General features: G+C 73.1%; 53 protein-coding genes (2 of these 53 only partly in view). 29 read left to right on the top strand and 24 right to left on the bottom strand.

The window, feature by feature from the left end; all coding sequences use genetic code 11:
* The 3 genes from ACRAKF_RS22575 to ACRAKF_RS22565 form a co-directional block, all read left to right on the top strand.
* A protein-coding gene (locus ACRAKF_RS22575; protein WP_447039125.1) for a BTAD domain-containing putative transcriptional regulator crosses the window boundary here: on the top strand, positions 1–1456 show its 3' end. 1574 nt of this gene lie to the left of the window's left edge; the window shows 1456 of its 3030 coding nt (coding positions 1575–3030); the start codon falls outside the window, past its left edge; it ends in the stop codon at positions 1454–1456.
* Positions 1457–1659: 203 nt separating this feature from the next.
* Entirely contained in the window at positions 1660–1845 is a 186-nt protein-coding gene (locus ACRAKF_RS22570; RefSeq protein ID WP_447039124.1) for a sigma-like protein, read from the top strand.
* A gap of 185 nt (positions 1846–2030) precedes the next feature.
* Entirely contained in the window at positions 2031–2261 is a 231-nt protein-coding gene (locus ACRAKF_RS22565; RefSeq protein WP_447039123.1) for a hypothetical protein, read from the top strand.
* Between the two features lie 12 nt (positions 2262–2273).
* Here ACRAKF_RS22565 and ACRAKF_RS22560 read toward each other — a convergent pair whose 3' ends face one another.
* Positions 2274–2702, bottom strand: coding sequence for an ATP-binding protein (locus ACRAKF_RS22560; protein WP_447039121.1), 429 nt, complete (start codon positions 2700–2702; stop codon positions 2274–2276).
* A gap of 226 nt (positions 2703–2928) precedes the next feature.
* Here ACRAKF_RS22560 and ACRAKF_RS22555 point away from each other — a divergent pair, with 226 nt between their 5' ends.
* The 3 genes from ACRAKF_RS22555 to ACRAKF_RS22545 are packed head-to-tail and all read left to right on the top strand — an operon-like array spanning position 2929 to position 4224.
* Positions 2929–3780, top strand: coding sequence for a Scr1 family TA system antitoxin-like transcriptional regulator (locus ACRAKF_RS22555; RefSeq protein ID WP_447039120.1), 852 nt, complete (start codon positions 2929–2931; stop codon positions 3778–3780).
* Positions 3781–3791: 11 nt separating this feature from the next.
* Positions 3792–4004, top strand: coding sequence for a DUF397 domain-containing protein (locus ACRAKF_RS22550; protein ID WP_447039119.1), 213 nt, complete (start codon positions 3792–3794; stop codon positions 4002–4004).
* A 10-nt stretch (positions 4005–4014) separates the two neighbouring features.
* Entirely contained in the window at positions 4015–4224 is a 210-nt protein-coding gene (locus ACRAKF_RS22545) for a DUF397 domain-containing protein (RefSeq protein WP_447039117.1), read from the top strand.
* Between the two features lie 42 nt (positions 4225–4266).
* On the opposite strand, the gene ACRAKF_RS22540 is transcribed toward ACRAKF_RS22545, so the two are convergent.
* Entirely contained in the window at positions 4267–5277 is a 1011-nt protein-coding gene (locus ACRAKF_RS22540) for a hypothetical protein (protein WP_447039116.1), read from the bottom strand.
* A 367-nt stretch (positions 5278–5644) separates the two neighbouring features.
* Between ACRAKF_RS22540 and ACRAKF_RS22535 the strand changes: the two genes are divergently transcribed.
* Both ACRAKF_RS22535 and ACRAKF_RS22530 read left to right on the top strand, forming a co-directional pair.
* The gene (locus tag ACRAKF_RS22535) at positions 5645–6259 is read left to right on the top strand and encodes a hypothetical protein (protein ID WP_447039115.1); all 615 of its coding nucleotides are present in this window, start codon (positions 5645–5647) and stop codon (positions 6257–6259) included.
* A 216-nt stretch (positions 6260–6475) separates the two neighbouring features.
* Positions 6476–6871, top strand: a complete 396-nt coding sequence (locus tag ACRAKF_RS22530; RefSeq protein WP_447039114.1) for a VOC family protein — start codon at positions 6476–6478, stop codon at positions 6869–6871.
* Positions 6872–6959: 88 nt separating this feature from the next.
* On the opposite strand, the gene ACRAKF_RS22525 is transcribed toward ACRAKF_RS22530, so the two are convergent.
* Complete coding sequence (locus tag ACRAKF_RS22525) at positions 6960–8561, bottom strand: FadD3 family acyl-CoA ligase (RefSeq protein ID WP_447039112.1); 1602 nt, start codon at positions 8559–8561, stop codon at positions 6960–6962.
* A gap of 178 nt (positions 8562–8739) precedes the next feature.
* Here ACRAKF_RS22525 and ACRAKF_RS22520 point away from each other — a divergent pair, with 178 nt between their 5' ends.
* From ACRAKF_RS22520 to ACRAKF_RS22510, 3 genes are all read left to right on the top strand, one after another.
* On the top strand, positions 8740–9891 hold the full coding sequence (locus ACRAKF_RS22520; protein WP_447039110.1) for a lipid-transfer protein: 1152 nt from the start codon (positions 8740–8742) through the stop codon (positions 9889–9891).
* Between the two features lie 68 nt (positions 9892–9959).
* The gene (locus tag ACRAKF_RS22515; RefSeq protein ID WP_447039109.1) at positions 9960–10415 is read left to right on the top strand and encodes a Zn-ribbon domain-containing OB-fold protein; all 456 of its coding nucleotides are present in this window, start codon (positions 9960–9962) and stop codon (positions 10413–10415) included.
* Entirely contained in the window at positions 10412–11215 is an 804-nt protein-coding gene (locus ACRAKF_RS22510) for an enoyl-CoA hydratase/isomerase family protein (protein WP_447039108.1), read from the top strand. The genes ACRAKF_RS22515 and ACRAKF_RS22510 overlap by 4 nt, the downstream gene beginning before the upstream one ends.
* A 27-nt stretch (positions 11216–11242) precedes the next feature.
* Here the strand turns inward: ACRAKF_RS22510 and ACRAKF_RS22505 are convergent, their stop codons facing one another.
* Positions 11243–13627: an outer membrane protein assembly factor BamB family protein gene (locus ACRAKF_RS22505; protein WP_447039107.1), complete on the bottom strand. Its 2385-nt coding sequence runs from the start codon at positions 13625–13627 to the stop codon at positions 11243–11245.
* A gap of 195 nt (positions 13628–13822) precedes the next feature.
* Positions 13823–14692, bottom strand: a complete 870-nt coding sequence (locus ACRAKF_RS22500; RefSeq protein ID WP_447039106.1) for a VOC family protein — start codon at positions 14690–14692, stop codon at positions 13823–13825.
* Between the two features lie 156 nt (positions 14693–14848).
* Here ACRAKF_RS22500 and ACRAKF_RS22495 point away from each other — a divergent pair, with 156 nt between their 5' ends.
* Positions 14849–15496 (top strand): TetR family transcriptional regulator, encoded by a 648-nt coding sequence (locus ACRAKF_RS22495; RefSeq protein ID WP_447039105.1) that lies wholly within the window; start codon positions 14849–14851, stop codon positions 15494–15496.
* Between the two features lie 166 nt (positions 15497–15662).
* Here ACRAKF_RS22495 and ACRAKF_RS22490 read toward each other — a convergent pair whose 3' ends face one another.
* Positions 15663–16142, bottom strand: a complete 480-nt coding sequence (locus tag ACRAKF_RS22490) for a nitroreductase family deazaflavin-dependent oxidoreductase (protein ID WP_447039103.1) — start codon at positions 16140–16142, stop codon at positions 15663–15665.
* Positions 16142–17401, bottom strand: coding sequence for an acyl-CoA dehydrogenase family protein (locus tag ACRAKF_RS22485; RefSeq protein ID WP_447039102.1), 1260 nt, complete (start codon positions 17399–17401; stop codon positions 16142–16144). Before ACRAKF_RS22485 ends, ACRAKF_RS22490 begins: the two co-directional genes overlap by 1 nt.
* A gap of 275 nt (positions 17402–17676) precedes the next feature.
* Between ACRAKF_RS22485 and ACRAKF_RS22480 the strand changes: the two genes are divergently transcribed.
* Together ACRAKF_RS22480 and ACRAKF_RS22475 are read left to right on the top strand one after the other, a co-directional pair.
* Positions 17677–18858, top strand: coding sequence for a thiolase C-terminal domain-containing protein (locus tag ACRAKF_RS22480; protein ID WP_447042111.1), 1182 nt, complete (start codon positions 17677–17679; stop codon positions 18856–18858).
* Positions 18859–19015: 157 nt separating this feature from the next.
* A complete protein-coding gene (locus ACRAKF_RS22475; protein WP_447039101.1) occupies positions 19016–19705 on the top strand; it encodes a pyridoxine/pyridoxamine 5'-phosphate oxidase in 690 nt (229 codons plus the stop codon).
* Between the two features lie 83 nt (positions 19706–19788).
* On the opposite strand, the gene ACRAKF_RS22470 is transcribed toward ACRAKF_RS22475, so the two are convergent.
* The 3 genes from ACRAKF_RS22470 to ACRAKF_RS22460 all read right to left on the bottom strand — a co-directional run bounded on the left by ACRAKF_RS22470 (position 19789) and on the right by ACRAKF_RS22460 (position 21739).
* A complete protein-coding gene (locus tag ACRAKF_RS22470; protein WP_447039100.1) occupies positions 19789–20667 on the bottom strand; it encodes a GNAT family N-acetyltransferase in 879 nt (292 codons plus the stop codon).
* Between the two features lie 191 nt (positions 20668–20858).
* Positions 20859–21290 (bottom strand): Zn-ribbon domain-containing OB-fold protein, encoded by a 432-nt coding sequence (locus tag ACRAKF_RS22465; RefSeq protein WP_447039099.1) that lies wholly within the window; start codon positions 21288–21290, stop codon positions 20859–20861.
* Positions 21290–21739, bottom strand: a complete 450-nt coding sequence (locus tag ACRAKF_RS22460; RefSeq protein WP_447039098.1) for a DoxX family protein — start codon at positions 21737–21739, stop codon at positions 21290–21292. Before ACRAKF_RS22460 ends, ACRAKF_RS22465 begins: the two co-directional genes overlap by 1 nt.
* A 216-nt stretch (positions 21740–21955) precedes the next feature.
* Between ACRAKF_RS22460 and ACRAKF_RS22455 the strand changes: the two genes are divergently transcribed.
* The 4 genes from ACRAKF_RS22455 (at position 21956) to ACRAKF_RS22440 (ending at position 27722) form a co-directional block, all read left to right on the top strand.
* On the top strand, positions 21956–23314 hold the full coding sequence (locus ACRAKF_RS22455) for a flavin-containing monooxygenase (protein ID WP_447039097.1): 1359 nt from the start codon (positions 21956–21958) through the stop codon (positions 23312–23314).
* Between the two features lie 212 nt (positions 23315–23526).
* Positions 23527–25761: an acetate--CoA ligase family protein gene (locus ACRAKF_RS22450; protein WP_447039095.1), complete on the top strand. Its 2235-nt coding sequence runs from the start codon at positions 23527–23529 to the stop codon at positions 25759–25761.
* 439 nt (positions 25762–26200) lie between these two features.
* Positions 26201–26920, top strand: coding sequence for an enoyl-CoA hydratase/isomerase family protein (locus ACRAKF_RS22445; RefSeq protein WP_447042110.1), 720 nt, complete (start codon positions 26201–26203; stop codon positions 26918–26920).
* Positions 26921–27023: 103 nt separating this feature from the next.
* Entirely contained in the window at positions 27024–27722 is a 699-nt protein-coding gene (locus ACRAKF_RS22440) for a flavin reductase family protein (RefSeq protein WP_447039094.1), read from the top strand.
* Here the strand turns inward: ACRAKF_RS22440 and ACRAKF_RS22435 are convergent.
* Positions 27712–29028, bottom strand: coding sequence for an MFS transporter (locus tag ACRAKF_RS22435; protein WP_447039093.1), 1317 nt, complete (start codon positions 29026–29028; stop codon positions 27712–27714). The genes ACRAKF_RS22440 and ACRAKF_RS22435 overlap by 11 nt on opposite strands.
* 72 nt (positions 29029–29100) lie before the next feature.
* Between ACRAKF_RS22435 and ACRAKF_RS22430 the strand changes: the two genes are divergently transcribed.
* Positions 29101–30159, top strand: coding sequence for a GlxA family transcriptional regulator (locus ACRAKF_RS22430; protein ID WP_447039091.1), 1059 nt, complete (start codon positions 29101–29103; stop codon positions 30157–30159).
* Here the strand turns inward: ACRAKF_RS22430 and ACRAKF_RS22425 are convergent.
* The 4 genes from ACRAKF_RS22425 to ACRAKF_RS22410 are packed head-to-tail and all read right to left on the bottom strand — an operon-like array spanning position 30088 to position 34661.
* Positions 30088–31371: an MFS transporter gene (locus ACRAKF_RS22425; protein ID WP_447039089.1), complete on the bottom strand. Its 1284-nt coding sequence runs from the start codon at positions 31369–31371 to the stop codon at positions 30088–30090. The two genes, ACRAKF_RS22430 and ACRAKF_RS22425, sit on opposite strands and share 72 nt — an antisense overlap.
* Positions 31372–31420: 49 nt before the next feature.
* Positions 31421–32470, bottom strand: coding sequence for a Zn-dependent alcohol dehydrogenase (locus tag ACRAKF_RS22420; protein WP_447039088.1), 1050 nt, complete (start codon positions 32468–32470; stop codon positions 31421–31423).
* Between the two features lie 52 nt (positions 32471–32522).
* The gene (locus ACRAKF_RS22415; protein WP_447039087.1) at positions 32523–33740 is read right to left on the bottom strand and encodes an acyl-CoA dehydrogenase family protein; all 1218 of its coding nucleotides are present in this window, start codon (positions 33738–33740) and stop codon (positions 32523–32525) included.
* 9 nt (positions 33741–33749) lie between these two features.
* Positions 33750–34661 (bottom strand): SDR family NAD(P)-dependent oxidoreductase, encoded by a 912-nt coding sequence (locus tag ACRAKF_RS22410; protein WP_447039085.1) that lies wholly within the window; start codon positions 34659–34661, stop codon positions 33750–33752.
* Positions 34662–34745: 84 nt separating this feature from the next.
* Here ACRAKF_RS22410 and ACRAKF_RS22405 point away from each other — a divergent pair, with 84 nt between their 5' ends.
* A complete protein-coding gene (locus ACRAKF_RS22405; RefSeq protein ID WP_447039084.1) occupies positions 34746–35711 on the top strand; it encodes a cyclase family protein in 966 nt (321 codons plus the stop codon).
* Between the two features lie 323 nt (positions 35712–36034).
* On the opposite strand, the gene ACRAKF_RS22400 is transcribed toward ACRAKF_RS22405, so the two are convergent.
* The 3 genes from ACRAKF_RS22400 to ACRAKF_RS22390 all read right to left on the bottom strand — a co-directional run bounded on the left by ACRAKF_RS22400 (position 36035) and on the right by ACRAKF_RS22390 (position 39001).
* Positions 36035–36565, bottom strand: coding sequence for an ATP-binding protein (locus ACRAKF_RS22400; RefSeq protein WP_447039083.1), 531 nt, complete (start codon positions 36563–36565; stop codon positions 36035–36037).
* A 388-nt stretch (positions 36566–36953) separates the two neighbouring features.
* A complete protein-coding gene (locus ACRAKF_RS22395; protein WP_447039082.1) occupies positions 36954–37829 on the bottom strand; it encodes an acyl-CoA dehydrogenase family protein in 876 nt (291 codons plus the stop codon).
* A gap of 8 nt (positions 37830–37837) precedes the next feature.
* Positions 37838–39001, bottom strand: a complete 1164-nt coding sequence (locus ACRAKF_RS22390) for an acyl-CoA dehydrogenase (RefSeq protein WP_447039081.1) — start codon at positions 38999–39001, stop codon at positions 37838–37840.
* Positions 39002–39293: 292 nt separating this feature from the next.
* Here ACRAKF_RS22390 and ACRAKF_RS22385 point away from each other — a divergent pair, with 292 nt between their 5' ends.
* Positions 39294–40994, top strand: coding sequence for a class I adenylate-forming enzyme family protein (locus ACRAKF_RS22385; protein WP_447039080.1), 1701 nt, complete (start codon positions 39294–39296; stop codon positions 40992–40994).
* Between the two features lie 7 nt (positions 40995–41001).
* On the opposite strand, the gene ACRAKF_RS22380 is transcribed toward ACRAKF_RS22385, so the two are convergent.
* Positions 41002–41514: an EF-hand domain-containing protein gene (locus ACRAKF_RS22380; RefSeq protein WP_447039078.1), complete on the bottom strand. Its 513-nt coding sequence runs from the start codon at positions 41512–41514 to the stop codon at positions 41002–41004.
* Between the two features lie 208 nt (positions 41515–41722).
* Between ACRAKF_RS22380 and ACRAKF_RS22375 the strand changes: the two genes are divergently transcribed.
* A complete protein-coding gene (locus tag ACRAKF_RS22375; RefSeq protein WP_447039077.1) occupies positions 41723–42151 on the top strand; it encodes a hypothetical protein in 429 nt (142 codons plus the stop codon).
* A 29-nt stretch (positions 42152–42180) separates the two neighbouring features.
* Here the strand turns inward: ACRAKF_RS22375 and ACRAKF_RS22370 are convergent, their stop codons facing one another.
* Positions 42181–42555, bottom strand: coding sequence for an STAS domain-containing protein (locus ACRAKF_RS22370; protein WP_447039076.1), 375 nt, complete (start codon positions 42553–42555; stop codon positions 42181–42183).
* Between the two features lie 238 nt (positions 42556–42793).
* Here ACRAKF_RS22370 and ACRAKF_RS22365 point away from each other — a divergent pair, with 238 nt between their 5' ends.
* Together ACRAKF_RS22365 and ACRAKF_RS22360 are read left to right on the top strand one after the other, a co-directional pair.
* Positions 42794–43387 (top strand): sigma-70 family RNA polymerase sigma factor, encoded by a 594-nt coding sequence (locus ACRAKF_RS22365; RefSeq protein WP_447039075.1) that lies wholly within the window; start codon positions 42794–42796, stop codon positions 43385–43387.
* Positions 43384–44676, top strand: coding sequence for a zf-HC2 domain-containing protein (locus ACRAKF_RS22360; RefSeq protein ID WP_447039074.1), 1293 nt, complete (start codon positions 43384–43386; stop codon positions 44674–44676). The genes ACRAKF_RS22365 and ACRAKF_RS22360 overlap by 4 nt, the downstream gene beginning before the upstream one ends.
* 22 nt (positions 44677–44698) lie before the next feature.
* Here the strand turns inward: ACRAKF_RS22360 and purU are convergent, their stop codons facing one another.
* Both purU and ACRAKF_RS22350 read right to left on the bottom strand, forming a co-directional pair.
* Positions 44699–45580: a formyltetrahydrofolate deformylase gene (purU, locus tag ACRAKF_RS22355; protein WP_447039073.1), complete on the bottom strand. Its 882-nt coding sequence runs from the start codon at positions 45578–45580 to the stop codon at positions 44699–44701.
* An 85-nt stretch (positions 45581–45665) separates the two neighbouring features.
* Positions 45666–46166, bottom strand: coding sequence for an SCO4402 family protein (locus tag ACRAKF_RS22350; protein WP_447039072.1), 501 nt, complete (start codon positions 46164–46166; stop codon positions 45666–45668).
* Positions 46167–46284: 118 nt separating this feature from the next.
* On the opposite strand from ACRAKF_RS22350, the gene ACRAKF_RS22345 reads away from it, so the two are divergent.
* Positions 46285–47556 (top strand): ABC transporter substrate-binding protein, encoded by a 1272-nt coding sequence (locus tag ACRAKF_RS22345; protein ID WP_447039071.1) that lies wholly within the window; start codon positions 46285–46287, stop codon positions 47554–47556.
* Between the two features lie 34 nt (positions 47557–47590).
* On the opposite strand, the gene ACRAKF_RS22340 is transcribed toward ACRAKF_RS22345, so the two are convergent.
* Positions 47591–49411 (bottom strand): hypothetical protein, encoded by a 1821-nt coding sequence (locus ACRAKF_RS22340; RefSeq protein ID WP_447039070.1) that lies wholly within the window; start codon positions 49409–49411, stop codon positions 47591–47593.
* Between the two features lie 191 nt (positions 49412–49602).
* Entirely contained in the window at positions 49603–50991 is a 1389-nt protein-coding gene (locus tag ACRAKF_RS22335; RefSeq protein ID WP_447039069.1) for a transcriptional regulator, read from the bottom strand.
* A 326-nt stretch (positions 50992–51317) separates the two neighbouring features.
* On the opposite strand from ACRAKF_RS22335, the gene ACRAKF_RS22330 reads away from it, so the two are divergent.
* From ACRAKF_RS22330 to ACRAKF_RS22315, 4 genes are all read left to right on the top strand, one after another.
* On the top strand, positions 51318–51977 hold the full coding sequence (locus ACRAKF_RS22330) for a bifunctional DNA primase/polymerase (RefSeq protein WP_447039068.1): 660 nt from the start codon (positions 51318–51320) through the stop codon (positions 51975–51977).
* 48 nt (positions 51978–52025) lie between these two features.
* Positions 52026–52826, top strand: coding sequence for an ABC transporter ATP-binding protein (locus ACRAKF_RS22325; RefSeq protein ID WP_447039067.1), 801 nt, complete (start codon positions 52026–52028; stop codon positions 52824–52826).
* A complete protein-coding gene (locus ACRAKF_RS22320) occupies positions 52823–54469 on the top strand; it encodes a transporter (RefSeq protein ID WP_447039066.1) in 1647 nt (548 codons plus the stop codon). The genes ACRAKF_RS22325 and ACRAKF_RS22320 overlap by 4 nt, the downstream gene beginning before the upstream one ends.
* A 457-nt stretch (positions 54470–54926) precedes the next feature.
* Positions 54927–56093: the 5' portion of a PAS domain-containing protein gene (locus ACRAKF_RS22315; protein ID WP_447039065.1), read on the top strand. 201 nt of this gene lie beyond the right edge of the window; only the first 1167 of its 1368 coding nucleotides appear in the window; its start codon is at positions 54927–54929; its stop codon lies beyond the right edge, outside the window.

The following is a 56093-nucleotide window of genomic DNA, read 5'->3' as shown; positions in this document are numbered from 1 at the left end:
CTGGACGGTCTCGACGCTCGCGGTGAAGCTGGCGGACGAACGCCGCCGCCTCGACGAGCTCCAGGCCGGCGACCTCGCCGTCAAGGCCACCTTCGAACTCGGCTACGGCCAACTGGAGCCCGCCCAGGCCCGCGCCTTCCGCCTGCTGGGCCTCGCGGACGGCCCCGACCTGTCCCTGGCGGCGGCCGCGGCCATCCTCGACCTCCCGCCCGAGGACGCGGAGGACCTCCTGGAGGCCCTGGTCGACACCTCCCTCATCGAATCCGCCGCCCCCGGCCGCTACCGCTACCACGACCTCGTCCGCCTCTACGCGCGTGCGTGCGCCGAACGCGACGAACAGCCCCCGAGCGAACGCACCGCGGCCATGTCCCGCCTCCTCGACTTCTACCTGGCCTCGGCGGCCCGGGTCTACGCCATAGAACGCCCCGGCGACCGTACGGTCGACCACCTGGAGCGCACGGCCCATCCCGGCCAGGACTTCAGCGACGACACGAAGGCCCTGGACTGGCTCCACTCGGAGGCAGCCTGCATCCTGGCCTGCGTCCAGCAGTCCCTGGCCCCGGCAACCCTGCGCCGCGCGGTCGACCTCCTCCTCGCCTCCAAGGACCTGGCGGAGTCGGGAGCGAGCTCGCTCCGCTACGAACTGGCCACATCCGCCGCACGGGACGCGGCAGCGGCCCTGGGCGACGCGCACGCGGAGGGCCGGGCGCGGGTCACGCTGGCGCAGGTGCTGAACAACGCCGGACGCTTCGAGAAGGCGGCCGCGGAAGCACAGCGGGCCACGGAGCTCGGCCGCGAGTCCGGCGACCCCTGGACCGGCGGCAACGCACCCAACGAGCAAGGCATCACCGCCAACTGCCTGAACCGGCACGCGGACGGTGAGGCCTTCCTGCTCACGGCGATCGAAGCCTTTCGCGCGGACAGCAACCGTCCCGGCGAGGCGAGTGCTCTGTGCAACCGTTCGCGAAGCCTCGACTCCATGGGACAGACGGACGCGGCGATCGAACTCGCCCGGCAGGGAATGGCCATCTACGACGACCTCGGCCTCACCTTCCGGCTGGCCAATGCCCGGTACGCCCTCGGAATCGCCCTGACGCACGCGGGCCGTTACGCCGAGGCCTTGGAGCATCTCACCGAGGCCCTGAACGTCTTCATCGAGAACCGCCAACGCCTGTGGGAAGGCACCACGCATTTCCGCATCGCTCAGGTCCACCTCTCGGCCCGTCGATCCGCGCAGGCGGCGCTCCACGCGGAGCAGTCCCTGAGCATCGGGTGCATCGGCGGTGACTGGATGAAAGCCAACGCCCTCACTCTGTTGGGAAGAACGCTCGACGACCTCGGGCAGGCCGATCGCGCCAGGGCGTGCTGGCGGGAGGCTCTGGCCCTGCACGAGAGTTTCGCGTCCACGGAAGCAGCCGAGGTCCGCGCACTTCTGCGCCCGGTCGCGGCGGTCTGACCAGCCGCTGCGGGGCGTTCATCGAACGTTTATGACGTGCTGCCACTCTTCTACCCATCGATCCGTCGCGTCGGGGGGCAGGCGGGTCGCACCGGGCCCCACAGGTAGGGTGAGCGGCCCTGAAATTGCCCGTTCGGCGGCCCTCGGGGGAGTTGCCGAACGGGCACCGGCTCAGAGCACCTGCTAACCAACGGGAGACCACAATGAGCGACGCAGCGGAGACCGAGATCACGACCATGGGTGACAGCCACCAGCCCGCACCTCCGGCCAAGGACAGCGGCGCCACCGTGCTCGGTGACAGCCACCAGCCCGCACCTCCGGCCAAGGACAGCGGCGCCACCGTGCTTGGCGACAGCCACCAGCCCGCGCCTCCGGCCAAGGACGCCTAGAACTTCAATCCCGACGGGGGATCGATCGGCCGCGACGGCGCGGAGGGGGAGCCGTCGCGGCCGACGCATGTCCGGGCACGGCCCAACTTCCGCAACACGCCCGGCAGTTACCTGAATCGAACGTTCAGCCGAGCCGCCATTAGGATCACGTGGCGTCACGTACCCACCCCTCCAGAGGAGCCGTCATGAAGCGCAGCCAGAAGATACTCGCCACCCTCGCCATGGCAGCCATCGCCGTGGGCGCCACCGCGCTCACAGCCACCGCCGACAGCCACTCCCCGGCTCCCCCGCAGGGCAGCCACACCGCTGCCACACCACTCGGGGACAGCCACTCACCCACCACTCCCCTCGGCGACAGCCACTCGCCCACCAGCCCTCTCGGCGACAGCCACTCCCCGACTCCTCCTGTGCGCTGACCGGACGGCTCGCTAAACCGCCGCCAACTCGCACCACACATACTTACCGGCACCCTTCGCCCGACCCTGGGCGAGGGCGTACCACCCCCACCCGTCGGAGCACATCCGCACCAGGTCCAACCCGCGCCCCTCCTCCGCGTACGAGGCAGCGGCGTCCGGCGGTGGCTCCGGCGGGGTGGGATCGGCGTCCCACACCCCGATCCGAAGCACCCGCCCCGCCCAGCGCAGCCGAAGCGCGGCGGGGCCTTTCGTGTGCCGCAACGCGTTGGTCACCAACTCCGTGGCCAGCAGCTCGGCCGCCTCGCCCAGGTGCGGCAGCCCGTGCGCGGCGAGGATCAGCCGCAGAGTACGGCGCCCGATCGTGACGGCACGGAGGTCGTGCGGGACGTAGAGGGTGTACTCCCAGGGTTCATCCGTCCGGACATGACTGCTTTCAGGCATGGCGGTACTCCCGTTCATGGTTCATGGAGGGGGTCAAGAACAGTCCGAAGCCGTCGACCGGTGGCAATGCCGCCTCCGCCAGGGCGTGACGGAGCGGTGCGCTTCCGACTACCGGTGGTTTCGTACCGTGTGCGGTGCGTCACCGACCGTAAGGGTTATCAATAACCCGGGTCAAGCCGATCGCGTAACCTGGTGCCGTCCTCAACTGACGGGAGCGCAGCGGAACATGCCGGCGCGGAAGGTGATCACGGCCAGGCACATGCGCCTGGCGACGGAGCTGCGCAAGCTTCGCGAGCGGGCGGGACTGTCGGTACGCGAGGCCGCCCATCTCCTCGGCATCGCACCGCCGAAGCTGTCCAACACCGAGGCGGCCCAGGTCGGCGTCAGCCCCGAGCGCGTACGCCACTTCGCCAGCCAGTACGCGTGCGAGGACACCGCCCTGGTCGACGCCCTGGCAGCCATGGCGGGCGAACGCGTGCGGGGGTGGTGGGAGGACTACCGGGAGGCCGTCCCGACCGGTTACCTCGACCTCGCCGAGCTCGAAGCGAACGCCACCCGTCTGTGGACCTTCCAGACCGTCCATGTCCCCGCCCTGCTGCAGACCGAGAACCAGGTGCGCGCGGTCTTCACCTCCACCGTCCCACGGTTGTCCCGGGAGCAGCTCGATATACGCCTGCGCTTCCGCCTGCGCCGCCAGGGACTCCTCGACCGGCCAGGAGGCTTCGACTACGTGGCGGTGATCCACGAGGCTGCCCTGAGGATCAGGGCGGCCGACAGCCTGGTCGCCCGCAGCCAGTTGCAGCACATCCTGGAGCAGGCGGAACGCCCGCACGTGACGGTTCGCGTCGTCCCGTTCGACGTGGACGGTTTCGCCGCCCTCGGCCATCCGCTCCTCTACACCGGCGGGCCGGTCCCACAGTTGGACACGGTCCTGATGGACACCCCGCATGGTGGCGCCTTCCTTGACGGGGAGGCGCAACTCAGCCGCTACCGCGAGGTCATGCACAAGGTGGAGGGGGCGGCGTTGGGGGTCCTAGAGTCGAGGAACCTCATCGACCGCATTCGCCAGAGCATGTGAAGGGCCCCGACATGACACAGGAAACCGCATGGCAGAAGTCGTCGTACTCCGGCGGCGGCGACTCTTCCGACTGTGTCGAACTGGCCGCCGAGGCAGCCACGATCCACCTCCGCGAGAGCGAAACCCCCACGGCCCACCTGACCACCACCCCCACCCGCCTCAACGCCCTCATACGCACCCTCAAGTCCGGCGCCCTGGAACCCCGAGCACAGCGCTCCGAGTGAAGGCCCCGACATGACACACGAAACCGCATGGCAGAAGTCCTCGTTCTCCAGCGACGAAGACGCACCGAACTGCCTGGAGATAGCCGCCGACACGGCCACGATCCACCTCCGCGAAAGCGAAACCCCCACGGCCCGCCTGACCACCACCCGCCCCCGCCTCGCCTCCCTGATCCGCACGCTGAAGTCACCTGCCCTGGGGCCCCGTGGCCCCCAGGTCTAACGGTTGCAGCAACGTCCCAGCCCTCCCCCACATAACCCCAGGTCAGCGCCCCGCTCTCACGCGGCCTGCGGGACTTTTCTGCAATTGGCCCCGCCAGCCGCCGCGCCCCGCCGTCGCCAGTGCCTCCCGGACTCGGCGTACGAAGCGGGCCGGGTCGTGGAAGACCTCCTCGGCCGTGACGCGGACGATCAGGCGGATCTCGGGGCACGAGCCCAGGTCGTTGAAGCGGTGCAGGTCGCGGCGGTGGGCCTCGCGGGTGCCGTGGTACGCGTAGCCCTCCACCTCGACCGCCACTCCCTCCTCCCGGAAGAGGAAATCGGGGCGTAGTCGGCGGCCGGCCGGGGTCAGCAACTCCGCCTGGGAAGACGGGTGCAAACCGGCGTCGTGCATCCGGAGGCGGGCCACCGTCTCCGCCGGGGAGCCCGACGCGGGGTCCGCCAGCGCCAGCCAGCGGCGTGCGCGCGACTCACCGGGGAGCGAGGGCGGCGACAGGGCTTCGGTGAGCGCTTCGCGGCCGGGGATCAGAGGGCCGCGCCGCAGGCCGCCGTAGGCCCGGCGGGACAGGGCCGAGTCGACGGCCACCACGGCCTCTTCGCGTGGGCCGCCGCGGAGGAGGTCGGCCAGCGTACGGCTGACCGTCGTGACCCGGAGGCCGTCCCGGAGCGCGGTGTCGGCGGGCGCGAGCGGAAGCCAGTGGACGCGCGCCGACGCCTTGCGGCGGCAGCGGCTCGGGTCCGTGAATTCCAGCGCTTCGGTCAGGACTTCGATGCCCCAGAGCCGCGCCGCCGAGCGGTGGCTGGCCACCAGGCCCGGTATGGACAACTGACCGGCCCACAGCCGGAGCCGCCAGTCCACCGCGCGCCCCGGCTCCGCCCAGCCGCCGCCCGGGATGCGCGTCCAGCCCTCGGCGGCCAGCCGCCGGGACAGTGACGTCCGCCGGTGCCCCGCCGCCACCGCCCAGCGGGTCAGCAGCACCCCGCCGACGGCCAGGTCCCGGGGCGACGGCGGCTCCCCCGGTCCGTACGCCTTCCGTGATTCCCCCGTGTCTCCCATGCTCCAAGGCTGCCGCAGAACCAGCGGCCGTGGGGCACCCTGTGGATAACTCCCGATCACCCCGGCAGCAGCGCCCGCAGTGACCGGGGGGCGCGTCGTAGCGGTGCAGGTCCCAGCGGCAGTCGGTCAGGGAACCGCAGGGGACCGGTCAGGGAACCACAAGGGGCCGGACAGGGGTCCTGGCGCGGTGGTTCGGGTGACATCGCGCAATCGTTTCGGAGTCGGGCAACCGGTCTCCGCCGTGTGCGCCGCCCTCCGTGGCAGAGTCGTGCGCATGGTCACCTCTACGTGCAACCGGCATCCCCGGCGGAGCGGTTCTCGAAGACGCCGTGCCGCCGCGTGCGGCCTTCTCCTCGGCGCTGTCCTCATGTCCCTCACCGGCTGCGGCGAGGAGGGTCGTCCCGGCTCGGCCGTCGGCACCAGCGACGACGTACCGCCGCCCAGCAAACCGTCCACCGCCACGACCTCCCCCGGCGCCTCCCCCGGGTCCGCTTCCGGGGCCGCTTCCGGTTCCGCTTCCGGGTCCGCTGCCGGCGCCTCCCCCTACGTGGAGCCCGGAGTCGTCGACGGGGCCCCGCACAACGGCGAGAACAACGCCTACCGCCGGCCCGGCAAGATGTCCGCCGCCGACGCCGAGGCCGCCGAACGCGAGGCCGCCCGTATCCGGCCCGTCCTGAAGGGGCTCTGGGAGCGGAAGGAGTGGGACCCCGACAGCGTGCGCGCCGCGCTCACCGGCAGGCTCGGGTACGAGACCCGGGAGACGAGCGGCGCGGGCAAGCCGCACGGCGGCACGCTCGAGGTGCGGGAGATGTACGGGCGGTACGAGGAGAAGCGGTACGTGACGCCGGAGGGCGCCCTCATCGGCCTCTCCGTGGGGGACGGCGCGTGCGTCACCGGCTTCGTGCAGAAGTCCGACTTCGAGGTGAAGACGAACGGGCGGTTCATGGAGTCCGGCTGCCTGGAGCCACTCACCGGCCACTGAACCGCTCACCGGCCACTGGCCCCGCCTCACCGGCCACTGAACCGCTCACCGGCCACTGACCCGCCTGACCAGCCACTGCCCCCGCCCGACAGCCACCGAACCCGCCCGACAGCCACCGAAGCCATCCCCCCCCCACCCCCACACACCCGTACGGACGGCCCCCCGCCCCGGATATCCCGTGGACAGCCGCTCCGCCCGCGGCGGATAGTGCCGCCCATGACTTCCCTCGTGCGCCACCTCACGTTCGATTCCCACGACGCGTACCGCCAGGGCACCTTCTGGGCCGAGGTGCTCGGCGGTTCGATCGCCGACGACGACTTTCCCGGTGACCCGGAGGCGCTGGTCCAGGCGGACGGGATCACGCTGCTCTTCGTGACGGTGCCGGACACCAAGACCGTCAAGAACCGCGTGCACGTCGACCTCCAGCCGCAGGACCGCACCCGCGACGAGGAGGTGGAGCGGCTCCTCACGCTCGGGGCCAAGGTGCACGACGACCAGCGGCGGCCCGACGGCCGTGGCTGGGTCACCCTCACCGACCCGGAGGGCAACGAGTTCTGCGTGGAGTGCAGCGCCGCCGAGCGCAAGGCCATCACCGAGGCCGCCGGCGCCTGACACCGCGGCCCCGCCACCCCGGCAAAGCGCCGCCCCGGCAGACCGCCCGCCCCGACAAAGCGCCCCGCGCCCTCAGCCTCCCGCGCCCTCAGCGCCCCGCCCGCAGCTCCCCCTTCACCACCTTGCCGCTCGCGTTCCTCGGGAGCTCGGGGACGAACTCGACGGCCCTCGGCACCTTGTAGTTCGCCATCTCGCGTCGTGACCAGGCGATCAGGTCGTCCGCCGTCACCACCGCGCCGGGGCGCCGCACGACGTACGCCCTGCCGACCTCACCCAGCCTCGCGTCGGGCACGCCGATCACGGCGACGTCCGCCACGTCGGGGTGGAGGCCGAGGAGCTGCTCTATCTCGGCGGGGTAGGCGTTGAAGCCGCCGACGATGAACATGTCCTTGATGCGGTCGGTGATGCGGAGGTTGCCCTCCTCGTCGAGGACGCCGACGTCACCGGTGCGCAGCCAGCCGTCGGGGGAGACCACACGGGCGGTGCCTTCCGGGTCCTCGAAGTAGCCGCGCATGACGTGGTGGCCGCGGACCAGGATCTCGCCGGGCCGGCCCGGTGACAGCGGCTCGCCCAGCGGGGAGACCACCCGTACCTCCGTGCCGGGGATGGCCCGGCCCGAGGTCCGCGCGATGACCTCGGTGGGGTCGCCGCGGCGGCACATCGTCACGATGCCGCTCGCCTCGGAGAGCCCGTACGCGGTGAGGACGGTGCCCACCCGCAGTTCGCCGCGGAGCCGCTCGACGAGCCTCAGCGGCACCACCGCCGCGCCCGTGACCACGAGCCGCAGCGCGGAGAGGTCGTGCCGGTCGCGCGAGGGGTGGTCGAGGATCGCCTGGTGCAGGGTGGGCGGGCCCGGCAGGACGGAGATGCGTTCGGCGGCGATGTTCGCGAGGACGGTGTCGACGTCGAAGACGGGCTGCGGGACCATCGTCGCGCCGCGCGTGAGGCAGGCGATGATGCCGGCCTTGTAGCCGAAGGTGTGGAAGAACGGGTTCACGATCAGATAGCGGTCGCCCTCGCGCAACCCGGCCAGTTCGCTCCACACGTCGTAGCAGCGCAGGGTCTGGGCGTGGGTGATGACGGCGCCCTTGGGGCGGCCCGTCGTGCCGGAGGTGAAGATGATGTCCGAGGGCGCCGATCCCTCGACCGAGGCCGCGCGGGCGTGGACCGTGGCCGCGTCCACCGCGTCGCCGCCCGCCAGGAACTCCTTCCAGGTGCGGAAGTTCTCCGGGGCGTCGTCCGAGAGCACCACCACCTGCTCCAGGTGGGGCAGGCCCGGCAGCGGCCCCTCCCCCGGGCCGTCGGCGGCCGCGCGGCGCAGGGACGCCACGTACGACGTGCCGAGGAAGGTGCCGGTGACGAAGAGGAGCTTCGCGCGGCTGCGGGCCAGGACGTAGGCGGCCTCCGCGCCCTTGAAGCGGGTGTTCAGCGGTACGAGGACGCCGCCCGCCGAGACCGCGCCGAGCGCGGAGACGATCCAGTCGAGGGTGTTCGGGGCCCAGACGGCGACGCGGTCGCCGGGCTCGACGCCGCCGGCCAGGCAGGCCGCGGCGGCCCGCTCCACGCGCGCGCCCAGCTCCTCGTACGAGACGCGGGTGCGGCCCTCGACGACCGCCTCCCGGCCGCCGTACCGCTCGGCGGCCGCCCGCACCAGTCCCGGGACGCTGCCCCACTCCAGGTCGCCGCGCATCGCAAGCCTCCCGCTCCCCCCGAGCTCCCGGGTACTTCGGGGGCAAGGGTCGCACCGTTGCTGACTACCCGTCAGATTAACGCTAGCCTGACGCACTGTCAGCAGCAGGGACACCGTCCGCGTACGCCGACGGGGTCCCACGTCTCGTCGCGCGATCTCGCGGAGGTGCCGTTCGCCCATGGCCTCACTCAAGGACGCAACAGCGATAGCCGGGATCGGCCGGACCCCCTTCGCGAAACGGCTGCCCGAATCCGAGAAGACGCTGGCCTGCCGCGCGATCCTCGCCGCGCTCGACGACGCCGGCATCGCCCCGTCCGAGGTCGACGCCTTCGCCTCGTACACGATGGAGGAGACCGACGAGGTCGAGGTCGCCAAGGCCATCGGCGCCGGTGACGTCACCTTCTTCAGCAAGGTCGGCTACGGCGGCGGCGGTTCCTGCGCGACCGTCGCCCACCTCGCCTCCGCCATCGCCACCGGGCAGGCGAGCGTCGGCATCGCCTGGCGTTCCCGCAAGCGCGGCAGCGGCCCCCGCCCGTGGAAGAACACCACCGTCCAGCTCCCCACCCCCGCCCAGTGGACGCGGCCCTTCGGGCTGCTTCGTCCCGCCGACGAGATCGCGATGCTGACGCGCCGCTACATGCACGAGTACGGCGTGACCCGCGACCACCTCTTCAACGTCGCCCTCGCCTGCCGCAACCGGGCCAACCAGAACCCAGCCGCGATGATGTACGAGCGCCCGCTGACCCGCGACATGTACATGAACTCGCGCTGGATCAGCGAACCGCTCTGCCTCTTCGACAACTGCCTGGAGACCGACGGGGCGCTGGCCTGCGTCGTCGTCTCCGCCGAACGGGCGCGCGACTGCCGCACCAGGCCCGTGTACGTCCACTCCGTCGCGCAGGGCCTGCCCGCGCAGCACCACGGAATGGTCAACTACTGGAACGACGACCCGCTCTCCGGGCCCGCCTGGACCGCGGCCCGCCAGCTCTGGAAGCAGGCCGACTTCGGGCCGCAGGACGTGGACGTGGCGCAGATCTACGACGCGTTCACCCCGCTCATCCCGCTCTCCCTGGAGGGCTACGGCTTCTGCGGCCGCGGCGAGGGCGGCGCCTTCACCGAGGGCGGAGCCCTGGAGAGCGGCGGCGGCCTCCCCCTCAACACGAGCGGCGGCGGCCTCAGCGAGGCCTACGTCCACGGCTTCAACCTCATCACCGAGGGCGTACGGCAACTGCGCGGCACGAGCACGGCACAGGTTCCGGGGGCGTCGACGTGCCTGGTGACGGCGGGCGAGGGCGTCCCCACGTCGGCACTGCTGCTACGGGCCCCATAAGAGCCTGTGGGGCGCGAGGAACCGCGCGACAAGCCACGAAGAACCCGCACCCGGGAGAGGACGGCACCATGGCAGACGCGACCCCGCCGGCAGAGCCCCTGCTACGCCCCACGATCGACGAGGACGGCGCCCCCTTCTGGCAGTACGCCGCCCAAGGCGAACTCCGCATCCAGGCCTGCGCGGCCTGCGCCGAGCTCCGCTGGCCGCCAAGGCCCTGCTGTCCGCACTGCCAGTCCTTCGACAGCGAGTGGCGGAGGATGAGCGGCCGCGGCCGCATCTGGTCGTACGTCTTCCCGCATCCGCCCCTGCTGCCCGCCTACGCCGCGCAGGCCCCGTACAACGCCGTCGTCGTCGAGCTCGCCGAGGCCCCCCGCATCCGCCTCGTCGGCAACCTCGTCGCCGCGCCCGACGCCCCGCTGGACTCCGTCGCCCCGGAGCGGCTGCGCATCGGCGTGAAGGTGCAGGTGGTCTTCGCGGACGTGGACGGGATGGCCGTGCCCCGCTGGATGCTGGAGCGGCCGTGACGGGGGGCGGCGCGCTGCGGACGAGCGTGGACGCCGGCTCGGGGGTGGCCGTGCTCACCCTCGACCGTCCGGAACGCCACAACGCGATAGACCTGGAGACGGCGGCCGGACTCGTCGCCGCCTGGCGGGGCTTCCGCTTCGACGACTCCGTACGGGCGGTGGTGGTGACCGGTGCGGGGGACCGGGCCTTCTGCACGGGGATCGACCGCTCGGTGGAGGTGCCCCAGCCCCGCTCCCCGTACACGATCGACGATCCGCTCGCCACGATCGGCCCGAAGGCGAACGACCTCTGGAAGCCGGTCATCGCCGCGGTCAACGGCATGGCGTGCGGCGGCGCGTTCTACCTCTTGGGCGAGGCGGAGTTCCTTGTCGCCTCCGAGGACGCGACGTTCTTCGACCCGCACACCACGTACGGCATGGTCAGCGCGTACGAGGCGATGTACATGGCGCAGCGCATGCCGTACGGGGAGGCCGCGCGGATGTCGCTGATGGGCACCGCCGAGCGGATCTCGGCGCGCCGGGCGTACGAGGTGGGCCTGGTCTCGGAACTCACCCCGCCCGGCGGAGCGCGCGCGGCGGCGGTACGCGCCGCCGAGACCATCGCTTCCTACCCCACGGAGGCGGTACAGGGCACGGTCCGGTCGCTCTGGTCCGCGAGGGAGTCCGCCCTGGCCGCCTCCCTGGCCCAGGCGCCGCACCTGGTCACGCTGGGAAGCCTGCCGCCGGACCGGCAGGCGGAGCTGTTCGGGGAGCGGCGGGAACGACGGGAACGACGGGGCGGGGAGTACCGGGTGCGGTGAGGCGGCGGGGCGCCCCCGCCGGGCAGGTCAGGCCCGTCCGGCGCCCCCGCCTGCCGCCGTTCCGGTGCCTCGCTCGGCGTCCAGCGCGTACACGCAGCGGTCCTTGCTGCACGCGTACACCACCCCGTCCCGCACCACGGGCGCGCCCGTGATCTCGCCGCCGGTGGCCAGCTTCCAGCGGAGGCGGCCGTCGTCGGCCTTCAGGGTGTAGAGGAGGTGGTCCGTGGAGCCGAAGTGGATGCGGCGGTCGGCGACCACGGGGGCGCCGACGACTTCGCCGCCCGCCTGGAAGCGCCACTTGGGCGTGCCCGTCACCGCGTCGAGGGTGTAGAGGCCCTTGCCGCTGCCCACGTGCACGTGGCCGTCCGCGACGAGGACCGGCTCGATCGAGGAGCGGGCCTCCGTGGCGATGCGCCACCGGTCACGCCCGTCCGTGGCGTCGAGCGCGTAGACCGTACCGAGGTAGTCGGCGAGGTAGACGCCGCCGCCCGTGACGGCGGGTCCGGGGGCGAAGGCGGGCGGGCAGAGGAAGGCCGCGGGCGCCTCGAAGTGCCAGCGCACGTGCCCGGCGGCCACGTCGATGGCGAGCACCCGGGTGCCGGCGGCGACGTACACGTACCCGTCCTGCGCCTGGGCGATCCGCACCGGCACACCGCCGCAGGAGGCCGCGTCGCCCACGGGGTAGGACCAGCGCTCCTCGCCGGTCCGCGCCTCCAGGGCCCGCAGCCGCGCGTCCTTCCAGACGTACACCGTGCCGTCGACGACGACGGGCCCGGCCTCCGGGGTCTCGAAGTCGGTCTGGGCCCCGGTGATCTCCCAGAGCTTCTCGCCGTTGGCGGCCTCCCAGGCCTGGACGCCGCCGCCCCGGGTGCCGGTGACGACCGTGCCGCGGGCGGCCTGGAGGGAGTACACCCAGGCGTCGGTCGGCAGCCGCCACAGGTCAGTGCCCTCGGCGCCGTCGAGGGCGTAGAGCGTGGGCCCGTCGGAGGCGTGGATGCGGCCGTCGGCGACCGCCATGGACCAGGCGACGTCCCGCGTCTTGAAGCTGCGGCGGCCCGTGCCGACGTCGAGGGCGTGCACCTCGAAGGAGGTGACGTAGACGAGGTTCCCCGCGACGGCGGGCGTGCCCCAGACGTCGTTCGACATGCGGAAGCGCCACGGCCGCCACGACGTGCCCGCCGGGTCGGGGGCGGGCGCGGGTGCGGGCACGGCGGCGGGCGCGACGCCGTTCGCCCCGGCCTTGGGCGCCGACGACCGCGTCCAGGAGGCGGCGAGCCCGGAGTCCCCGGGCCCGATGGACGGGCGCGCGGCGACCCGCGGCCCCGGCCCGATCGGCACCTTCGCCCCGGCCAGCCGCACGGGGCCCCCGTCGGGCGTGGCCGAGAACGGCGGCCGGGACGGCGCGGGCGGCGGCTGCCGCGGGGGCGGCGGCGCGATGACGGAGGCGGCGGGCGCGGCGCCACGGCCACCGCTGCGGCCCGCGGTGGCCGGGACCCTGGCCGGCGGCCGGCCGCCCCTGCGGGCCTCGATGAGGGCGACGGCCCGCTCGGGCAGCCAGGCGGAGGCGGTGCCGCTGTCGTCGTTGTCGGCGCTCTCGGAGGCGAAGAGGTGCGGGGCGAGCCGCGTCTGGAGGTCGGCGGGCGACGGCCGTCTCGTGGCGTCCATCTGCATGCAGGACTCGATCAGCGGACGGAGGTCGTCCGGGAGTCCTTCGAGGTCAGGGCCTTCGCGGAGGAGCATGAAGACCGTCTCGACGGGGTTGGCGCCATGGAAGGGCGCATGTCCGGTCGCGGCGAAGACCAGCGTCGAGCCGAGCGAGAAGACGTCGCTGGCCCCGGTGACGCTGCGCGAGTCCTTCGCCTGCTCGGGCGACATGTACGCGGGCGTGCCGACGGCGACGTTGGTCATGGTCAGCCGCGTGTTGGAGACGCCGGACGCGATGCCGAAGTCGATGACGCGCGGCCCGTCCTCGACGACGAGGACGTTGGACGGCTTGAGGTCACGGTGGACGAGCCCGGCCCCGTGGATGGACTCCAGGGCCTCGGCCACGCCCGCCGCCAGCCACCGCACCGCCTGGGTGGGCAGCGGCCCGTGTTCATTCACTATTTCTTCGAGCGAGGGCGCGGGCACGTACGCCGTGGCGAGCCAGGGCACGGCGGCGCGCGGATCGGCGTCCACGACGGCGGCCGTGTAGAAACCGGACACCGCGCGCGCGGCCTCGACCTCGCGCGTGAAGCGGACGCGGAACAGCTGGTCCTCGGCGAGCTCGGTCCGTACCGTCTTGATCGCCACGCGTCGGCCCGACGCGGAGCGCGCCAGATAGACCAGGCCCATGCCTCCGGCGCCCAGCCTGCCGAGGACCTCGAACGGGCCGATCCGCCTCGGATCGTGCTGCGTCAGCTGATCCACCACTTGCCCTGCCACCTCCCCGTACGCGGCCGCCGAAGCGGGCAGCCCCGTGCAGCGTCTCACCACCGAGCCGCTCCGGCGGCACGCACCCTGATTCTTCCTGTCCGGGGCGGCCGTGGCGAACCCGGGGCGTGATCGGGGTGTCTCGGGGTGTCTCGGGACAAAACCGTGCCGCGCGCGGCCCCTGCGGGGGCCGGTTCAGTCCTGGAGGACCGCGAAGACCGCCCCTTGGTTGTCCCTGATCACCGCCATGCGACCGTACGGGATGTCGGTGGGCGGCATGAGCGCGCGACCGCCGAGCCGGGTGGCGGTCGCGGTCGTGGCGTCGGCATCGGTGACGTTGAAGTAGACGAGGAAGTGCGGAGGCATCTCGGGGGTGCTGTATCCGTCGGCGGACCGCGCGCCGGCGGCGTCGGCGTCGGCGTCAGGGTCGGGGAAGAGCTGGCGCCCGCCGACGGCCGTGTCGGGGCCGGGCTCGGAACCGGCCGGTGACCAGGTGCGGAAGGCGACCCCCGGCAGGTCGAGGTCGTGGCCCTCGTAGCCGAGGACGCCCTCGTAGAAGGGGTCGGTCCTGTCCTTGTCGCGGGAGTACACCTCGGTCCAGCAGAACGACCCGGGCGCCTGTGTCAGGCCGAAGCCGCGGTGCGTGCCGGCCTGCCAGATCCCGAAGACGGCGCCCTCGGGGCCGGCGGCGAGCCCCATCGTCCCGAAGGGCCCCACGGTCATGACCTCGCTGACCATGGAGCCGCCCGCCGCCTTGATCCGCCCGGCGAGCGCGGCGGCGTCGGGGGTGGCGAGGTAGACCGTCCATACGGTGGGCATGCGGCCGTCGGCCTTGGGCGCGAGGGCGGCGACGGCCCGCCCGTCCCGGTACGCCAGGGTGTAGTGGCCGTACTCCGCCCCCGCCCCCTCATCGAAGGTCCACCCGAAGAGCTCTCCGTAGAACCGCTTGCCGCCCTCGACGTCGGGGAGCATCGCATCGGCCCAGCAGGGCACGCCCTCCGTGTACCCGTCCCCTGTGTCCCGCTCCGCGTGTCCGTCCCCCGTGTTCCGCTCCGCGTAGTCCATGCCAGTCAAGCTAGCGGCGGTTCGGCCGGCTCGCAGCGCAGCGATTCGAACACCTGGTCAATTCTTACGGGCACACCTCGCGCGCCGCTCACGCGCCCCAACCCCATTTGCACTCGGCCGAATCGCGCTCCGATCACCCCTCGGTAAGCTGACGGCATGACAGGACAGGTACGGACCGTCGACGGCCGCGTGGCCGGTCGACGCGGTCAGGCGACGCGTCAGAAGCTGCTCGACTGCCTCAGCGAAATGCTCAGCTCCTCGCCCTACCGGGACGTCAAAGTCATCGACGTCGCCCGGAAGGCGGGGACTTCACCAGCGACTTTCTACCAGTACTTCCCGGACGTCGAGGGTGCCGTCCTGGAGGTCGCGGAGCAAATGGCCGCGGAGGGCGCCGAGTTGACCCAGCTCCTCGAAGGGCGGTCGTGGGTCGGCAAGGCGGGCTGGCAGACCTCTCAGGAGCTGGTCGACGGCTTCATGGAGTTCTGGCGCAAGAATGACGCGATCCTCCGCGTCGTCGACCTGGGCGCCGCCGAGGGCGACAAGCGCTTCTACAAGATCCGGATGAAGATCCTCAATTCGGTCAACAACTCCCTCACGGACACGGTCAAGGAGCTCCAGGCCAAGGGCAAGGTGGACAAGGACGTCAGCCCGGCCGCCATGGCGGGCTCCATCGTCGCGATGCTCGCCGCGGTCGCCTCGCACCAGCGCGGTTTCCAGACCTGGGGCGTCAAGCCGGCGGAGCTCAAGCCGAACCTCGCGATGCTGGTGCATCTGGGTGTGACGGGGAAGAAGCCCACGAAGTAACGCCGCGGCGGCGACTCCGCGGCAGTACCGCGCCGCCCCTTTCCTGTCTCACGGCGGCTTCCTGCCACTACGGTGGCTCCCTGTCATTCCGGCGGCGGATCACCCAGGTGATCCGCCGCCGTGGCGTGTCACCGGTCACCGTGTCACCCACGCGGCCGGCCGTGGCTCACCGGTCGCGCCGCTCCAGGCGGAACAGCCGTATCTCCCGGTCCACCCGCGCCTGGTACGCGGCGTACGGCGGCCAGAACGCGAGCGCCGCCTCCCAGACCGCCGCCCGCTCCTCCCCCGCCAGCAGCCGCGCCCGCACCGCGATGTCCGTACCGCGCCAGTTGATCTCCGCCTCCGGACGGGCGAGGAGATTCGCGGTCCACGCGGGGTGCCCGGGGCGCCCGAAGTTGGACCCGACGAGAACCCAGCCGCCTGACGCCTCGTCGGGCATGCAGGCCAGCGGCGTACGCCTCGGAAGCCCGCTTCTCGCGCCGCGCGCGGTCAGGATGGCACCGGGCAGCATCTGGGCGCTGAGCAGCACTTTTCCGCGGGTGAGGCGGTGCACGGCGCGGTCCAGCGCGGGGATGACGTGCGGCGCGACCTTCGCGAAGGCCCGGGTGGACGAGACCTTCTGGACCAGGCGGACTCCTGGCGACATCAGCAGACCTCCTCCACCGCGACGGCATCCGTGACGGCTCCCGTGAAGAGCCCGGCCCGCTCGGCCGCCCGGGCCCGCAGGCGGTGGACGGGACCGAAGAGGAGCTCGTCCCCGGCGGCCCGCTTGAAGTAGAGGTGCGCGTCGTGCTCCCAGGTGAAACCGATCCCCCCGTGCAGTTGCACCGCCTCGGCAGCGGCGGCCCGCAGCGCTTCGAGCCCCTGCGCGAGCGCGAGCCCCCCGGACCGCTCGGCCCCTTCCCCACCGGACCCCGCGGCTCGTTTACCGTCGGGCCCCGTGGCCTCGGCGCCGGCGGCCCACGCCGCGTAGTAGGCGGCCGAGCGCGCCGCCTGCACCTGTACGTACACGTCGGCGAGGCGGTGCTTGACCGCCTGGAAGGAGCCGATCGGCCGCCCGAACTGCTCGCGCCGACGCACATGCTCCAGGGTCCGCTCCAGGGCCCGGTCCGCGGCCCCCACGGCCTCGGCGGCGAGCACGGTGGCGGCCACCTCCCCGACGGCCGCGAGCGCCGCCGGCACATCGGAGGCGTCATCACCGCCGAGCAATTCCGCCTCTACGTCGCGGAGTTCGATTCTCGCCTGGGTGCGGGTCTCGTCGAGCGCCGTCTGCCGCGCCCGCGCCATGCCGCGCGCCCCCTCCCGTACGAGGAAGAGGAGGGTACGGGAACGGGCGAAGCCGCCGGTGTGCGCGGCCACGACCAGCAGCCCCGCGCTGTGCCCGTCGAGCACCTGCCCGGCCTGCCCGTACAGCCGCCAGGTCCCGGCGTCGAGCCTCGCCTGCACGCCGCCCGCGCGTCCGCCGCCCGCCCAGTCGCCGTCGTTGTCGCCGACGAGGCCGAGCGCGGTGGCGAGCCCGGCCCCCGGGACGGCCAGGGCCGCGGTCAGCCCGCCTTCCGCGATACGCGGCAGGATCCCGGCGCGCTGGTCCTCGGTGCCGAGCGCGAGGATCAGCGGGGCGGCGAGTACGGCGGTGGCGAGGAGCGGGGAGGGGGCGAGGGCGCGGCCCAGTTCCTCACAGCCGAGCGCGAGCTCCGCGGCCGTGCAGCCGACGCCCCCGTACGCCTCGGGGAGGGCGAGCCCCGGCAGGCCGAGCTGTTCGGCGAGGGCGGACCACAGGGCGGAGTCGTGGCCCGCCGGGGTGCGCGCCGCGGCCTTGACGTCGTCGGGCCCGCAGCGCTTGGTGACCAGTTCGCGAAGGGTGCGGCGGATCTCGTCCTGTTCCGCACTGAAGGCGGCGTCCATCGGCAGACTCCTCCCCCGGTCCCGTGGGCCGGGCCCGGATCTGACGGGGCGTCATGCTAGGCCGGGGGCGCCGATATGCACAGAGCGGTGACGTGAGGGCGGGGCGGGGGGCGGCTGGGCCTGCCCTGGCCGCAGGGGCCTGATGTACCGTCAGTTTTATGACGCCCATGTCATCGATGCCGTCCACGTCGTCCGCGTTGTCCACGTCATCCGTGTCGTCCGTGTCGCCCACGTCATCCGTGTCGTGCGTGTCGCCCACGTCGTCCACGTCGTCGCTGTCTCCTGTCACCCGCTCCGCGCCCCGCAGGGTCGCCGCGGTCGGGGTCGCGCTCTCGGACTGCGGCCGGGTCGACGAGGCCACGCCCTACGCCCTCCACGCCCAGGCCGCCCGCCGCGCGCTCGCCGACTCCGGCCTCGACCGCGGCGTGATCGACGGCATCGCCTCGGCGGGTCTCGGCACGCTGGCCCCCGTCGAGGTCGCCGAGTACCTGGGGCTCAGGCCCCGCTGGGTGGACTCCACCTCCGTCGGCGGTGCCACGTGGGAGGTCATGGCGGCGCACGCGACGGAGGCGATAGCGGCGGGGCGGGCCGACGCCGTGCTGCTCGTGTACGGGTCGACCGCGCGCGCGGACATCAAGGCGGGGCGGCGCACGTCGAACCTCTCCTACGGGGCGCGGGGTCCGCTCCAGTTCGAGGTCCCCTACGGGCACTCCCTGATCGCCAAGTACGCGATGGCGGCGCGCCGCCACATGCACGAGTACGGGACGACCCTCGAACAGCTCGCCTCGGTCGCCGTCCAGGCACGGGCCAACGCGGCGACCAACCCCGACGCGATGTACCGCGAGCCGGTCACGGTGGACGAGGTGCTCGCGGGCCCGATGATCGCGGACCCCTTCACCAAGCTGCACTGCTGCATACGTTCCGACGGCGGCTGCGCGGTCCTCCTCGCCGCCGAGGAGTACGTGGCCGACTGCGCCTCGCGGCCGGTGTGGGTCCTCGGCACGGGCGAGCACGTCTCGCACACGACGATGTCGGAGTGGGAGGATTTCACGGTCTCCCCGGCGGCGGTCAGCGGGCGTCTCGCCTTCGAGCGGGCGGGGGTGCGGCCCGCGGACATCGACCTCGCGGAGATCTACGACGCGTTCACCTATATGACCCTGGTGACGCTCGAAGACCTCGGTTTCTGCGGCAAGGGCGAGGGCGGCGCCTTCGTGGAGAAGGGGCGCCTACTGCGGGACGGCGAGCTCCCGACCAACACGGACGGCGGCGGCCTCTCGGCCCAGCATCCCGGTATGCGGGGCTTGTTTCTGCTGGTGGAGGCGGTACGGCAGCTCCGCGGCCAAGCGGGCGCCGGCCAGGTCCACCGCCCGGACGGCAGCCTCCCGGAACTGGCGGTGGCCTCCGGCACGGGCGGCTGGTTCTGCTCTTCGGGGACGGTGGTGTTGGGGCGGGGGTGAGCTTTGCCTTCGGCGGTCGGCGGGTCGGCGGTCGGCGGGTCGGCGGTCGGCGGGTCGGCGGTCGGTCCGGCGGTTGCAGCGGGGTGGGGTGGCGGTCGGCGGTCGGACCGGGCAGTCGCGGCCGTTGGCCGGCCGGCCGACGGGACACAATCGGGGTATGACGACTTCCGAGCAGGGCCGTGGCGGCCCCACCGCGTTTCAGGAGCTGTTGAGGGCCCAGCGGGTCTGGGACGTCGAGCTGCCCGGGTTCGATCCGGCCGGGGCTCCCGCCGCGCCGCTGCCCCTCTTCCACCAGTGGTTCGCGGAGGCGGTGGCCGCCGGACAGGCCGAGCCGCACACCATGGGCCTGGCGACGGTGGCCGAGGACGGCGGCCCCGATGTGCGGACCGTGATGCTGCACGACGCCGACGACCGCGGCTGGCACTTCGCCTCGCACGCGAGCAGCGCGAAGGGCCGCCAACTGGCCGCCCGCCCGGAGGCCGCCCTGCACTTCTACTGGCCCGCGCAGGGCCGGCAGATCCGGTTCAGGGGCCGCGTCACCACCGCCCCGCACACCGAGGGCCTCGCCGATCTGCACGCCCGGTCGACGGGCGCGCTCGCCGCGGCGCTCGTCGGCCACCAGAGCGAGGTGCTCGGCTCGTACGAGGAGTTGGAGCGCTCCTCGGACGCGGCCTGGGCCCGCGCCCAGGCGGAGCCCAACGCGGACTCGCCGACGTGGACGCTGTACGTCCTCGATCCCCTGGAGGCCGAGTTCTTCCAGGGCGACGCCCGGCGCAGGCACGTCCGGCTCCGGTACCGCAGGCCCGCGGAGGGCGGGGCCTGGAGACGGGACCTGCTCTGGCCCTGACGGACGGGGGCCACCCACCGCGTCGACCCCACTTCCGCGTCGGCCCCGCCACCGCGTCGACCCCGCTACCGCATCGGCCCCGCTCAGCGGCGCGCGAAGTCGGTCTGGGCGAAGTCGATCTGGGCGAAGTCCCGCACGGGCCGGTAGCCGAGCCGCTGGTAGAGGCCGTTGCTCGTGGGGTTGGCGAGGTCCGTGAAGAGCAGGACCTCCCCCGCGCCGGCGTCGAGTGCCGCACGGGTGACCGTGGCAGTGACGGCACCTCCGTAACCGCGGCGGCGCAGGTCGGCCGGGGCGTAGACGGGGGTGACACGAACCTGGCCCGCGATACGGCGGGTGACACCGGCCATGGCGACCGGGGTGCCGTCGGGGGCCTCCCAGAGGGTGACGCCGCCATAGGCGATACGGTCCTCCGCCCACTCCTCGGCGGCCATGGCGGTGCGCTCGCCGACGGCCTCGCCGAACGCTTCGTGCCAGCGCGCGAGCAGCGCACGGTCGGCGGCGGTGGCGACGCGCGGAGCCCCGGGCGGGGCGGGCTCGGGCGGGGTGAGCGTGCCGAGCCGGTACAGGCGCTGCCGCAGGCCGACGCTCACGCCGGTTCCGGTGTGCCGCTCCCAGGCCTGGGCGAACATCTCCGCCGTGGCGCGCTCGGCGGTGACTCCGGGCAGGTCGGGGCTGACCTCGGCGAGCCGCTCCGCGAGGGCGAGGGCGGCCTCGGGCGCCTCGGGGCCGAGATCGCTGAGCGGGCTGAGGAGTGGCCGGCGGGGCGGGGTGCGTACGAGGGCTCCCCGGACGGTTCCGTCGGCTCCGGCGTACGTACCGAAGAGGGGCGCCCCGTCCCCGTACACCGGGAGTCCGCGCACGCGGAGGGTGTCGGTGACGCTGAGCAGTGTGGTGTGGAGGGCGGGTGCGGAGCGCAGGAACTCATGGGCACGGGTGAGGAAGACGCCGAGATCGGATGTCAACTGCCAGCCGCCACCGCGGGTGCTCCCCGAGGCTGACGGGACCGATGGGTTCGACGGGTTCGGTGGGTTCGATGGGGCGGGTTCGGGGTTCGGGTCCATGTGCCAGGGTCCCCCGGTACGCGCACCGGCGCCTCGGAATTTCCCGCGCCCGGAGGACGAGCGCACCTTGAAACGGTCAAGCCGCCGCCAGGTCAAGCCGTCGCCGGTCGGAACACCGCGACCGTCACCGCCGTCCCCTCCGCCCGGCGGAACGCCACCTCCAGTGCCATCCCTATCCGCAGCGCGTCCTCCCCGCAGTCGATGACCTCCGTCATCATGCGCGGGCCCTCCGCCAGGTCGACGACCGCGGCGGTGTACGGGACGCGGGCGTCGAAGGGGGGCAGGTCGTTGCGGTGCACCACCGACCAGGTGTAGAGCGTGGCCCGGCCGCTCGCCCGCTCCCAGGTGACGTCCTCGCTCCAGCAGCGGGGGCAGAACTCGCGAGGGTAGTGGTGCGCCACGCCGCACGCCCCGCAGCGGCGGACCAGCAGCGTGCCCTCGGCGGCCGCGTCCCAGTAGGGACGGGTGAAGGCGTCCGGTTCCGGGAGGTCGAAGCGCGGGGTCGCCCGCGGGCCCCCGGCCATCAGAAGAGCCCGAGCGCGTGGTCGAGCGACCAGGTCTGCCAGAACATGGCGAAGAGGGCGACGAGCGAGATCAGCGCCATCATGCCGTTCTGTCCCTGCTCGGCCCAGTCGTCGATCATGAGGGCGAGATAGATGACGTTGAGGAGCAGGCCGCCGACCAGGGCTATCGGGGTCAGGAAGCCGACGATCAGGCCGAGCCCGAGGGCGAGTTCGGCGTAGACGACGACGTACGCCATCACCTTGGGGCGCGGCGCGACGACCGTGTCGAAGCCGCTGCGGACCGCCGCCCACCGGTGCTTCCCGGCCACGTCGGCCGCCCACGCGATCCCCGTACCCCGCTCGAACCAGGCCTTCTTGTCCTTGTGGCGCCAGCCCTCCAGCCACCACAGGCCGAGGCCCACGCGGAGCACGGCGAGCCATTCGGCGCCGGTGAGCCAGATCGAGTCCATGCGGGGCATCTCCTGCTTCGGCTGCGAACACCACTTTCTGACGGTACGTCAGTTCAGCGCAACCGTCCTCCGGAGCGCAAGAGTCGTGCGCCCCACGCCGCAAGGGGCGTGCGCCCCACGCGCAGGAAGCGAGGCACTGCGGGACCGTGATCGATTCACAGTCGGTTCCGGACTTGACCGATACCCATCAAGTAGACGCGCGGTTACTCTCCAGTCATGGCCGACCCGACATCCCCACCAGCCGCCCAACAGGACCGCCCGGTGTACGTCATCGGCGCCGGCCCAGGAGGCCTCGCCACAGCGGCGGCCCTTGGCGCCCGGGGCGTCCGCGTAGTCGTCCTGGAGAAGTCCGAGCGCGTCGGCGCGTCCTGGCGCGGCCACTACGACCGGCTGCGCCTGCACACCACGCGACGGCTCTCCTCGCTGCCCGGACTACCGATCCCGCGTTCGTTCGGACGGTGGGTCTCCCGCGACAACCTCGTCCGCTACCTGGAGAAGTACGCGGAACACCACCGCATCGACGTCGTCACCGGAGTCGAGGTCACCGGCCTCGACCGCACCGCCGACGGAACCGGCTGGCTGCTGCGCGCGACGGGCGGCCGGGAGCTGACCGGCAGCGCGGTGGTGGTGGCCACCGGCTACAACCACACGCCCCGCATCCCCGACTGGCCCGGCCGCGACACGTACTCCGGTGAACTCCTGCACGCCCGCGACTACCGCAACCCCGCCCCCTACACCGGCAAGGACGTCCTCGTCGTCGGCGTCGGCAACACCGGCGCCGAGATAGCCGTCGACCTCGCCGAGGGCGGCGCCGCCCGGGTCCGCCTCGCCGTACGCACCGCCCCGCACATCGTGCGCCGCTCCACCGCCGGGTGGCCCGCGCAGCTCACCGGCATCCTGTGCCGCAGGCTGCCGGTCATCCTCGTCGACCTGCTCGCCGTACCGATCGCCTGGATCAGCGTCCCCGGCCTGTCCCGGCACGGGCTCCCGCGGCCGCGCACCGGCCTGTACTCGCGGGTCGGGCAGGGCGCGATACCGGTGCAGGACGTCGGCCTGATCGACGCCGTGCGCAAGGGCCGGGTCGAGCCGGTCGCGGCCGTACGGTCCTTCGAGGACGGCAAGGTCGCCCTCGCGGACGGCAGCCTGATCTCCCCGGACGTCGTCATCGCAGCCACCGGCTACCGTCGCGCCCTCGAAGGCCTGGTCGGCGACCACGTCACCCTCGACGAGCGCGGCCGCCCTGCCACCCACGGCCGCCGCACCTCCCGGCAGGCACCGGGCCTCTACTTCACCGGCTTCACCAACCCCATCAGCGGCATGCTCCGCGAGCTCGCCATCGACGCGGAGAAGATCGCGAAGTCGATCACCAGGACACTCGCCATGCCGACCCCCACAGCAAGCACCACGGCAAGCACCACGGCGAACGCCACGGCGAACACCAAGGCGACCGCCAAGGCACAGGCCGACGCGAAGCCCGAGACCGCAGCCGCAGCCGCAGCCGCCGCGGACACGGCCGCCACCGCGGACACAGCCCCAGCCAGGGCCGAGCCCGCAACCGCGACCAAGGCCGAGTAGGCGAGCAGGCGAGCAGAAGGGCAGGCGAGCAGGCGGGGCCGATTCGCGACCTTGGCACCGCGCGGATTCTGCGGTTCCGTGGAGGAGGGGCATGCGCGGCCCGCCCCGCCCGCCCACAGGCTTTGCGTGCAGCACCATTCCTGACACAACGTCAGTTCAGTAATCTGACTGGGCGTCAGTTAAATGCTGTCACACAGGAGCGGGGCGGACCGATGCTTGGATCGACTCACGGCACCTTCACCACCGACCCCCGCCGCGCCCATGTCGTGGCCTGCGGCGAACTCCCCCGTCACGCCGTCCACGGCACGGCCGGCGCGGCCGCCACGGCCGACGACCTGGACGTCAGCGGTCGGCCACTGCACGCCGACGTGCCCGACCTGGACCGCTTCTTCCGCCCCGAGTCCGTCGCCGTCGTCGGCGCGTCGGACACCGAGGGGCGGCCCAACACCGGCATCACCCGGCAGCTCATCGCCTGGGCCGAACGCGTCGGCGCGCGCCTGCACCCCGTGCACCCCACCCGTGCCTCCGTCTTCGGCATCACCTGCTTCCCCTCCGTCGCCGACCTGCCCGAGCAGGTCGATCTGGCCGTCCTTCTGGTCGCCGATCCGCTGCCCGTCGTCGAGCAGCTCGCCGAGGAGAAGGTGCGGTTCGCCGTGGCCTTCGCCTCCGGGTTCGCCGAGACCGGTGAGGAGGGCGCCCTCGCCCAGGCCCGGCTCGCCGCCGCCGTCCAGCGCTCCGGCCTGCGGCTGCTCGGCCCGAACACCAACCTCAACGCCTTCGAGCACTTCCGCGAGGACCTCGAAGGCCCCGCCATCGCGCTCATCACCCAGTCCGGCCACCAGGGCCGCCCCGTCTTCGCCTTGCAGCAGCTCGGCATCCGCCTCTCGCACTGGGCGCCCACCGGCAACGAGGCCGACCTGGAGACCGCCGACTTCCTCTCCTACTTCGCCGAACAGCCCGAGGTCGGTGCCATCGCGGCGTACGTCGAGGGCCTCAAGGACGGCCGCGCCTTCCTGCTCGCCGCCGACCGGGCGGCCCGGCGCGGCGTGCCCGTGGTCGCCGTCAAGGTCGGCCGCACCGAGGCCGGCGCCCGCACGGCCGCCTCACACACCGGCAAACTGACCGGCGCCGATGCGGTGGTGGACGCGGCGATGCGGCAGTTCGGCGTGATCCGCGTCGACGGGCTCGACGAGCTCCAGGACACCGCGGCGCTGCTCGCCCGGGCCCGCCCGCCGCGGGCCGAGGGTGTCGTCGTCTATTCGATCTCGGGCGGCACGGGCGCGCACTTCTCCGATCTGGCGACGGAGGCGGGCCTGCCCCTGCCCGCGCTCGGCGAGGCCAAGCAGGCGGAGCTGCACCAGTGGATACCGGAGTACCTCGACGTCGCCAACCCCGTGGACAACGGCGGTCACCCCGTCGGCGACTGGCGCGGGCGGAAGATCATCGACGCGATCCTCGACGACCCGCAGGTGGGGGTGCTCATCTGCCCCATCACCGGGCCGTTCCCGCCGATGAGCGACCAGCTCGCGCAGGATCTCGTGGACGCGGCGGAGCGGACGGACAAGCTGGTCTGCGTGGTGTGGGGGTCGCCCGTGGGCACCGAGGACGCCTACCGCAAGACGCTGCTCGGCTCCTCGCGGGTCGCGACCTTCCGCACCTTCGCCAACTGCATCACGGCGGTGCGCGCCCATCTGGACCACCACCGCTTCACCGCCCACTACCGCTCCCCCTTCGACGAGGCGCCGCGCACGCCCTCCCCGTCCTTCCGCAAGGCGCGGGCGCTGATGCGGCCCGGCCAGCAGCTCAGCGAGCACGCGGCGAAGCAGTTGCTGCGCGCGTACGGGATTCGCGTACCTCGGGAGCAGTTGGTGACCAGCGCGGCGGCGGCCGTGCGCGCGGCCGGCCTTGTCGGCTATCCGGTGGTCATGAAGGCCTCCGGGGCGCAGCTCGCCCACAAGACCGAGCTGGGTCTGGTGAAGGTGGGGCTGACCTCCGCCAGCCAGATCCGCGACGCCTACCGGGAGCTGACGGACATCGCCCGCTACGAGGACGTCGACCTGGACGGCGTCCTCGTCTGCCAGATGGTGGAGCGGGGGGTCGAGATGGTCGTCGGCGTCACGCACGACGCGCTCTTCGGGCCGACGGTGACGGTCGGTCTCGGCGGGGTGCTCGTCGAGGTCCTGCGGGACACGGCCGTGCGGGTGCCGCCCTTCGGGGAGGACCAGGCGAAGGCGATGCTGTCGGAGCTGCGGGGGCGCGCCTTGCTCGACGGTGTCAGGGGCGGGCCGCCCGCCGACGTCGACGCGTTGGTCGAGGTCGTGCAGCGGATCCAGCGGATGGCGCTCGAACTGGGCGACGAGCTGTCCGAGCTGGACATCAACCCGCTGATGGTGCTGCCCCGGGGGATGGGAGCCGTGGCGCTCGACGCGCTCGCCGTCTGCCGGTGACCCACGCCACGCGAGTACCGAGCACACCCCGCCGAGCACGGCCACCGATACCGAGCACACCCCGCCGAGCACGGCCACCGAACGCACCCCGCCGAGCACGGCCGCTCGCCCAAGTGCGGAACGCACCCCGCCGAGCACGGCAGCACGCGCGAACGCCGAGCACGACCCGCCCAGCCCTGCCGCACGCCCAAATACCGAGCGCACCCCGCCGAGCACGGCCGCTCCCCGCCGCACCCCCTCCCGTACGAAACGGAGCCACCCCCGCATGACACCCTCCCCCGACACCCATGCCGACGCCCACGCCAACGCCAACGCCCACGCCCACGCCCATGCCCGACCCGGCACCGGACCCGTGTCCGGCGATCCGCCCGTTGACTCATTGATACGTCACGCCACTGACAACGGCGTCTCGTGGATCACGCTCAACCGGCCCGAGGCCATGAACGCCCTCACCTGGGACCAGCGCGAACGCGTCATCGCGCTGCTGGACGAGGCGTCCGGCGACCCCGGCGTACGGGCCGTGGTGATCACCGCGACCGGCAGGGGCTTCTGCGCGGGCGCCGACCTGCGGGGCGCGCCCGCGGCGGCCGAGCGGGTGCCGGGTGACGTGGCCCGCACCATCCGGCGGGGCGCCCAGCGGCTGATCTCGGCGATCCTCGACTGCGAGAAGCCGGTGGTCGCCGCGGTGAACGGCACCGCGGCCGGCCTCGGCGCCCACCTGGCGTTCGCGTGCGACCTGGTGCTGGCCGCCGAGGATGCGAGGTTCATCGAGGTGTTCGTCCGCCGTGGCCTCGTGCCGGACGGCGGCGGCGCGTATCTGCTGCCGCGTCTGGTGGGGCCGCAGCGGGCCAAGGAGCTGATGTTCTTCGGCGACTCCGTGTCCGCCGCGGAGGCCCACCGGATCGGCCTGGTCAACCGCGTCGTACCGGCCGACGAGCTGACGAAGACGGCCCGGGAGTGGGCGGAACGCCTGGCCGCGGGCCCGACGCGGGCCCTGGCCCTGACCAAGCAACTGGTCAACGCCTCCCTGGAGTCGGACCGGGCGACGGCCTTCGCGGCGGAGGCGGCCGCGCAGGAGATCAACATGACCACGGCGGACGCGAACGAGGGCGTGGCCGCGTTCGTGGAGCGCCGCGACCCCACGTACCGAGGCCGGTAGGGGCGAGGAGGGCACAAGGGCACTGAGGAGGGCACAAGGGCACTTACGTGCGAGACCGGCCGGCAACGCCACACCCTTCCTATCTGACGCCCCGTCAGCTTCAATGAGAGGCGTGATGGGACACGCAGGGATGGCGGCCACCGCTGTGCGGTACCTCAGGTCGGTCGGGGCTCTGCCGGCCTCGGCGCCCGCCGGGATTCCGCCCGTGACGGCGACAACGACGACGACCGCCGCGGGGTATCCGCGGCTGCGGGCGGTCGGGGACGATGAGCGGGTGCCGGTCGATCCCGGGGAGTTCCGGCGAGTGCTGGGGAACTTCGCCACGGGCGTCACGGTGATCACCGCGCCGTCCCCGGAGGGCGGCCCCGCAGGCCCGGAGGGCGGCCCCCCGGGCCCGGAGGGCGGACCCGCGGGCTTCGCCTGTCAGTCCTTCACCTCGCTCTCCCTCGACCCGCCTCTCGTCTCCTTCATGGTGGCGCGTACGTCCACGTCGTGGCCGCGCATCGCGCGCGCGGGCGTCTTCTGCGTGAACGTCCTCGGCGCCGACCAGCGCGGGCTCTGCCGCGGCTTCGCGGTCAGCGGCGCCGACAAGTTCGCCGGGGTGGAGTACGACGCGGCGCCCGTGTCCGGGTCGCCGCGTCTGGCCGGGGCACCGGCATGGGTCGACTGCACGATCCAGGCCGTGCACACCGGCGGCGATCACCTCATCGTGGTCGGCCGGGTGGACGCGCTCGGCGCCGCGGAGGGCGACGCGGACCCGCTCCTGTTCCACCGCGGGGTGTTCGGCCGCTTCACACGCTGACGGAGCCGGCGATGGCCGGTTCGCGGCGCCGGATCACCAGCGCCATCAGGGCGGCCGCCGCGCACAGCGCCCCGGAGGCGTACCACATCACGTCGTACGAGCCGAAGGCGTCGCGTGCGACGCCGCCGAGGAAGGCGACGAGGGCGGCGCCGATCTGGTGCGAGGCGAGGACCCAGCCGAAGACGATCGCGCTGTCGTCGCCGTACTGCTCGCGGCAGAGGGCGAGGGTGGGCGGGACGGTGGCGACCCAGTCGAGGCCGTAGAAGACGATGAAGAGCAGCATCGGCGGGTGGACGGTCGGCGCGAGCAGGACCGGCAGGAAGAGCAGCGAGACACCGCGCAGCGCGTAGTAGACGGCGAGCAGGCGCCGCGCGTCGAAGCGGTCGGTGAACCAGCCCGAGGCGATCGTGCCCACGACGTCGAAGACGCCGATGACGGCGAGGAGCGACGCGGCGGCCTGGACGGGCATGTGCTCGTCGTGCGCGGCGGGCACGAAGTGGGTCTGGACCAGGCCGTTCGTCGAGGCGCCGCAGATCGCGAAGCTCCCCGCGAGCAGCCAGAAGGGGCCGGTGCGGGCGGCGTCGCGGAGCACGTTCAGTGTCCGCCGAGCGGCTCCCGTGACGGGCGGCGGCTTCGGCACGAACGCGTCCGCCCCGTACGGCTTCACTCCGACGTCCGCCGGGTGGTCGCGCAACAGCAGCCATACGAAGGGGACGACGGCCAGAGCGGCGAGCGCGACTGTCACGGCGGCCGGCCGCCAGTCGTGCTCGGTCACGACCCAGGAGAGGAGCGGAAGGAAGATCAGTTGCCCGGAGGCCGAGGCGGCCGTGAGGACGCCGGTGACCAGGCCGCGCCGTCGGGTGAACCACCGGTTGGTGACGGTGGCGGCGAAGGCGAGCGCCATGGAACCGGAACCGAGCCCGACGAGCAGGCCCCAGCACAGGAGGAGTTGCCACGCCGAGTCCATCCACACCGTGAGGCCGGAGCCGAGGGAGATGACGACCAGGGCGACGGCGACGACCTTGCGGATGCCGAAGCGGTCCATCAGCGCGGCGGCGAAGGGGGCGGTCAGTCCGTACAGCGCGAGGTTGACGGAGACGGCGAGGCCGATGGTGCCGCGCGACCAGTGGAACTCCTCGTGCAGCGGGTCGATGAGCAGGCCCGGCAGGGAGCGGAACGCGGCGGCGCCGATGATCGTCACGAACGTGACGGCGGCGACGTACCAGGCGCGGTGGATACGGCGGGGCCGACGTTCGGCGCCGCCCGGCGAGGAGGTCCGCTCGGGCGGCTCGGTTGTCTGTGTCACGTCACACAGCATCCGGCCATGGGCAGGCCGGGAACGAGTGGCCCGAGGGACAGTGTTCGCTAGGATCGGGCCATGGCCGACCGGGAAGTACCTCACACCGAAGCGCCTCGCACCGAAGTACCCCGCGCCGAAGTACCTCGCACCGCGGCACCCCGCCTCCACCGTGTCGTCGTCCTCGCCCTGGACGGCGTGATCCCCTTCGAACTCGGCATCCCGCAGCGGATCCTCGGCCGCGCGCGCACTCCCGGGGGCAGGCGCCTGTACGAGATCGTGACGTGCGGGGTGCGCGGCCCGGGAGCGGTCCGCACGGACGCCGACTTCGACATCGCGGTCACCCACGGCCCGGAGGCGCTCGCCACGGCGGACACGATCGTGGTCCCCGCCTCGTACGAACTGGGCCCGGTGTACGAGGAGGGGCGGCTGACCGACGAACTGGCCGCCGCCCTCGCCCACCGCAACCCTGCCGCGCGCCTGGTCGCGATCTGCACGGGCGGCTACCTCCTGGCCGCCGCCGGGCTCCTCGACGGCCGTCCCGCGACGACGCACTGGGCGTCGGCCGAGCACTTCCAGGCGCTGTTTCCGCGGGTCGAGGTGGATGCCGACGTGCTGTTCATCGACGACGGCGACGTCCTGACCTCGGCGGGCGTGGCGGCGGGGGTGGACCTCTGCCTCCATCTGCTCCGCCGCGACCACGGCAGCGCGGTGGCCAACGACGTGGCCCGCCGCACGGTGGTGCCGCCGCACCGGGACGGCGGCCAGGCCCAGTACATCCAGCGTCCGGTGCCCGAGCCGCAGCTCGCGACCACGCGGACGGCCCGCGCCTGGGCGCTGGGCCGCCTCGAACAGCCCCTCCCGCTGCGGGACATGGCGGAGCAGGAGGCGATGTCGGTGCGTACCTTCACGCGCCGGTTCCGCGAGGAGGTCGGGATGAGCCCGGGGCGGTGGCTGACGCAACAGCGGGTGGAGCGGGCGCGGCAGCTCCTGGAGTCCAGCGACCTCTCCGTCGAACAGGTGGCGCGGGACGCCGGGTTCGGCACCGCGCAGTCGATGCGGCAGCACCTACAGGTCGCGCTGGGGGTCACTCCCACCGCGTACCGCCGTACGTTCCGTGAGGTCGCCGCGGGGTCGTGACGCGGGCTCCGCGGGCGGGCCCACGGGCTTCGCGGTGTCCGGCGGTCCGGCCGGCTCGGGAGCCTTGACCTCTCCCAGGACGCCGACCACGGTGAGCGCCACCCCGAGCCCCACGCCCGCCAGGATGGCCGTGGACGGCGAGACGACGCTCAGGAGGCCTCCGGCGAGGGAACCGCTGGCCGCGTATCCGGCGCCGACGGCCGCGTACATCACCGAGTAGCCGGCGGCGAGGGCGCTGGGCGGCAGCACCTCGCGCAGCGACAGGTTGCGGGTGAGCATCGCCCCGGCCTGGAGCACACCCGCCACGGCCAGGGCCCCGAACATCCACCCGAGCCCGGGCAGTACGGCGACGGCCGCCAGGCAGGCCGAGACGGCGAACATCAGCACCATGCTCTGTGTCCGCAGCCGCCCCGGCCAGCTCCGCAGCCCGTAGACGAACGAGCCGATGGCGGAGCCCGCCGCCAGTGCGGCCAGCAGCGGTCCCGCCCAGCCGACGGCCGTGCCGCGCTGTTCGAGCAGGGCGGGCAGGACGAGTTCGGCGAGGGCGAGCATCGAGAGGCTGGCGGCGCCGGTCACGTAGATCGGCCAGGCGCGCGCGAGGATCCGCGTCATCGACTCGCCGCCGCGGTCGTCGGCGTCCGAGCGCCACCCCGCGGGCAGCATCCAGAGCCCCGCCACGGCGGCCGCCATCAGCGCCCCGTCGAGCAGCAGGGGCGCCGCCGGTGAGACGCCGAGCGCGAGTCCGGTGACGGCGGCCGGGGCCACGCCCCAGATCACGAAGGTGAGGAGGGACTCGACGGACAGGGCCTGGGTGACGGCCTTGTCCGGTACGAGACTTGTCAGCAGGGCGCGGAGGCCGCCGGGGCAGGCGGCGGGAGCCGCGCCCGCCACGAAGGCGAGGGCGGCCAGGGCCGCGGGGTGGGCCTGCGGGAAGGCGCCGAGGCCGGCGAAGGCCAGGGCGCCGACGGCCAGGCCCGCGGCCATCTGCGGCCTCGCGCGCTCGGGCCGCATGCGCATGCCCAGGATCGGGGCGCCGATGACCTCACCGACCACGTACGCCGCGGCGAGGGCCGCGCCCAGGGCGTAGCCGCCGGGCCGCTCCCGCACCAGGAAGACGAGGGCGAGCGGCGCGCCCGCCACGGGCATCCTCGCGGCCACGGCCACGACGGCCCACCGGGCGACGCCCCCCGACCACACCTCCCGATAACTCATCCCCCGAAGCTACCGTCCCCTCGGTTCAGAACGTGTGTCAGTTCTTGCATCAGAACGTGAGGACCGCCCGAGCCACCCGTCCCGCCGCCGCGTCCTGCGCCGCCTTCGCGAAGTCCTCCACCGGGTACGTCGACGTCACCAGTTCGTCGAGCAGCAGCCGCCCCTCCCGGTAGAGGGACGCGTACAGCGCGAAGTCGCGTTGGGGGCGTGAACTCCCGTAGCGGCAGCCCAGGATCGACTTGTCCAGGAAGAGTGACGAGACCACGAACGACGCCTCGGCCGTGGCCCCCGGCATGCCGAGCAGGATCGCCTGGCCGTGCCGGTCCAGGAGATCGATCGCCTCCCGCACCAGTGAGACCCGCCCCACGCACTCGAAGACATGGTCCGCGCCGCCCGGCAGCACGTCCCGGACCGGTGCCGTGGCGGTGAAGAAGTGCGTGGCTCCGAACCTCCGTGCCATCGCCTCCTTGTCGGGGTTGGCGTCGACGGCCACCACGGTCGAGGCTCCCGCGATCCGCGCGCCCTGGAGCACGTTCAGCCCGATGCCCCCCGCCCCGATGACGATCACCGAGTCCCCCCGGTCGACCCGCGCCCGGTTCAGCGCGGCCCCCACCCCGGTGACCACCGCGCAGCCGATCAGCGCCGCGGACGTCAGCGGGATGTCGTCCGGTATCTTCACCGCCTGCACGGCCTTGACGACCGTGCGCTCGGCGAAGGCGGAGTTGGCGGCGAACTGGTGGACCGGCCTGCCGGCCCGCGTGAACGGCCGGCCGGGCCGCCCGATGGCCGACCGGCACATGGTCGGCCGCCCCCGGTCGCACTCGGCGCAGGTGCCGCAGCTCGCGATGGTGGAGAGCGCCACGTGGTCGCCGGGGGCGACGTGCGTGACCCCGGCGCCGACCGCCGAGACCACCCCGGCCCCCTCGTGCCCGAGCACCACCGGCGGCGGAAACGGAATGGTCCCGTCGATCACGGAGAGGTCGCTGTGGCAGAGCCCCGCGGCCGCCACGGCCACCAGCACCTCGCCCGGTCCGGGATCACGTACCTCCAGGTCGTCGACGACCTCGACGCGCTTCCCGTCAAAGAGGACACCCCTCACGACACACCCCTCACGACAGACCCCTCATGACAGACCCCTCATGACGCACCCCTCACCGAGGCCCTCTGGCCTCTCTCGGCAGACCGAGCACGCGCTCGGCGATGATGTTGCGCTGCACCTCGTCGGAGCCGCCGTAGACGGTGTCGGCGCGGGAGAACAGGAAGAGCCGCTGCCCGGCGTCGAGTTCGTACGGCGATCCCTCGGACCAGTCGCGGGGGCCGGCCGCCCCCGCCGCGCCCCGGACCTCCACGGCCAGCTCGCCCAGCCGCCGATGCCACCGGCCCCACAGCAGCTTGGCCACACTCGGGGCCCCGCCCACGGAACCCGCGCCGCCCGAGGCGCCCAACGTGCGGAGCGCGTTCCACCGCATCACCCGCAGCTCGGCCCACTGCCGCACCAGCCGCTCCCGCACCACGGCATCGCCCACCGCCCCCGAGGCGACGGCGTCCCGCACGACCCCGGCCAGCTCGTGGGCGAAACCGATCTGCTGCGCGAGCGTGGAGACGCCGCGCTCGAACGCGAGGAGCCCCATGGCGACGGGCCACCCCTGCCCTTCGCCGCCCACCACATGCGAGGCACGCGCCCGCGCACCGTCGAAGAAGACCTCGTTGAACTCACTGGTCCCGGTGAGCTGCCGGATGGGCCGCACCTCGATCCGTCCCGGCTGATCCATCGGCACCAGGAGGAGCGAAAGCCCGCGATGCCCCGAGGAGCCCGCCTCCGTGCGTGCGAGCACGAAGCACCAGTCGGCCTCACGCGCCAGCGAGGTCCAGATCTTCTGCCCGGTGACGGCATAGGCACCGCCGCCCGGATCGAGGACGGCCCGGGTCCGCACCGCCGCCAGGTCGGACCCGGCCTCCGGCTCGCTGTACCCCTGGCACCAGAGCACCTCGCCCCGGGCGATCCCGGGCAGGAACTCGGCGCACAGCTCCGGGCCGCCATGGGCCAGCAGCGTCGGCGCCAGCAGGTTCTCGCCGATGTGCCCGCACCGCCCGGGGGCACGCGCGCGTGCGTACTCCTCGGCCCAGACGACCTGCTGGGTCAAGGTGGCCCGCCGGTTCCCGTACGCGTCCGAGTCCCACCCCAGGCCGATCCACCCGCCACGGCCCAACGCGCGCTCCCAGGCCCGCCGTTCGGCCACGCCTTCATGCTCGCTGCCGGGCCCGCCGCTCCCCGACGCGCGGGAGTACTCACCGGTGAGGTGCTCGGCGAGCCATGCCCGCGCCTCGGCACGGAACCGCTCGTCCGCGGGGCCGAACCCGAAGTCCACGGCCGTCCCCTAGGCGTTCGGTCGCCGTTCGCCGGCCGCCGCCTCGGCCATGGCATCGAGCTGCGCCAGCAACGGCATCGGATCGGTGCCGACCGTCCCGGGCAGGAAGTCCGCGATCTTCTCCGGGGTCCAGGCGCCCTCCGCGTATCCGGCGCGCAGCTCACGCGGCTGCGCCCATACGGCGATCTTGGGCCCGGCGATCGTGTAGACCTGCCCGGTGATCTTCTCCGCACGGGCCCGGTCGCTGAGCAGGTAGGTGACGAGCGCGGCGACGTCCTCCGGCTCGCCGATCTCCTTGAGCTCCATGGGCACCTTGGCGGACATGCGCGTACGTGCCACAGGGGCCACGGCGTTGGCGGTCACCCCGTACTTGTGGAGCCCCAGCGCCGCGCTGCGCACCAGCGAGATGATCCCCCCTTTGGCGGCGCTGTAGTTGGCCTGCGAGACGGAGCCCTGGTGGTTGCCGCTGGTGAAGCCGATCAGCGTGCCCGAGCCCTGCTTCCGCATGACCGCCGAGGCCGCCCGGAAGACGGTGAACGTGCCCTTCAGGTGGGTGGCGACCACCGGGTCCCACTCCTCCTCGGACATGTTGAACAGCATCCGCTCGCGCAGGATGCCGGCGACGCACACGACGCCGTCGACGCGCCCGTACTCGGCGAGCGCCACGTCGACGACGCGTTGGCCGCCCGCCATGGCCGAGATGTCGTCGGCGACGGCGACCGCCTCACCGCCCGCTGCCCGGATCTCCTTGACCACGGCGTCGGCCACCTCGCTGGCCGGCTCGCCGCCCGCCATGGAGACGCCGTAGTCGTTGACGACGACCTTGGCGCCCTCGGCCGCCGCGGCGAGCGCGACGGCCCTGCCGATGCCGCGCCCGGCGCCGGTCACGGCCACCACCTTGCCTGCCAAGAAGTTCCCCACGCCCGGCCCCTTCCCGCGGTTTCTGACGGCCCGTTAGATTCTAGGGCCCGTCGGACACGGAAAGACAAGCCCCGGGGAGCACCCATGTCAGACTCAGGTAGCACCGTTCCCGCCCCCACCGCCTCGGCACTGCCCGCCGAATTCCACGACCTGGCCAAACGCGTGAACAACTGGGGGCGCTGGGGGGCCGAGGACGAGATCGGCACGCTCAACCTCATCACCGACGAGGCCGTGCGCGCGGCCGCGGCCGAGGTCCGCACGGGCCGCCGCGTCCCGCTGGCACTGCCCCTCCAGGAGGACGGCGTCCAGACGGGCCTGATACCGGGCCGCGCGAACCCCCTCCACACCATGGTGCAGATCAACCAGGAGCTCTTCGGCCCCGGCACGGTCGCCACCAGCGACGACGCGGTGACGATGGGACTCCAGGCGGCCACGCACTGGGACGCGCTCACGCACGCCTCGCACTCCGGGAAGATCTACAACGGCCGCCGCGCGGACACCATCACGGCGCACACCCGCGCCCGGTTCAGCGGCATCGACAAAGTCCCTCACGTCGTCTCGCGCGGCGTCCTGCTCGACGTGGCGCGCGCCAAGGGCCTCGACCGGCTGCCCGGCGACCACGCGGTGACGCCCCAAGACCTGGACGAGGCGGCGGAGTTCGGGCGTGTCGCGGTCCGCGCGGGGGACATCGTCCTCGTACGCACGGGCCAGATCCAGGTCTATCTCGCGGGCGACAAACACGCGTACGGCTATCCGTCGCCGGGCCTCTCGGTGCGTACGCCCGAGTGGTTCCACGCGCGTGACGTGGCGGCGGTCGCCAACGACACCCTCACGTTTGAGATCTTCCCGCCGGAGATCGAGAACCTGTGGCTTCCCGTCCATGCGCTCGATCTGGTGGAAATGGGGATGATTCAGGGCCAGAACTGGAATCTCGAAAAGTTGTCCACAGCCTGTGCAGAACTTTCGCGGTGCACCTTCCTGCTGTCCGCGATGCCGGAGCCGTTCGTCGGCGGTACGGGCACGCCCGTGGCCCCGGTGGCCGTGCTGTAGGGGCCGCGGGAACGGCGGCGCGCGGACTCCGCCCCCCGAGTGCGGTGCCGCACGCCGCCGTCCGGCTCGGCACCCGGCACTCACCCTCGCGCGCGAGGGGACCGACGCCGACGCGACTCGCGTCTCGGCAAGGGCCACCGCGGCCGGCGCCCTCGTCGTCCCCTCGCGGCGAATCGCTGTCCACAAGCGTGATCAATTGGACACTGCGCGTCAATACCCGCTTGGCGACAAGGGAATTATGCCTGCTTTGCCCCACCCGCGCACGGGCGCGCGCACCGCGTCACGCGACGGCGCACACGGCGCAGGAGAGCGAGCCCCAGGGCTCAGACGGCCTCGTACGCCGCGTCGACGTCGGTGTCCCCGTAGGACACCCCGTCGGTGTCTCCGTACGACACCCCGTCGGTCTCTCCGTACGACACCCCGTCGAAGGCGACGGCGGGGGCGTCCGGATCGCACCGGTCCACCTCGCACCAGATGCTCTTGCCCGCGCCCTCGGGCTGCCAGCCCCAGCGGTCGGCGAGCCCGCTCACGAGCTCCAGGCCGCGGCCGTTGGTGTCGTCACCCTCGGCGTGGCGCTGCTTGGGCGGCCTGGCGCTGGTGTCGACCACCTCGACGCGGACCGTGCGCGGCGCGTCCTCGGGAACGCCGGGGAGCAGCATGCGCAGGACCGCTGGGCAGCCCGTGTGCACCACCGCGTTGGTGACCAGTTCCGAGATCAGCAGGATCAGCGTCTCGGCCACCGGTTCGTCGGCTTCTATACCTGAACCCGCGAGTCGCGAGCGGGCCCAGCGTCTGGCCCGTCCCACCTCCGCGGGGTCAGCCCCGACCTCCAGCTGAACATGAAGCACCTGCACCGCTCACACCATCCGAACCGGCGGACACATCGCCTCGCGACTCCACAGGGTCACGGAACGTGAACCCCATCGGAGACAGCATGATTGACGTTCAGTCACCCCAACAAGCGCTTCAGGCATATTCCAGCGCGAAGGAGTACGCGTGCTGCATACTGTGCGACGCGTACGGCGGGGGGTCGAACAGGCGGGCACGGGACCGTGCCCTGCGTGGCGAGCGGCGCGCATCGCCGGATCCGGCGCCGCCACTGAGGCAACACCGGGATGGCTCAGACCCAGAACCACTCGCATCTGAGACAAGGTACCCGAGGCGGACACCGACTCCATGCCGTGACGAGTCACGCGTAGGACACAACCCGGTATCAACGCTCCGTAGCGTCACTGTCCGCTGTCAGAGAGCTGCCGCAAGCGCTTCCTCGGCCTCCGCCGCCGTGCGCCCCAGCTCGGCACGCACCCAGGCCCGCTTGAGGTGCAGATGCACCTCAGCCTCCCAGGTGAAGCCCATGCCGCCGTGCACTTGCAGGCAGTCCCGGGCGTTGCGCGTGGCCGCGTCGTCGGCCAGGAGTTTGGCGCCGGCGGTCTCCGAATCGTCCCTGGTCACGGCGGCCGCGTAGACGGCGCTGCGGGCGATCTCGGTCCGTACGAGCATCTGTGCGCAGAGGTGCTTCACGGCCTGGAAGGACCCGATGGGCTGCCCGAATTGCGTACGTTCACTCGCATACCGCACCGCCATGTCGCACGTCCGTCCAGCACTGCCCAGTTGTTCGGCGGCCGTCAGGAGCACCGCGTCGGCGGGCGCCCGCGTCGCCGGGCCCGGCACGCGGTGCAGGGGCGTGAGCGGGTCGACGGACCGCAGGGGCACGGCTCCGGTGACGTCGCCCCGTACGGCGTCGGCGTCCTCCAGCCACGGGACGAGCACCCCGTCGACCGCGGTCACCACGGCTGCCCCCTCGGCCGCGCCCGGCACTTCCCCGGCCGCCAGGAACGACGCCACCGCGGGCCCGGGGAGCAGCGCCCGCCCCGCTTCCTCGAAGGCGAGCACGGCCTCCGGGAGCCCGAGGCCGACCCCGCCCCGGGCCTCGTCGAGCACCAGGGAGAAGAACCCGGCGTCGCCGAGCGCGCGCCACAGGCCCCTGTCGACGCGGCCGCCGGGGGCATCCATGACTTCGGGGGCATCCACGGCTTCGCGCAGGGAGAACCGTCCCGCGAGGATCTCCCGCATCCCCTTCCGCAACGCCTCTTGATCATCCGTGAGTTGGAAGTCCACGTCCGACCTCACCGCCCCTTCGGGAGGCCGAGGATCCGCTCGGCGACGATGTTCCGCTGGATCTGCGAGGTCCCCGCGGCGATCGTGTAGGACAGCGAGGAGAGCCGGTCCAGGGTCCACTCGCGCCCCAGGTCGAGCGCGCCCGCGCCGAGGACCTCCGCGGCGGCGTCGTACAGCTCCTGGCGCGCGTGCGAGTACCGCAGCTTGAAGACCGAGCCGCCCGCCCCCGGCACCCCGCCCGAGCGCTGCGCCTCGCTCACGTTCCACTGCGTGAGCCGCCACAGGGCCGTGAACTCGGCGCTCAGGCGGCCGAGCCTCCGCCGCAGCACCGCGTCGTCCCAGCGGCCGTTCCCGCGCGCCTCGCGGGCCAGCTCGCCGAGGACGCGGCGGCAGGCCACCACCTCGCCCACGAAGGCCGTGCCGCGCTCGTAGGAGAGGGTCACCATGGTCACGCGCCAGCCGTCGTTCTCCGCGCCCACGCGGTTGGCCACCGGCACCCGGACCTCGTCGAGGAACACCTCGGCGAACTCCGTGGAGCCGGCGAGGGTGCGCAGCGGGCGCACGGTGATCCCGGGGGCGTCCATCGGCATCGCGAGCCAGGAGATGCCCCGGTGCTTGGGCACGGCCTCGCTCACCGGCTCCGTGCGCACCAGGAGCTCGCACCAGTCGGCGACCTCGGCGTGGGAGGTCCAGACCTTGGAACCGCTCACCACGTAGTGGTCGCCGTCCCGCCACGCGCGCGTGCGCAGCGACGCGAGGTCGCTTCCCGCGTCGGGCTCGCTGAAGCCCTGGCACCACACCTCGTCGCCCCGCAGCACGGGCGGCAGCCAGCGCGCCCGCTGCTCGGGCGTGCCTTCGGAGGCGATGGTGGGGCCCGCGTGCAGCAGGCCGACGAAATTGGCCCCCACGTAGGGGGCGCCCGCCTTCTCGGTCTCCTCCAGGAAGATCAGGTGCTGGGTGGGCGTGGCACCCCGCCCGCCCGCGTCGACGGGCCAGTGCAGGCCCGCGTACCCGGCGTCGTGGAGCCTGCGCTGCCAGCCGGTGTCGTACGCCCGCCGGCCCGGCCAGTCGAGCGGGTCGGGGCGCGGCGGCAGGCCGGGGAGGGTGCGCGCGAGCCACTCGGTCAGATGCGCGCGGAATTCCTCCTCCGCTTCGGTGTACGTGAGGTCCACGGCCGCGCCTACTCTCCCGGGCACGGACCTGTCGGCCCGGTCACGTGGTCGTCGGCGCCGAGGGCCGGCGGCAGCTCGGTCATGGTGTCCCTCCGGTTCGTCCGCCCGGACCCCGCGGACGGTCATCCGTACGGCAACGATCCGTACGGCAACGCCGGGCCCAGCGGCTTACCTGACGGCCCGTCAGGACGCAGGTTAGCCCCGCACCCCTGGACCGACAAGGCGCACCGGCCTACGCTTCCGGCAGCTTCTGACGCTGCGTCAGTTATGGGCCGGGCAGGAGGGCGACCGCATGAGCACCGCGCAGAACGGAACAGCGCACGACGACGGGACCGGGCACGACGGGACCGAGAGCCACGGGGCCGAGAGCGACGGGGCCGAGAGCGACGGGACCGCGCAGAACGGCATCGTGCACGAGCGGAACGAGGCCGCGTACGAGCTGGCCTCCTCCCGCACGCTCTGGGAGCTCGTGGAGCGCCGTGCCGCGCTCACCCCCGACGCGCCGGTCCTGATCCAGGCCGCCGACGACCCCGCCGACGACCGCACGCTCACCTTCGGCGCGCTGCGGGACCGCGCGGAACGCGTCGCCGCCGGCCTTTACGCCAAGGGCGTGCGCCCCGGCACGGTCGTCGCCTGGCAGCTCCCGACCCGTATCGAGACGGCCCTGCTCTCCTTCGCGCTGGCCCGCGTAGGCGCCGTCCAGTCCCCGGTCATCCCCTTCTACCGCGACCGCGAGGTCGGCTTCGCGCTGCGGGAGTCCGGGGCGGAGCACTTCGCGGTGCCCGGGGTGTGGCGCGGCTTCGACCACGGGGAGATGGCGCGGCGGCTCGGCGCCAGGGGCGTCTTCGAGGCGTACGAGGAGCTGCCCGACGCCGATCCGTCCGTGCTGCCCGCACCGCCCGCGGACGGCACCGCGGTGCGCTGGATCTACTGGACCTCGGGCACGACGTCCGACCCCAAGGGTGTCCTGCACACCGACCGTTCGCTCATCGCCGGGGGCTCCTGCCTCGCCCACGCGCTGCGCCTGCGGACCTGTGACGTGGGCTCGATGGCGTTCCCCTTCGCGCACATCGCGGGCCCCGACTACACGGTGATGCTGCTGCTCTACGGCTTCCCCGCGGTGATGTTCGAGCACTTCGCGATGCCGGGCGCGCTCGACGGCTACCGGCGGCACGGCGTGACCGTGGCGGGCGGGTCGACGGCCTTCTACTCGATGTTCCTGGCCGAGCAGCGCAAGATGCCGCCGGGCGAGAAGGTCCTTCCCACGCTGCGGCTCCTCGCGGGCGGCGGGGCACCGAAGCCGCCGGAGATCTACCACGCCGTCGTACGCGAGATGGGCTGCGGACTGACGCACGGCTACGGCATGACCGAGGTCCCGATGATCACCATGGGTGCCCCGGACGACACCGCGGAGAACCTGGCGACCACGGAGGGGCGGCCGCCGCCGGGCATGGAGATTCGGATCACCGACGCCGACGGCAAGCAGCTCGGCCCCGGCATCGACGGCGAGGTGCGGCTGCGCGGAGAGGCCGTCTGCCGGGGCTACTTGGGCCGCGCGCCCGACGCGGGCGCCTTCGACGCCGACGGGTTCCTGATCACCGGGGACCTCGGCCACCTCACGGGGAGCGGCCACCTGGTGCTCACCGGGCGCGCGAAGGACGTCATCATCCGCAAGGGGGAGAACGTCTCCGCCAAGGAGATCGAGGATCTCCTGCACGGCCACCCCGCCGTCGGTGACGCGGCGGTCATCGGTCTGCCCGACGTCGAACGCGGGGAACGGGTCTGCGCGGTGGTGGAACGGCGGGCGGGGGCCGGCGAGCTGACGCTGGCCGCCGTGACCGCGTATCTGCGCGGGGAAGGCCTCGCCCCCTACAAGCTGCCGGAACAGCTTGAGGTCGTCGAGGCGCTCCCCCGCAACGAGACGCTGCGCAAGGTGCTCAAGTACAAGCTGCGCGAGCGCTACGCGCGCGTGCCGCTCACTCCGGAACCGTGAAGTCCGCTCACTCCGGAACCGTGAAGTACTGGGCGAAGGCCGTCACGATCTCCTGCTCCGCCACCCGGCCGTCGCCGTCCGCGTCGAGCCCGGCCGCGACCGCGCCGGCGACGTCCTCGGGCACGCCGAGCGCCGTGAGCGCGCGCCCGATCTCGGCGGGGGCCACCGTCCCTTCGCCGTCACCGTCGGCGATGCGGATCACGGCGTTCAGGAAGGGCCTCGCGATCTCGGCGAACCGATCGGGGTTGTCCCGCAGCCGCTTCACCGCGCCGCCGACGAACTCGTCCCGCGTGATCCGCTGGTCCCCGTCACGGTCCGCGATCCCGGCCATGCCCTGCCAGAACGCCTCGGCGCCCAGGTACAGGGCCTGTCCCTTGTCGGACCGCGCCGTCACCCCGAACTCCTTGCACAGGGCGGCGGCCGCCGTGCTGAAGTCCTCACGGGAGATGTATTTGTTGCCGTCCTGGTCGAAGGTGGCGAACCGGGCCGCGATCTTACGCTCGTACTCGGCACTGTCCATGGTCTTCGGGCCGCCTCATTTCCGCGGTTGGGTGCAGTTCAGGAGGGTGGATACCCCCGGCAGCAGCGAGCGTACGTCGTCCCGGGCGCCCGGAGGCGGGAAAGCGAGGCTTGTGTCAGGACCGCCTGAGTTCCGGTACAGATATGTGCCACACGCGTGATGTGCTGCACTGTTCCGCGTGGAAGCTGTCGCGGCGAGTGTCATAGCAGTGCTCGGAACTCTCCTGGGCGCGGGAGTCACGCACTCCTTCCAGCGCAGGACGGCCGAGCGGACGGAAGCGTTCACCCGGGCCGAGAAACTGCGCCAGGAGCGGATCGACGCGTACTGCGCGTACGCGGGCGCGCTGGTCAACTACCGGCGGGTGCTGATGGACCGCTGGTTCAGCAGGGTCGAGAACCGCGAGGACGGCGAGGAGGCCCGCTTCCGTTCGTACGAGATGCGCTCAGAGGCGCACGAGACGCTGTTCCGCGTGCAGTTGCTCACCGCCGACGAGGAATTGATCAGTCAGGCCTGGCAGACGCTCGACACGGTCAGTGACGTGCACAAGGCGGCCGACAGGGAGGAGCTCGCCGAACGCAGCCGTGGCTCCCGGCAGGCCATCAACGCCTTCGTCGCGACGGCGAAACGGCACGTATAAGGGCACGGGGTAGGCCACGTGGAAGGGGCTCAGGCGGAGAGCGGTGTCGCCTCCTCGTCGAGCGCCTCGGCCACGTCAGGGAAGACCTCGAAGAGCCTGCGGACGCCGAGGGCCGCGAGGACCCGGTTGACGTGGGAGCCGTCGACGGCTCCCTGGGCCGGGAGTATCAGCCGCAGCCGGCCCTGGCAGGAACGGATCAGACGCCGGGTGGCGATCAGCACGCCGACGCCGCTGGAGTCGCAGAACAGCACGTCGGAGAGGTCGAGGACGACACTGCGACGGCCGTCGGCCACCGCCTCGTGCACGCGCTGGCGCAGAACGGGCGAGGTCAGCAGGTCCATCTCGCCGGAGACGCACAACACGGCCCAGCCGCCCTGCTCGCCCACCGTCACCTTGAGCGTCACGCGTCACGCCTCTCGCTCGCCTGCTCTTCCCTCCGGCCCGAAGTGATCCGGAAGCGGTCCCTACGCTTCGTTCAGCCTCGGCTGCCCAACTACTCCACCCATGAAACACCAGCATCGCCGCCTCAATATCATCCGGGCCTTCGCGGGGAACACCCTTTGCCGTAAACAGAGGTGCTCTGTCAGTGGCGCCGACTACATTCGAGGGAGAGTCGGACACGGCGAGCGCAGAGGGGGCCGCATGCCGAAGGACGCACCGCGGCGCTGGGACCGCAGGATGCAGCAGCGGCTGGCGCACGGGGAGGCGGCCGCGCTCGGCGAGCTGTACGACCGCTTCGCCTCGCTGGTGCACGGCCTCGCCCACCGCGTCCTCGGTGACGAGAGCGGCGCCGACCGCATCACCCGCGAGGTCTTCGCCCACGTATGGGAGAACCCCGACGCGTATGACGCGAAGCAGGGGCCCCTGCGCTCCTGGCTCGCCACGCTCGCCCATGAGCGGGCCGTCCGCAGGCTCCGCCAGACCGAGTCGGCCGCCCTCGCCGGTGGCGAAGGCACCGCGGAGGAGCTGGAGCGCAAGGTCCGCCACGCCTCGGCCGCGGCCCGCGCGGACTACATCGTGACGGCCATGCCCACCCCCCTGCGCGCCGCGCTCGAACTGGCGTACTTCCAGCGGCGTGACTACCGCCAGGCCGCCGCCGATCTCGGCGTCACCGAGGACGAGGCCCGGCGCAGGCTCCGCCTCGGCCTCCAGCTCCTCTCGACGGCCAACGACACGGACGCCCCCTCCGCCGGCCGCACCCCCGGCGCCTCGCCCGGTCCCGGGACGTCACGGTGACCGGCTCCGACCGCCCCGGGCCGCACGAGGCGGCGGACGGCCAGGAAGGGCGGGGCGGCCAGGGCACCCCCGCCGCCCCGCGCATACCCGTCCCGCGCGCCTCCGCGGAGGACTCCGGAGTCCCGTTGCCCGCCCCGCCGCCCGCCCCGCTCGTCCTGGAGCACCCCGTCCTGAAGTCCCTGCTCGGCGCCTGGGCGCTCGCCGCCTGCTCCACGGAGGAGGCCACCGCCGTCGAGGAGCACCTGGGCGAGTGCGGGCCCTGCGCGGAGGAGGCGCTGCGGCTGCGGGACGCCGTCGGCCTGCTGCACCACGAGGAGAGCCTCGACCTCGACCCCCGTCTGCGCACCCGCGTCCTGGAAAGCTGCCTGGGCCGCCGCCCGCCGCGCATCCCGGTCCCCCGGTGGGCCGTGCCCTACGACGCGGAGAGCGCCCGCCTGGACGCCCTGCTCCGCGACATCGGCAACTCCGAGTGGCACGCCCCGGTGCGGCTGCGCTGGTTCGAGCAGGGCGGCCCGGCGAGCCGCAAGACCACCGTGGCCGGAGTCATCGGGCACCTCCTCGCCGTGGACGGCCTGGTCGCGCTCGCCCTCGGCCTCGGCGACCCGCTCGGCCCGAAGGCCAAGGACCCCCAGCTCCCCGGAGAGCGCACCGAGGCGTACTGGAAGGCGTCGTACTTCCCGCCCACCCGTGCCGTGCGCGGGCCCTGGCGGGACCAGACGCACGAGCTGATCCGCACGGTGTCCTTCGCGGGCGACGGCTCGGGACGGATGCCCGTTCCGTACGGGACGGTGCCCGACGGCAGCGGCGGGGCCGGGCGGAAGATCGAGCTGCCGCTGCGGGACGCCATGGTGGACCGCGCCTTCGAGTGCTGGATCCACGCGGGCGACATCGCCCACGCCGTCGCCTATCCCTACGACCCGCCGGCGCCCCGCCACCTCCACCGCATGATCGACCTCGCCGCGCGGATGCTCCCCGACACCCTGGCGGGCCGCCGCCGCTCCGGGCTCGCGGCGCCCTCGCGTGACCTGGTCGCGGCGGGCGCCCCCGGCCGCAGCCTGCGCCTGGAGATCGAGGGGCTCGGCGGCGGCGAATGGTTCATCCCGCTGGACTCGCCCGGCGCCACCGCGTCGGCCGAGCGCGAGGTGGCGCACGTGGTGCTCGACGGCGTGGAGTTCTGCCGCCTGGCCGCGGGCCACGTCTCGCCCGAGGAGGCGGCCGCCGGTCAGGACGGCGACCGCGAGGCGATCCGCGACGTCCTGTTCTCGACGGCGTCGCTGAGCCGGATGTGACCCACCCGGCTCCAAGGGCCGGTCAGGCGAAGACGACCGTGCGGCGGCCGTTCAGCAGGATCCTGCGCTCCGCGTGCCACTTCACGGCACGGGCCAGCGCCTGGCACTCCACGTCACGCCCGATCGCCACGAGCTGGTCGGGGGTCACGCCGTGGCCGACCCGCTCGACCTCCTGCTCGATGATCGGCCCCTCGTCGAGGTCGGCCGTCACGTAGTGCGCGGTCGCGCCGATCAGCTTCACGCCGCGCGCGTGGGCCTGGTGGTAGGGCTTCGCGCCCTTGAAGCTCGGCAGGAACGAGTGGTGGATGTTGATGATCCGCCCGCTGAGCTCCTTGCAGAGGTCGTCCGAGAGCACCTGCATGTAGCGGGCGAGGACGACGAGCTCCACGTCGAGCGAGCGCACCACTTCGAGGAGCCGCGCCTCGGCCTGCGGCTTGTTCTCCTTGGTCACCGGGATGTGGTGGAAGGGGATGTCGTACGAGGCGACGAGCTCGGCGAAGTCCGTGTGGTTGGAGACGACCGCGGCGATCTCCACGGGCAGCGCGCCGATCCGCGAGCGGAACAGCAGGTCGTTCAGGCAGTGCCCGAACTTCGACACCAGCAGGACGATCCGCATCTTGTCCTCGGCCCGGTGGATCTGCCAGTCCATGCGGAAGGAGTCACCGATCGCGGCGAAGCTCGCCCGCAGCTTGTCGACGCTCACCGGGGCCTCGGCCGAGAAGTGGACGCGCATGAAGAACAGACCGGTGTCGTGGTCGCCGAACTGCTGACTGTCCTCGATGTTGCAGCCGGTCATGAAGAGGTAGCTCGACACGGCGTGCACGATGCCCTGCTTGTCGGGGCAGGAGAGGGTGAGGACGTACTGATCGGCGGGGACGGCGGGGGCCACGGACTGCTCGTTCATGCGGGCAAGGTTCCCACAGCGACTCGCGCCGCGGGCAATCGTCCCGCGAGCCGGGACGGCCACGCCCGGCACCCGGGCCCCGGGCTCAGCCGGTCCGCGTCAGTATCCGCAGCACCTCAAGCGTCCGCGGCGGCTCGTCCGGGTCCTCCCCGTCGCTCGCGGCCAGATGGACGTGCGCCTCGCGCGCCGCCCGCACGGCCTCGGGCCAGCCCGGGTGCTGGAGGTAGACGGCGACCATCGCGTCGGGCCCGACCTCGTGCATGATCCGCAGGACCCGCAGCACGGCCGTGTCGACGAGCGCCGCCTCCTGGGAGTCGCGGAAGATCGTGCCGACGTACTTCTCGGCGGACCAGTTGTCCAGCCACGTGTCCTCGACCAGCCGGTAGACGGCGTCGGTCACGTCCCCGTACTCCTCGCGTCCTGCGAGCCAGCACTCCCGCTGGAATTCGGGGTCGGAGAGCATGTGCAGCGCCGAGCGCACGTTGCTGCGCCAGCGCCACCACGGCATGTCGTTGGTCGGCATGCCACCCATGGTGCTGGAGCGACGGCCGCGACGGGAAGAGTTCTCCGAACCTTGCACGGTCATCGATCGTACGTTCCCACGCGACGCTCGCGAACCGGCCCCCGCCCGTTCACCGTGATGTCACCGTCCGTTGAGAACGCGTCACTCCTCGGTTGGCCCTCGACCGGAAGGGTGCGGGGACATGACCGGCCGGCGACACTCCTTCCTCCACCGCCCGCACCGACACGCCGCGCTCTCCGCGGCCGCCGCGGCGGTGTGCGTCGCCCTGACAGCCGGATGCGGGGTCATCCCCGGTACCACGGGGGGTTCCGGGGATGACCCCATCACCGTCATGACCTGGGCACCCGAGAACACCAAGGCCACCAACAAGCCCGGCGTCCCCGCCATGGCCCAGGCCTACGCCCGCTGGGTCAACGCCCACGGCGGCATCGACGGCCACGAGCTGCGGGTCCTGACCTGCAACGACCACAACGACTCGGCGGGCGCCGCCAAGTGCGCGCGCAAGGCCGTCGACGAGGAGGTGGTCGCGGTCGTCGGCGCCTACAGCCAGCACGCCCGCTCCTTCCTCGCCCCGCTGGAGGTCGCCGGCATCCCGTACATCGGCGGCTACGGCATCACCGACGACGAGTTCTCCAGCCCGCTGTCCTACCCCGTCAACGGCGGCGAACCGGCCCTCCTCGCGGGCAACGGCCGCCAGCTCGCCGACCGCTGCGACCGCGTCTCCCTCGTACGCCCCGACACCCTGGCCGGCGACGAACTGCCCGAGCTCCTCAACGCCGGGCTCGCCGACGGCCACCACAAGCCCGTCGCCGACATCCGCGCCCCCGAGGACAGCACCGACCTCACCCCGCAGGCCGAGCAGGCCCTGCGGCACGCGGGCATCCGGGACGGCTGTGTGACCACCGCGCTCGGGGCGCGCACCGACACCTTCTACGACGCCTTCCGGCGCACCAGGACCGACTACCCGCCGGTACGGATCTCCTCGGTGCTCGGCAGCGTCGACCAGTCGCTCATCGACCGCACCGGCGGCGCGAACGGTCCCTACGAAGGGGCCTACGTCACCGGCTGGTACCCGGCGTCCGGCGACCCCAGGTGGTCGCAGATGCGCGACGTCATCCGCGAGCAGGCGTTCGGCGACAACCGCGTCGACCCGGCCGACGCGGGCGTGCAGACCACGTGGATCGCGTACACCGTCCTGAAGCAGGCCGTGGAGTCCCTCGACGGCGAGGTGACCGCCCGCACGGTGCGCCGCGCCCTCGACGACGGCCTGCGGGTCCGCACGGGCGGCCTCACGCCCACGCTGAGCTGGCGCTTCGAGGACCTGATCGCGGCCAGCGAGTTCCCGCGGCTGATCAACTCGGGCGTCACGTTCCAGACCGTGCGGGACGGCCGGCTGGTCCCCGCGCGCAAGGGCTTCGTGGACGTCGAGAAGACGCTGGAGCAGACCGCGTAACCCGGGGGTCGCGCGGTCCGCTTCCCGCGAGGGCTCAGAGCTCGGTCTTCTCGCGCGTGGTCAGGCCGTACTTGCCGGCGATCGCGTTCCAGTACTTGGCGGCCTGCTCCTTGGCGGTGGTCGCCTCCCCGCTCGCGCGGTTGCCCGCCGCCTGGTGCGAGGTGGTGCGGGCGTGGCCCTTGCGGCAGCCCCGCTTGCCCGCCACCTGGTCCGCCCACGAGGCGTAGTGGTTGTCGGCCGACGCGGACGCCTTCCAGGCCCTGTTGAGGGAGGCGGTCAGCTGCTCGTGGGAAGGGAGCTCGTCGACGTCCAGCTCGGCGAGCCGGGTGACCAGGCCGTTGCGCTGCCTGGCGGCGTCGCGCAGGTCCTTCGCCGACTGGCCGAGGTTGTCGCACTTGCCCACGTTGCGTACGGAGGCGATCACCGTCGCGCGGCTGTTGTTGCTGTCGGCCAGGAGCTTGTCCAGGGCGACGGCCTGCGCCTTGGCGGGGTCGGCGGACGGCGAGGGCTCGTCGGCGGGGGCGGACGCGGAGACGGGCTTGCCCTCGTCCGCGTCGTCGTCACCGCCGCCGGAGCTCAGGAGCGCGCCCGCGCCGACGCCGAGCACGGCGATGCCGACGCCGACGGCGATGATCAGGGGCACCTTCGAGCCGGTGCGGCTGCGGCCGCCGTGGCCGCCGTCGCCCTGCGCGGGCGCCGCCGGAGCGGGGGCGCGAGCGGGCGTGGGCGCGGGGGCCGCGGGCGCCGGGGCGTCGAAGCGGGGCATCTGCTGGGTGGACGCGGGCCCCTCGGCCTCCGGCTCGGTGCGGAAGAGGCTGTCGAACTCGGCGGGCGGCTGCCGGTCGCCGGGGGCGCCGGGGCGGATGCCGTAGGGCGCGGTGGCCGGCTCGGGCGGCGTGCCGTGTCCGACGGGGCCGCTGTTGCCGGGGACGGGCGCGATGAACTGCGTGGGCTCGCTGTCCGACGCGGCGGCGGGGCCGGCGGGCGTGGCACGGCCGAGGAACTGCGTGGCGTCGGCGACGGGCGCCTCGGGCGGCAGAGCGCCGGGGGCCACCGGGGGGATGTACTGCGTGGCACCGTCGTCCATGGCCCCCTGGCCACCGAACGCCTGGCCGCCGGGCAGGGGACCACCCGCCGGGGGGCCGCCGGGCATGGGGCCACTGCTCGGTATCGGCGCTATGTACTGTGTGGCGCCGTCATCCATGGCCCCCGGGCCGCCCGGCATGGGACCACTGCCCGGTATGGGTGCTATGTACTGCGTCGCGTCGGCGTCCGGTCCCGTGGCGGCCGGCGGCAGCGGCATGCTCTGCCCGCCGTACCCCTGCTGACCGCCGTACGAGGCGTCCCCGTGGCCGGGCTGGGCCGCGTGCGCGCCCTGGGCCGGCGGCCCGGCGTGCGCTCCATGGCTCTGCTGCGCCGGCTGTGCGCCCTGGGCGGGCGGCCCGGCGTGTGCTCCGCGCCCGTGCCGGCCGCCGCCCTGGGCGGCGTACGGGTCCTGGGGAGCCGCGTAGGGCTCCGGCGCGCCGTAGCCCTGCTGCGGGTAGCCGTAGCCCTGGGCGGGCGGCGGGGTCGCGCCCTCGGGGGGCAGCGGAATGCCCTGGGCGGGCTGCTGCGCCGGGGCGCCCCAGGCCTCGCCCTGGCCGGGCTGCGGCGGGCTCGTCGTGTCGGGCCCCCAGGGACTGCCCCACGGGGTGCCGCCCGCCGGGGTGGCTTCCGGGGTGGTTTGCCGGCCGGCGGTACCGGGCAGCAGCGGCTCACTGCCGTCCGCGGGCAGCACGACGCCCTCATGGGCTTGCCGGGCCGCGGGCTGCCGCGGATCGGAGGAAGCAGCGCCCTGACCGCTCTGCTGCGTCACCGGGACTCCTACGTATGGGGGACCTACGGAACCGTCGGCTCACGCTACCGGGTCGCCACAGCCCTTAGCCACGCAGCTCTGAGCGGAGCAGTCCGCTCGACGTCGGCAGTAACAATTCCTCCCGCTCAGGCGCTGTTTACTGGATGAAGATCCTTTGAGGCCCGCTACAGGACCGCGCACGCGCGCGTGGGTCACGCCGCCTGTAGCTCGACGCGGGAGCCGAACTCCCTGACCACCGGCTCGTCGCGGTACGGCTCAAGGCGCTGCTGGAGGTCCTCCAGGTACTCGGCGCCGCGGTTCGAGCGCAGGGTGCCGAGGAGCTCGACGGCCCGCAGACCCGTGTGGCAGGCCTGTTCGACCTCGCGGCGCTGCACCTGGGCCGTGGCCAGCAGGACGAGGCCGATCGCGCGCCGCCTGGCCCGGGTCTCCGGGTGCCCGTCGAGGGACTCCTGCGCGCTGCGGGCGGCGGCGTCCGCCTGGCCGAGGTCACGGTGACAATGCGCCAATTCATCGGCCAGATACGCGTGGTCGAAGTGCCTGATCCAGACGGGGTCGTCGCCCGCCTCCTCCTCGCCCGCCGCCCGGTCCATCGCCTCGACGGCGCGGCCCGCCACCGACTGCGTCGCCCGCGCGTCCCCGAGCAGGGCGTGGCCGCGCGCCTCGGCGGCGTAGAACATGGCCTCCGCGCGGGGTGTGACCCGCCCGCGCGTCCCCTCCTGTGCGGCCCGTGCGAGCTGCGCGATCTCGCGCGGGTTCCCGAGCTGGGCGGCGAGGTGACTCATCGAGGCGGCCAGCACGTACCCGCCGTACCCCCTGTCCCCGGCCGCCTGGGCCAGGCGCAGCGCCTGGATGTAGTAGCGCTGGGCGAGGCCGGGCTGCCCCGTGTCGACGGCCATGTAGCCCGCGAGCTCCGTCAACCGGGCGACGGCGGCGAACAGTTCGCGCCCGACCGCCTCCCGGTAGGAGCCTCCGAGGAGCCCGGAGACCACGGAGTTGAGGTAGTGCACGACGACGGGACGCACATGACCGCTGCCGAACTGGTGGTCCAGCTTGGTCAGCGCCTGGGTCATCGCCTGGACCGCGGCCACGTCCGGCATCCCGACGCGCGGCCCGGCGGTCCGTCCGACCTGGGAGTCCGCCGAGGAGATCAGCCAGTCGCGGCTCGGCTCGACGAGCGCGGAGGCGGCCACGGTCGAGCCGGACAGGAAGTCCCTGCGGCCCACGTCGCTGCGCCACAGCTCACAGACCTGTTCGATGGCGCCGAGCACGGTCGGCGAGAACTGGAGACCGACGCCGGAGGCGAGGTTCTTGCCGTTCGCCATGCCGATCTCGTCGATGGTGACGGTACGGCCCAGCTTGCGGCCGAGCGCCTCCGCGATGATGCCGGGCGCCCGCCCGCGCGGCTGCTGCCCGCGCAGCCAGCGGGCCACGGACGTCTTGTCGTAGCGCAGATCGAGGCCGTGCTCCGCGCCGCACATGTTGACCCTGCGGGCGAGTCCGGCGTTGGAGCAGCCGGCCTCCTGGATGAGCGCCTGCAGCCTTTCGTTGGGCTGACGCGCGACGAGCGGCCTGGCGGCCATGGCGTACCCCCTGAACGTGCACCGTGGACCTGCGGAACGGAGCGGCCGCGGCGGCCGACCCACGCTGATCAATGCCCTGGGGACAAGGTGAAGATGCGCCACGAAAGAGGCATAAGTAGCCATACGAACCGTAAGTATGGATCTGCCGTTCCCGGCTCGCTCCGAGGCGTTCTCCGACTGCCCCTGGGCTGGCTACCCGCACACGGTAGTCATTTCCCCCGCGCGCCCCCGCCCGTGCACCCATGCGCCCGACAGCAGGATCGATGCTCCTCCCCCGCCCTCGTGTGCGCCCGTAACCGGCTGTGGTGGCGGGAGTTGAGGTCTGCGTGGAAGAGACCATCGGAGTCACGTCAGCCGCGCAGATCCCGAAGCAGCGCGGAGAAGCCTTGCAGGACACAGCCGTGCGATACGCGGAGGAGCGGCACTGGGACGTCTGCGCCGGTACGTGGCTGGAATATTCCGACGGCATGGAGCGGTGCTCGTGCGGCGAGGCCGACTGCGACGCGCCCGGCGCACACCCCGCGCGCGAGGACTGGGCGGCCCAGGCCACCGGCAGCGCCACCGTGGCCCGGCGCCTGTGGCAGAAGCAGCCCAAGGCGTCGATCCTGCTGCCCACCGGGCGGACGTTCGACGCGATCGACGTGCCGGAGACCGCCGGGTTCCTCGCGCTCGCCCGTATGGAGCGGATGGAGCTCACGCTCGGCCCCGTGACCCGCACGCCCGACCGGCGCATGCAGTTCTTCGTGCTCCCCGGTGCCGCGGCCAAGAACCCCGGCCTCGTCCGCGAGCTGGGCTGGCCCCCCGCCGGCATCGACCTGACCACGCTCGGCGAGGGCGCCTACGTGGCCGCTCCCCCCACCCGCTTCGGCGCGTCCGGCGCGGTCCAGTGGGCCTGCCGCCCGACCGCCGCCAACCGCTGGCTGCCCGACTCCGAGGAGATCATCTCCCCGCTGGCGTACGCGTGCGGCAGGGAAGCACGCCGCTGAGAGCCCGACCCCTCGCGGCGACCGTGACCGACGTATCGTGCGGGAACGGTGACAGCGGCGAAGGGTGGCACGGTGACCGAAGCGGCGGCGGTACGGGTGACGGGGCTCTGGAAGCGCTTCGGCGAGCAGGTGGCCGTCGCCGGGATCGACCTGGTCCTGCCCGCGGGCAAGTTCATCGGTCTCGTCGGGCCCAACGGCGCGGGCAAGACCACCACGCTCTCCATGGTCACCGGCCTGCTCAGGCCCGATCAGGGCACCGTCGAGGTCGTCGGCCACGACGTCTGGCGTGACCCCGTGCAGGTCAAGGCCCGCATCGGCGTCCTCCCCGAGGGCCTGCGCCTCTTCGAGCGGCTCTCGGGGCGCGAACTCCTCGCGTACAACGGCAGGTTGCGCGGGCTGCCCGGCGCCGAGGTCGACAAGCGCGCCACCCAGCTCCTGGACGTGCTCGACCTCGCGGGCGCCCAGCACAAGCTCGTCGTCGACTACTCCACCGGCATGCGCAAGAAGATCGGCCTGGCGGCGGCGCTGCTGCACAACCCCGAAGTGCTGTTCCTGGACGAGCCGTTCGAGGGCGTCGACCCCGTGTCGGCCCAGACGATCCGCGGCGTCCTGGAGCGCTACACCGCCTCCGGCGCCACCGTCGTCTTCTCCTCGCACGTTATGGAGCTCGTCGAGTCGCTCTGCGACTGGATCGCCGTCATGGCCGCGGGCCGCATCCGCGCGCAGGGCACCCTCGCCGAGGTGCGCGGCACGGAGACCTCGCTGCAACGGGCGTTCCTCGAACTCGTCGGCGCGGGAGGCCGTGACGCGGGCTCCGCCCTGGACTGGCTGGGCGGCGGGCCCCGATGACCGCCGCCCCCTCCGATGCCGCCGCCGCCTCCGGGACGACCGGCACCACCGCGGGCGGCCCCGCGCTCACCGCCGTCTTCGTACGCCTGAAGCTGTCCCTGCTGCGCAACGGGCTGCGCCAGTCGGCCGGGCGCCGGGCCGCCTACATCGCCTCGATGGCCGCCGCCCTGCTCGTCGCGGCCCTCCAGTTCCTCGGCCTGGTCGTGCTGCGCGGCGACCCGCACGCCGCCACCGTCTGCGTCCTCCTCGTCGGCGTGCTCGCCCTCGGCTGGGCGGTCATGCCGCTGTTCTTCCCCGGCGGCGACGAGACGCTCGACCCCACCCGCCTGGTGATGCTGCCGCTGCGGCCACGCCCCCTCGTACGGGCGCTGCTCGTCGCGTCACTCGTGGGTATCGGCCCGCTGTTCACGCTCTGCCTGGCCGCCGGTGCGGCGATCGCGCTCGCGCACGGCGTGGCCGCGGCCGTGACCGGCGTGCTCGCGACCGCCCTCACCCTGCTCCTCTGCGTGGCCCTCGCGCGGGCCGTCGCCGCCGCCAACCTCCGCCTCCTCACCAGCCGCAAGGGCCGTGACCTCGCGGTCCTCAGCGGCCTGTTCATCGCCGTCGGGGCGCAGGTCGTCAACTTCGGGGCGCAGCGGCTCGGCTCGTCCGGCCTGGGCACCCTCGACCCCGCGGCCGACGTGGTGCGCTGGCTCCCGCCGGGCGCGGCGCTCGGCGCGGTGGACTCGGTGAGCGAGGGCGCGTACGCCACCGGGGTGGCCCAGCTCGCCCTGTCCGCGGCGGCCCTGGTGGGCCTCCTCGCGCTCTGGCAGCGCAGCCTGACCCGGCTCATGACGACGCCGGACGGCTCGACCCTGGCGGCCGCCGGACCGGAGAGGGGCACGTCCCGCTCCGCCGGCGCCCTGGGCGCGCTCCTGCCCGCCGGGCGCACCGGCACCGTCATGGAGCGCAGCCTGCGCTACGTGTGGCGCGATCCGAAGACCAAGGCCGCCTGCGTGACCTCCCTGGCCATCGGCCTGATCGTGCCGGTCTTCAACGCGTTGCAGGGCACGGGCACCGTCTACTTCGCGTGCTTCGCGGCGGGGATGCTGGGCGTCCTGATGTACAACCAGTTCGGCCAGGACACCTCGGCGTTCTGGATGGTGGCGATGACCGTCTCCACCGCCCGCGACGCCTACATGGAGCTGCGCGGCCGGTCCCTGGCCCTGCTGCTCATCACGGTGCCGTACGCCGTGCTCGTCTGCGTCCTCACCACGGCGATGCTCGGCGACTGGCCCGCCCTGCCGGAGGTCGTCGGGCTCTCCTTCGCGCTGCTCGGCGCGATGCTGGCCACGGGCGCCTGGGCGTCGGCCCGCTTCCCGTACTCGATCCCGCAGGAGGGCTACAGGAGCGTGGCGCCCGGGCAGGCGGGCCTCGCCTGGATCTCGATCTTCGGCGGCATGATCGCCGCGGCCCTGATCTGCTCCCCGGTCCTCGCGCTCACCATCTGGCTGCACGTCGCGGACGCGGCCGCCTGGAGCTGGGTGCTGCTGCCGGTGGGGGCGGTCTACGGCTACGGGATCACCGGGCTCGGCATCCGGATGGCGGCGCCCCGGGTCGCCGGGCGGCTGCCGGAGATCCTCTCCGCGGTAAGCAAGGGCTGAGAGCGGCCTGCCCCCTGCCCGGCTCCGCCCCGGTCGCCGGAAACGCAGGCGACCCGCGGGCCATGGTCCCTCCACCGGAAGGATCCGGGTGGAGGAAGCCGGCCGGACGTACCGGCGGCCCGCGGGTCGGGTGACTGCTTGGAACTGGGCCGGCCGCACGCTCGACTCACGCGCTGGTCCGGCACCGCACTGGGTGTGGTGACGGGCCGCTAGCCCGCAGCCACCTCTCGCGTCCGCAATGAAATCACTGCAGCAACACCTCCTTCCTCGAGTGCTCCACACCTTAGGAACGGGCCTCGGGGACCTCAAGCGGTTTTTCTTCGGGGTACGGTCCGGGGACCTTTTCCGACCAACTTCCGAGAACCTGCTGTGGGGTGCGTCACGTTCGAGTTGAATGATCTGACGTGCGGTACTGGCAGCTCATGAGGACGAGGACACGGCCTGCAGGGGGTTCCGGGTGAGTGCTTCACGGCGGAGCGGAACTACTGACGAACTGGGGCCCGAGGGGCCCGAGCCGGGCGGATCCGAACTGCTCGCGGCGCTGCTCGACGGGATGGACGCGGCGCTCTGCGCGTTCGACGCCGAGGGCGTGGTGACGCACTGGAACCGCGAGGCCGAGCGCATCCTCGGCTGGTCGGCGGCGGAGGCCGTGGGGCAGCGGGGCTTCTCCGGGTGGGCCGTGCGCGCCGCGGACGCCGCGGAGATCGAGGGGCGGCTGCTGTCCGCGATGGACGCGCCGGGGCGGCAGGTGCACGAGTTCGCCCTCGTGACCAAGGACGGCGGGCGGGTCCTCGTCCGCATGCAGTCCGCCGCCGTGCGGGGCGGGGACGGGAAGGCCGCGGGCGTCTACTGCGCCTTCAGCGAGGTGCACGCCCAGATCGACCTGGAACGCTCCATCGCCCTGAGCGAGGCGCTCCTGGAAACCGCCTCCTGGGGCGTCGTCGTCGTCGACGCGGACCTGCGGCCCGCCGTCGTGAACGAACACGCCGCCCGTGCGCTCGGAGTGGGGCGTACGGCGGTTCTCGGGCGGCCCCTCGCCGATCTCCTCGGGCACGGTGTCGAGGAGCTGGAGAGCGCGCTGACCCATGTCCTCGCCGAGGGGGCGCCGCCCGCCCCGGCCGAGCTGTGGGTGTCGGTGCGGACCGGCGAGGAGGAGGGCTTCGAGCGGCGGTGCTGGCGCAGCGGTTTCGTGCGGCTCGCCTCGCCGCTGACGGAGGAGCCCGTGCCGCTGGGCGTCGGCTGGCTCTTCCAGGACGTCACGGAGGCCAAGCAGAGCGCTCAGGAGGCCTCGCAGCTCCGGTTCCGCTCCCAGCAGCTGCACCGGGCGGCCCGGGCCGCCGGGGAGTGCGAGGACCCCACCGAGGCGGCCACCGTTCAGCTCGACTTCGCGCTGGCCGGGTTCGCCGACCATGCGCTGGTGGATCTCGTGGCGGGCGGGGAGCCGGTCCGTCTCGTCCGGGTCGCCGCGACGCCCGGCGGGGCGCCGGGGCCCTGCCTCCCGGTGGCCACGGCGGGGATTCCGGTGCGGTATCCGGAGGGGCATCCCGCGCCGCAGTGCGTGGAGCGGGCCGGGTCCGTGCGGGCCAGCGCGGGGGCGGCTCCGCCGGAGCGGGCGCGGGCGTGG

Source organism: Streptomyces sp. DSM 118878 (assembly GCF_052936595.1).
Note: the sequence above shows the minus strand (reverse complement) of the source record. Positions and strands in the feature narration are given on the sequence as shown.

Coding starts and splice junctions, on each gene's coding strand:
- ACRAKF_RS22525 (WP_447039112.1), bottom strand. CDS start 8,561: ATGCGCGGCGACCTGGAGTGGGGCAGCGTCCCGGGACTGGTGCGGGCG.
- ACRAKF_RS22460 (WP_447039098.1), bottom strand. CDS start 21,739: ATGGACTCGATCTGGCTCACCGGCGCCGAATGGCTCGCCGTGCTCCGC.
- ACRAKF_RS22425 (WP_447039089.1), bottom strand. CDS start 31,371: ATGAGTTATCGGGAGGTGTGGTCGGGGGGCGTCGCCCGGTGGGCCGTC.
- ACRAKF_RS22485 (WP_447039102.1), bottom strand. CDS start 17,401: ATGGACGCCGCCTTCAGTGCGGAACAGGACGAGATCCGCCGCACCCTT.
- ACRAKF_RS22335 (WP_447039069.1), bottom strand. CDS start 50,991: ATGGCCGCCAGGCCGCTCGTCGCGCGTCAGCCCAACGAAAGGCTGCAG.
- ACRAKF_RS22565 (WP_447039123.1), top strand. CDS start 2,031: ATGAAGCGCAGCCAGAAGATACTCGCCACCCTCGCCATGGCAGCCATC.
- ACRAKF_RS22530 (WP_447039114.1), top strand. CDS start 6,476: ATGACTTCCCTCGTGCGCCACCTCACGTTCGATTCCCACGACGCGTAC.
- ACRAKF_RS22495 (WP_447039105.1), top strand. CDS start 14,849: ATGACAGGACAGGTACGGACCGTCGACGGCCGCGTGGCCGGTCGACGC.
- ACRAKF_RS22430 (WP_447039091.1), top strand. CDS start 29,101: ATGGCCGACCGGGAAGTACCTCACACCGAAGCGCCTCGCACCGAAGTA.
- ACRAKF_RS22570 (WP_447039124.1), top strand. CDS start 1,660: ATGAGCGACGCAGCGGAGACCGAGATCACGACCATGGGTGACAGCCAC.
- ACRAKF_RS22320 (WP_447039066.1), top strand. CDS start 52,823: ATGACCGCCGCCCCCTCCGATGCCGCCGCCGCCTCCGGGACGACCGGC.
- ACRAKF_RS22475 (WP_447039101.1), top strand. CDS start 19,016: ATGACGACTTCCGAGCAGGGCCGTGGCGGCCCCACCGCGTTTCAGGAG.
- ACRAKF_RS22385 (WP_447039080.1), top strand. CDS start 39,294: ATGAGCACCGCGCAGAACGGAACAGCGCACGACGACGGGACCGGGCAC.
- ACRAKF_RS22440 (WP_447039094.1), top strand. CDS start 27,024: ATGAGAGGCGTGATGGGACACGCAGGGATGGCGGCCACCGCTGTGCGG.
- ACRAKF_RS22450 (WP_447039095.1), top strand. CDS start 23,527: ATGCTTGGATCGACTCACGGCACCTTCACCACCGACCCCCGCCGCGCC.
- ACRAKF_RS22555 (WP_447039120.1), top strand. CDS start 2,929: ATGCCGGCGCGGAAGGTGATCACGGCCAGGCACATGCGCCTGGCGACG.
- ACRAKF_RS22520 (WP_447039110.1), top strand. CDS start 8,740: ATGGCCTCACTCAAGGACGCAACAGCGATAGCCGGGATCGGCCGGACC.
- ACRAKF_RS22515 (WP_447039109.1), top strand. CDS start 9,960: ATGGCAGACGCGACCCCGCCGGCAGAGCCCCTGCTACGCCCCACGATC.
- ACRAKF_RS22405 (WP_447039084.1), top strand. CDS start 34,746: ATGTCAGACTCAGGTAGCACCGTTCCCGCCCCCACCGCCTCGGCACTG.
- ACRAKF_RS22345 (WP_447039071.1), top strand. CDS start 46,285: ATGACCGGCCGGCGACACTCCTTCCTCCACCGCCCGCACCGACACGCC.
- ACRAKF_RS22540 (WP_447039116.1), bottom strand. CDS start 5,277: ATGGGAGACACGGGGGAATCACGGAAGGCGTACGGACCGGGGGAGCCG.
- ACRAKF_RS22455 (WP_447039097.1), top strand. CDS start 21,956: ATGGCCGACCCGACATCCCCACCAGCCGCCCAACAGGACCGCCCGGTG.
- ACRAKF_RS22535 (WP_447039115.1), top strand. CDS start 5,645: ATGTCCCTCACCGGCTGCGGCGAGGAGGGTCGTCCCGGCTCGGCCGTC.
- purU (WP_447039073.1), bottom strand. CDS start 45,580: ATGAACGAGCAGTCCGTGGCCCCCGCCGTCCCCGCCGATCAGTACGTC.
- ACRAKF_RS22380 (WP_447039078.1), bottom strand. CDS start 41,514: ATGGACAGTGCCGAGTACGAGCGTAAGATCGCGGCCCGGTTCGCCACC.
- ACRAKF_RS22560 (WP_447039121.1), bottom strand. CDS start 2,702: ATGCCTGAAAGCAGTCATGTCCGGACGGATGAACCCTGGGAGTACACC.
- ACRAKF_RS22350 (WP_447039072.1), bottom strand. CDS start 46,166: ATGACCGTGCAAGGTTCGGAGAACTCTTCCCGTCGCGGCCGTCGCTCC.
- ACRAKF_RS22465 (WP_447039099.1), bottom strand. CDS start 21,290: ATGGCCGGGGGCCCGCGGGCGACCCCGCGCTTCGACCTCCCGGAACCG.
- ACRAKF_RS22445 (WP_447042110.1), top strand. CDS start 26,201: ATGAACGCCCTCACCTGGGACCAGCGCGAACGCGTCATCGCGCTGCTG.
- ACRAKF_RS22365 (WP_447039075.1), top strand. CDS start 42,794: ATGCCGAAGGACGCACCGCGGCGCTGGGACCGCAGGATGCAGCAGCGG.
- ACRAKF_RS22490 (WP_447039103.1), bottom strand. CDS start 16,142: ATGTCGCCAGGAGTCCGCCTGGTCCAGAAGGTCTCGTCCACCCGGGCC.
- ACRAKF_RS22545 (WP_447039117.1), top strand. CDS start 4,015: ATGACACACGAAACCGCATGGCAGAAGTCCTCGTTCTCCAGCGACGAA.
- ACRAKF_RS22550 (WP_447039119.1), top strand. CDS start 3,792: ATGACACAGGAAACCGCATGGCAGAAGTCGTCGTACTCCGGCGGCGGC.
- ACRAKF_RS22500 (WP_447039106.1), bottom strand. CDS start 14,692: ATGGACTACGCGGAGCGGAACACGGGGGACGGACACGCGGAGCGGGAC.